Raw genomic sequence first — 57,671 nt, 5'->3', positions numbered from 1 at the left:
AAACTTGGGGATTTAGAAATTTTAATTTCTTTAAATAATGAAAAATACATAGATATTAATATTATGGCAGAAAATAAAGAATTTAGAAAAACCATTTATGAAAATGCTCATGAACTTAAAAAAAATATCAATAAAGCAGGACTTTTAAGTGCAAATTTCTTTGTGGGAGATATCATAAGAAGCAAATTTGATACAAGGGATATTAAAAATTTAGATCTTGAAATGGGTATGGATAAGAAAGTATGAGTAAAATTAAAAGATCTATTAAAAAAGCTGTTGCCTTAGGTTATCAAAAAGAGAAACATTCCGCTCCTAAAGTTTTAGCAAGTGGAAAAGGGGAAAGCGCAGCTAAGATTATTTCTTTAGCGAAAGAACACGGAGTACCCATCAAAGAAGATGAAGATTTAATAGAAATTTTAAGTAAGCTTGATTTAGGAGATGAAATTCCCCCAAATATGTATAAAGCAGTGGCTGAAGTATTTGCTTTTATTTACCAAATGGCAAATAAAACTCCTAAAAACTAATCAGAAAGCTTTTCTCCAAATTTTATACTCTGCCCTACTTTTAAATCAAGATTTAAAAGCCCCTTTTGAGAAATTAAAACTATAGTAGAACCTAGTTCAAAATGCCCCAATTCTTCTGCCTTTTTTATATTTAAATTGTCATATTTTCTAGTAAAATTATAAGATATTTTGGCATTAGTTTGTATATTAGTATCAAAATTAAAACGCATTTTGCCTACATTTTGTGCCCCTATAAAAACAAGCCAAAAAATACCTTTTTCATTTTGACATTTTAAACTCACTCTTTCATTTTTTGTATAAAGAGCACTGATACATTCTAGATGCTTTTCATTGACGCTATGAAGAACTCCTCTTGTATAGGTCGCGCTTAAAATTTGCATATCACAAGGACTATGATAGCGGTGATAATCTTTTGGAGAAAGATAGATATTAATATAATCAAGCCCATTTTGTAATTCATCTTCTTCAAAGCTATCTTTTAAAAGTTCTACTATGCTATAAGTATGTCCTTTAATAGAAAAAGCAAAATGTTCCTCATCAGCCAAAAAAGTATTTCCGCATTGTAAAATTTTTCCATCACTTGGACTGATAAAACCATCTTCGATCTTACGAGGAATTTGTAAAGTTCTTATAAAAAGATCGTTTAAGCTTTTATATTCGGCGGTATCTTTAAATTCACTCATATCTATTTTAAAATAATTTACATAAAGCCCATTAATTTGTTTTTGTACGATTTTTGGAAATTTAATCTTCGCTATAAGTCCAAAAATTTTAGAACTTTCTCTTGAAAAATTCACAATCATTTTCCTTTTAAATTTAAAATCACAATTTCGCTTGGAGCAAAAACCCTAAGACTTGGTCCCCAAAAACCGGCTCCGCTACTTACGTAAAGTTTGGTTTTTTGATTTAAATCGTAAAGCCCATGAACAAAACCTTGCTGAAGTTTTACTAAAAACATAAAAGGGAAAATTTGTCCTCCATGAGTATGTCCGCTTAAAATTAAATCAAAATCTTTTAGATTATAAAGCAAAACTGTTTTTGGTTGATGAGCAAGCAAAATACTTGGCTTACTTGTATTTAAATCCGCTTTAATTCTTTCTAAATTAGGAGCATACAATCCCTTACTAATTCCTGTTAAATCAGCCAATCCTGCGATATTAACAAAACCTAGATCTTCATTTTGATTGAGCAAAATTTTCATTTTTGTATGAGTTTTCAGGAGTTTTAAAACTTGATTAATCCCGTGATAATATTCATGATTGCCAACCGCATAGAAAGTTCCATAAGTCGAATTAAGATCATCTAATTTTGAAATATAAGACTCTAAATGTTTAGGATTGGCATCAATTAAATCTCCAATAATAAACACCATATCCGGTTTTTGTAAATTAACTTTATTTATAATCTGATCTAAAAAATTTTCATGCAAATTTTTACCTAAATGAAGATCAGTTAATACGGCAATTTTTAAATCTTTTTTTAAATTAGCCATTTGTAAATTTAAAGTTTTTATTTCAGGAATTTTTAAAGCACTATTGACACTCATATAGGTTAAAAACACTGATATACTTACTACGCCTATTTCAAACAATAAACGCAAAAATATATTATATTTTTTATCAATCCTACCTAGCATAGCTAATACAAGTCTTATAAAATCAAGTATGAGTGCTACAAAAAATAAACAATATGTTGGCGCATAAAGCATGGCTAAAATTTCATATAAAGAATCACTTAAATACTCATATTGATTTCTTCTAAGTATTAAAAATATAACTTGAATTAGAAAAAGTATTGTTAAGGCAAATGCGAATAATTTATGAAAATACTTAAAAATCAAAAATTTTTTAATCAATCGCTTATAAATATAAAAATTTAATAATCCAAGGATTGCTAACACCATAAAACAAAAAAATAAATACATCATAAAAATAATTATACCAAAGCAAATATTAAATATCTATATAAATTTCTTTGCTATAATTTTGTTTTTATGATTTTGAAATTTAAGGTTTAAAATGTATCGTTTCGCTCCATCTCCAACCGGAGATATGCATATAGGAAATTTGCGTGTGGCTTTGTTTAATTATATTTGTGCTAAACAAAACAATGTTCATTTTATCTTACGTATTGAAGATACAGATAAAGCAAGAAATATAGAAGGCAAAGAAGAAGAAATAAAAGCAATCTTACAGCTTTTTGAAATTTCTTGGCAAGATTATTACATACAAAGTGAAAATTTAAAATTCCATCGCCAAATGGCCTTAAAACTTGTAAGTGAAAAAAAAGCCTTTGCCTGTTTTTGCACAGAAAAAGAACTAGAAGAAAAAAAAGAAATTGCCAAAAAGCAAGGAAAACCTTACAGATATGATGGAACTTGTGAAAAATTGACAGATATTGATGTTTTAGAGTGCGAAAAACCTTTTGTCATTCGTCTTAAAAAACCTGATAAAATCATAAAATTTTTAGATCTTGTCAAAGGTGAACTTAGTTTTGAACCTGAAAATATCGATTCTTTTGTTATTATGAGAACTGATAAAACTCCTACTTATAATTTCGCTTGCGCGGTTGATGATATGCTTGAAAATGTAACTTGTATTATACGTGGAGAAGATCATGTATCAAATACTCCCAAACAAGAACATATTCGTATGAGTTTGGGCTATGATAAAAAAATAAGTTATGCGCATTTACCTATTATACTTAACGAACAGGGTGCTAAAATGAGCAAAAGGGAAGCACACTCTTCTGTAAAATGGCTACTAGAACAAGGGATTTTACCAAGTGCGATTGCAAACTATCTTATCATGCTAGGCAATAAAACCCCTTGTGAAATTTTTACCTTAGAAGAAGCAATTTCTTGGTTTGATATTGATAAAATTTCCAAAGCTCCTGCAAGATTTGATCTTAAAAAACTTTTGCAAATAAATCGAGAACACATAAGATTGATGGAAAATTCCAAACTCAATGAAATTTTAAATTTTGAAAAAGATCTTGCAAATTTAGCAAAATTTTATACTCAAGAGGCCAGTACAATCAATGAGTTAAAAGAAAAAATTCAAGCGATTTTCAGTCCAAAAAATTATCTTGAATTTGAAAAAGAATGTCAAATTTTAAAAGAAATCTTAAGCAATGTAGAGTCTTTTGAAAACTATGACGATTTTAAAAATTATCTTTTGCAAAAAAGTGGGTTAAAGGGTAAAAATTTCTTTATGCCTTTAAGAATTATCTTAACAGGAAATACCCATGGACCTGAACTTAGTGACTTGTATTCTCATATAAAAAATTTCATACACGAATTAGCAAGGATGTAATAATGATTATCGATTCTTTTATTTATTCTATTTTTCAAGTATTTCAAATTATTATTAATATTTATACTTGGGTTATTGTTATTACTGCGCTTTTGAGTTGGGTTAATCCCGATCCACATAATCCTATTGTTCAAATTTTATATAAACTTAGCTATCCAGCTTATGCTTTAGTAAGAAAAATTCCAACACGCATAGGTAATATTGATTTAGCACCCTTAATCATACTTTTAGTCTTGCAATTTCTTAGCTTCTTTCTTGACAGCATTTTAAGGAGTATTTTGTGAAAAAAATATTCTTATTATTCTTAAGTTTTATATATCTTAATGCGATCGAATACGATTTAGAAAGCTTAAAAAAACAAGATAATTCTTTAGTCAAAGATTATTATATCTACAGGCTTTTAGAAAAAAAAACTTTAAATAAAAAAGAAATTCAAGATTTAAAATCCCATATTTTTCGCTATGCAGGGAAGATACGAACTGAGTTTGAAAAAATATTTCCCACTAAACCCTTTATTAATCCAAAATACTTACAATGCTATGCTTATACAAAAAATACTATTTTGGATGCAAATTTAACTTGTCAAAGCATTCGTTTAAAATCTTTAGCCTTTATTTCAAGTTTAAGTATTGAAGATAGGAATATATTGGCAAAAAAATTCCAAGATAAAAGACCTGATTTGGTTAATTTACTCCTTGCTCTTAATTCAAACAATCCTATGAAATATATGGAAGAAAAAGAAGATGTGAATGGTTTTTTTAAACTTTATAATTATTTAAAAATAAACCACAATGATTTTGATCTAAATGTAAGTTTTGTCAATAAAATTTCTACTTATAATAATTTTAATAATTTTGCTCAAACTATAATAATTAAAAAGCAATATCCTAAATTCAGACACTCATTATTGCAAGTTAATCCGCAAAATGTAAAGGAATATTCCGCATTTTACTTGGGCGTTAATGCTTTAACTTATAATCAAGATCATATTGCTTACGAATTTTTCAAACAAGCAGCCCAAACTCTCAAAAATCAAAGCAATAAAGACAATGCTATTTTTTGGATGTGGATGATTGCAAAGAATGAAAAAGATTTGAAAAATTTAGCACAAAGCAATTCTTTAAATATTTATAGTCTTTATGCAAAAGAACTTACAAATACAGCTTTTCCAAAAATTGAAACCATACAAATTCACAAAGAAAAAAATAATTTTAATATGCAAGATCCATTTGCCTGGCAAAAACTCAATAAAGAAATATTAGACGCTAACGCTTCACAACTAGATAAATTAGCTAAAGAATTTGACACTGAAGAAACCTTGCCAATTTATGCTTATATTTTAGAAAGAAAATCTAAATTTAAAAAACATTATTTTATTATGCCATATTATCAATATATCAAGGATTATGATATTCCTAGACAAGCTTTGATTTTGGCAATTGCAAGACAAGAAAGTCGTTTTATCCCTACTGCCATTTCAGTTTCTTATGCTTTGGGAATGATGCAATTTATGCCTTTTTTGGCCAATCATATAGGGCAAAAAGAACTAAAAATTCCAAATTTTGATCAAGATTTTATGTTTAGACCCGAAATTGCTTATTATTTTGGAAATCATCATTTAAATTATCTAGAAAAAAGACTAAAATCTCCGTTATTTATAGCCTACGCCTATAATGGTGGTATAGGTTTTACAAATAAAACTTTAGCTAGAGATGATATGTTTAAAGAGGGAAAATATCAACCCTTTTTATCCATGGAACTTATACCCTATCAAGAAAGTCGCATTTATGGAAAAAAAGTCTTAGCTAATTATATTGTGTATCGATATCTTCTGAACGATAGTATAAAGATTTCGGATATTTTTGAAAATTTAATTCAAAACAAGGCAGATGATTTAAACAAATCTTAGCCTTGATGATATTTTCTGTTTTTATACCAGGAAGAGATACTTTAAAATATTTTGTATAATTATTTTGTAACAAGTATTTAAAAAGCTCTTGATCTAACTCTTGTATCTTTGCTTTTCTATGATTGATAAAGACTTCCAAATTTTGTATTTTGAAAGTATTGGGAGTAAGGGTTAAAGCAAACACATCATCTTGAGTAGAATTATCCAAAACGGGATTTAAGTAAGACATAGTAACAATAGCATTAAGTTTATCTTGAGTTATTTTATATTTTTGTGAGAACATTAGGGTTTGAGTTTTTAAATTTGTATCTACAACAACAGGATCTTTCATAGAACACGCACTAAAAAATAAAACACTTGATAATAAAAAAGAAATTCTCATACTTTAACCTATATCATAAAATATTTTTTATAATTTTAACCTTTTAACTCTATTTTTTGCTTTAAAATATTATAATTTAATTTTAATTCTTAGGAAAATGAAAATTTATGGAAAAATTAATTATGGCCTTTAGCGGTCCTTCAAATTCTGGAAAAACAACACTTATTACAAAAGTTGCAAATGAATTTATGAGACAAAACTTAAAAGTTCTCATTATCAAACACGATCCTGCTGATAAGGCACAATTTGATTTTAATGGTAAAGATAGTTTTAAATTTTTTCAAAGTGGCGCCGAAGTCATCGTATTAAGTCCTACACGAACTACTTTTTTTTCTCACCAAGGAAGAGATATCTTGAAAGCTTTAAAGCTAATGCCCGATTTTGATATTTGTTTAGTTGAAGGTTTAAAAAGTTTAGATTTACCACGCATTAGTGTTTTTTGCCAAGAAATTGATGAAAGTTATTTTTCATTTTCTCAAGCCATTGCAAGTTATGATAAAATTTCTCATCCGAATTTAATTTGGCTCGATTTAAACAATATTAAAGAAATTTGTAGATATATATTAGAGAATGCAAAAAAAATCTAAAAAGGAGAGTTACAATGAAAGAATTAATTTCTTATATTCAAAAGGCTGTTTTAGAAATTTCAGACGCTTTGAAATTTCCAGATACAAGTTATAGTCAAAATCACAATTCCACAGGTGATACCCAACTTAAATTTGATATCTTAAGCGATGAAATCATTACAAAAACTTTAAGCCAATGCCCTACTCTTAAGGCTATTATCAGTGAAGAAAAAAATGAAATTTTAAAAGTCAATGATAATGCAAAATATATTGTAGCTTATGATCCACTTGATGGTTCTAGTCTAATGGATGTTAATTTTGCTATAGGTTCTATTTTTGGCATTTATGAAGAAAAACCTAGTGCTAAGAATTTAAAAGCAGCGGTTTATAGTATGTATGGGGCAAGATTAGAACTAGTCATTTGTGAAGATACTCCTAAACTTTATCGTCTTGATAAAAATAACGAATTTGTTTTCATCAAAGAACTAAAAATGAGTGAAAAAGGGAAAATCAACGCTACAGGTGGAACTCAAAAATTTTGGGATGAAAAACACGCCAAATTCATTAAAACTTTATTTGATGAAAATTATCGCCTAAGATATTCAGGAGCTATGGTTAGTGATATCAATCAAATTTTACTCAAAGGGGGCGGAATTTTTAGCTATCCAGCAACAAAAGATTCTCCTATGGGAAAATTAAGAGCTTTTTTTGAAGTTTTCCCTTTGGCTTTTATTGTGGAAAAAGCGGGTGGAAAAACCACAAATGGGAGCAATCAATCTCTACTCGATCTTGAATTTGATGCCATACATGCAACTACACCTTGTTTTTTTGGATCTAAGTACGAAATCGAAAAGCTTTTGGAAATCTATAATGGCTGAAATTAGAGATGAATTTGAACAAGAAATGGATAATAAAAAAGAAATTTTATTATCCTGTCAAAATTCAAAAAACTTAAATTCTTGCTATAATTGCGAAGAAATTTTTACTTGTCAAACACGTAAAGACTATGTTGATGCGGTTTATAATAGCATGTCTAAAGGTAAAACCGAAGGTGGATTTGATTTTTAAAGGAAATATTTGATGCGTTATATTACAACTCCAATTTATTATGTAAATGATGTACCTCATTTAGGACACGCTTATACAACTATCATTGCTGATACTATGGCTAGATTTTATCGTTTGCAAGGTCATGAAACCAAGTTTTTAACAGGAACCGATGAACACGGACAAAAAATTGAACAAGCGGCAAAAGAAAGGAATTTTACACCTCAAGAATATACAGATAAAATCAGTGCTGAATTTAAAAAACTTTGGGATGAATTTAAAATAAATTATGATATCTATGCTAGAACTACAGATCAAAAACATATTGACTTTGTGCAAGCCATGTTTTTAAAAATGTGGCAAAAAGGTGATATCTATAAAGATCAATACGAGGGACATTACTGCATTTCTTGTGAAAGTTTTTTTACAAAAAGCCAACTAATCAACGAAACTTGCTGTCCAGATTGTGGAAAAAATACCACGCTTTTAAAAGAAGAAAGTTATTTTTTCAAGCTTTCAAAATACCAAGATAAAATTTTACAATGGTATGAAGAAAAAGATCCTATTTTGCCTAAAAATAAAAAAAATGAACTCATTAATTTTATTCAAAACGGGCTTAAAGATCTTTCCATCACAAGAACAAGTTTTGATTGGGGTATTAAACTTCCAAAAGAAATCAACGACGATAAGCATATTATTTATGTTTGGCTTGACGCACTTTTTATTTATGTGAGTTCTTTAGACAATGAAAGAGAAAAGTTTTGGCCTGCACATATACATTTAGTCGGTAAAGATATTTTACGCTTTCATGCGATTTATTGGCCTGCTTTTTTAATGAGCGTGGATTTACCATTACCTCGATTTATAGCTGCACATGGTTGGTGGACTAAAGAAGGTGAAAAGATGAGCAAGTCTAAAGGCAATGTCGTCAAACCTAAGGAAATTGTAGATACTTACGGCATTGAAGCTTTTAGATATTTCTTACTTAGAGAAGTGCCTTTTGGAAATGATGGAGATTTTAGTGAAAGTATGCTTATTAATCGTATCAATGCCGAATTAAGCAACGAATTTGGAAATCTCTTGAATCGCATCATAGGAATGAGTACTAAATACAATGATGGAAAAATCACTCACACCGGAGTTTTAGAATTTTATCAAAATGAGCTTGATATTGCAAAAAAACATTTTGATTTAGCTATTGATTTTTTGGAAAATCTTCAATGCAATCGCTACCTAGAAGAACTTTTTAAAGCCTTAAGCGTAGCAAATTTAGCTATCAGCAAATATGAACCTTGGAATTTGATTAAAGAAAATAAACAAAATGAAGCTAATGCACTCATTGGGCTTTGTGCGAATATTTTAGCTAAAGTAAGTATTTTGCTAAGCCCTGCTCTACCCGACTCTTGCCAAAAAGTTGCCAAAGCTTTGAATTTTGAAATTTCAAAACTAAATTATGAAAAACTTATACTCAAACATGAATTGTTAAATTTTACAGCAAATCCTTGTGAAGCTTTATTTCCAAAAATAGAAAAAATAAATTCAGAAACTAAACAAGAAGTTAAAAAAGAAGAAAAAGCAAAAATAAAAATTGATGATTTTGCCAAATTAGAGATCAAAGTTGCAAAGGTTATAGATTGTCAAAATATAGAAGGTAGTGAAAAACTTTTAAAATTTCAGCTTGAATTTGACAATAAAGAAATTCGTCAGGTTATTTCAGGTATAGCCAAATACTATAAAGCAAGTGATTTAATAGATAAGCAAGTTTGCGTTTTAAGCAATCTTAAAAAAGCCAAAATTTTCGGACACGAAAGTGATGGTATGATACTTTCAGCAAAAAGTGGAGACAAACTCGTTTTGATTTCTCCAGAACAGCTTGTGGAAAATGGTTCTTTAATAGGCTAATGAATATTAGCAACCTAGTCGAACTTTTAAATGCTGAACTCATACAAGAAGGAAGTATTTTAAGCATAGGTGGCTTTGCTCTTAATCTTGATGAACTCAAGCCAAGCTATGCTTTCTTTTGTAATGATGAAAACAAGATCAAAGAGGCTATACAAAAAGGGGCTTACGTTATCATTTATGATAAGGATATAAAAATTACAGATAAAGAGCTATACTATCTTAAAGTCCAAGATCTAGAAAATGCACTTTTTAGACTTCTTCGTTTTTTATGCGAGGAAAAAGAATATCAATTTTTATTTTGTTCCAAAAGAGAATTAAGCTTTTGTAAGGCTTTTGGCTTAAAAACCCTGTATGGAAATATCTTTTTGGATTTTAACTCTTTAAATAAAGCTAAAAAGGGAGAATTTTTTTGCTTTAATGAAAAAGAATATCTTTCAAAAATTTCTGTCCACTGTGAGGTATTGGAAAAGACTGAAGTAATAAAATTTGAAAATTCAACACCTTTTTATAGTAGCTTTATCTGTAACGATTTGTATTTTAAAAAGCTTAATTTACCTTTTTTGTATATAGAAATTTTTAGTCAATTGGTAGCTTTTTGCAAAAAAAATCAAATCAAAAATCATTTTAATTTAAATAAATTAGAACTTTTTAAAATATATTTTGTCAATACTTCTATGGAAATTGTAGAATTTGGATCAAGTTCAAAAGCTTTTATTGTCGTCGATAACGAACAAGAGTTTGATTTTTGGCAAAAACATTTTGATCGCTTTAAGGGATTTAAAACCGCTTTAAAAAATTCTTTATTTTGTGATTTTTCTTATAATGAAATCAAAGATTTAAAAAAAATTAAAGATTTTACTTATTGTGTAGTTTTAGCAAATACAAACGAATTTGAAAATGCTTTCAAAACAAGTGATACCAACACTCCAAGTCTATTTTAAAAATATTTTTTAAAAACTATAAAGTTTTTTTATTTTTAGCCGATATAAAATTTGACTCTAGAGTTAAATTTTATATCAAAGGAGCTTGTTTATGCGAAAAACTTTAATAATAGCCTTAGCTATTTTTGGTGCTACTTCTGCGTTTGCTTGGGGAAATCCTTATCTTACTCCAGCTCAAAACATGCAAAATTATAAACTTTGCTTAAACACTAAAGCCAATGGCACAAAACAGCAAAAAATTCTTGCTCAGTGGGCCTGCTTGACTTATTATGGTGTCGATACTAATCCAGAAGGTTAAAGATCAAACATGGCTTTAGATTTTTCATCGACTAAATTTTACCATCCGATCAATTCTATGGTTTATAAGGGCTTAAGAACTGACTTGGAAAAACAAAGTAGGGAAAATTTAAAAGCTATAGATGAAAATCTAAAGCCCTTAGAGCTTGATGAAAAAGTAAAAAACGCACAAAGTGGTATGATAAATATCTATTTTAGAGATCCTATCACACAAAATATCACTAATAGTGCCTTAAGCACAGAAAGTATAGAAAAACTTAAAAATACATTTGGCAGTGCTGATTTTTATCAAAGAAAAGATGGATCTTATATTTTAAATGGTGATGTTGAAAAATTTGTTTCATCTTGGTATGGAGATATAGCATATCAAAGGGGTTATTTAGCAGCTGATGCTAATCATGATGGCTATTTAAATAAAAATGAGCTTGATGAAACAAGAAGTGGTTTTACTTCTCATGGTTATTTTCGTCTTTATAAAAATAAAATTATTGAAAGTAACTTGAGTTACGTGGAATCTTATGTTAAATTAAATGGTATAGCAACCGCTCCTGATGGAATGCCTGAAAATTTTAAAAAGGCACAAAAAACCCTTTACAATGAAGGTAAATTTGCAGCTCCTACTCTAGCATTGGAACTAGATAAAACCATAAAAAACGATAAAGACTCTGATGGTTTGATTCTCTATAAAGAAATTTTAAACGAAAAAGAGATGGAACAGCAAAGTATGGATTTAGCTAATTACGTGATATTAGATTATACTTTCGATCCTACCGAAGGAGCTTTGACTTTGCTTGATTTGCTTTTAAGAGATGAAGATGCTTTAAAAATCTTTGGAAAATTAGCCGATAATAATTTTGATACAAAAAGTCTAAGCAAAGAAGAACTTGAAACACTAAAGAAAAATTTTAAAGAATTTTTTAATGAAAATGGCGACTTTGATAAAGAAAAATTCCAAAAATACTATGAAGATCTAAAAGAACAATTTGTAGATAAAAGCCTTGATTTTCTAGGACTTTCTAAACAAGATTATCAAGATGGAACATTGAATTTAGATCTTAACCAATTAAATTCAGTTATCAAAGATATAGTAAATACTTTTAAAGAAGCAAACACTACACCTTCAAATTATGGTGGTTTGCGTTTGGATTTGAGTTTATAGCTTTATCCCTTCAGTTTCTAATAAAAATCTTTTTATATGAAGTCCGCCATTATATCCACCTATACCATTACTTGCTACAACGCGATGGCAAGGTATGAAAATGGGGATATTATTTTTAGAATTTGCATTCCCTACTGCGCGAAAAGCTTTTGGATGGTTGATTACTTGTGCAATTTCTTTATAGGTTGCTAGCTTTCCGTATGGAATTTGCATTAAAGCTTGATACACTTTTTGTTCAAATATACTTCCTTGACTCTTTAAGGGTGTTTTAAAAACTTTCAATTTTTTAGAAAAATAGCCTTTTAGCTCCCAAAGTGCAAATTCTAACAATGCACAAGATTTATCACTAGAAAAATCAGGATCATTTTCATTAAGAAAATCAACTTGGGTTAGAAAATTACCATCACTTTGTAACAATAAGTAACACATTGGTAATTTATAATGAATTTTAAACATATTTTTTCCTTTAAGCAGTTAGAATTATATAATAAGTTTATACAAAAAAGGAAATACAATGTCTTTTAAAGAAAATTACAACAAAGCTGTTAAAGAAAGAGAGATTTTAGGCATTCCTCCACTCCCTTTAAATACAGATCAGGTGAAAGAAATTTGCGAGTTGCTAAAAAATCAAAAAGATGAAGAATTAGTAGAACTTTTACAAAATCGTGTCAATCCAGGAGTTGATGATGCTGCTTTAATCAAATGCGAATTTTTAGATTCCATTCTTAAAAACAAAATCAATGTTCCAAGCATAGATAAAAAACGTGCATTTTCTATGTTAAAAACAATGTTAGGTGGATATAATGTAAAAGTTCTAATTGACGCTCTAAAAGATGATCATATAGCGCAAGAAGCAGCAGATGTACTTAAAGATATCATTTTTATACATGATAATTTTCATACCATAGCAGAGTTAAGCAAAAATAACAGTTATGCTAAAGAGGTTTTGCAAAGTTGGGCTGATGCAGAATGGTTTCTTAAAAAAGAAAAACTCCCAGAAGTGATTAAATGTGTGGTTTTTAAAGTATCAGGCGAAACCAATACAGATGATTTAAGTCCGGCAAGTGATGCTTTTACAAGAAGTGATATTCCTTTACATGCTAAGGCAATGTTAAAAGTCAGACAAGTAGGTTCTCTTGAAAAAATCAAAGAATTAAAACAAACAGGCTTAGAAGTTGTTTATGTGGGTGATGTTGTAGGAACAGGATCAAGCAGAAAATCAGCCATCAATTCCATACAATGGCATTTAGGCAAAGAAATTGATGGGGTTCCAAACAAACATAGCGGTGGTATTATTTTAGGCTCAACCATAGCCCCAATTTTCTTTAACACTGCTCAAGATAGCGGTGCTCTACCTATCATCTGTGATGTAAGTAACTTAGAAATGGGCGATGAATTTGAAATTTATCCTTATGAAGGAAAAATCGTTAAAAATAATTCTACCATAGCAGAATTTAAACTCACTCCAAATACCATACTTGATGAAGTAAGAGCTGGAGGTAGAATTCCTCTTATCATAGGTCGCGGACTTTGCGTTAAAGCAAGAGAATTTTTAGGTTTGGAAAATGAAAATATTTTCACAAAACCTAAGCAACCAGAATCTTCAAACACTGGATATACCTTGGCTCAAAAAATGTTAGGACGTGCTTGTGGAGTTGAGGGTGTACGTCCTGGTATGTATATAGAACCTATGACTTTAACCGTAGGTTCTCAAGATACAACAGGACCTATGACTCGAGATGAAATTAAAGAATTAGCAAGTCTTGGATTTAATGCAGATTTTGTAATGCAAAGTTTTTGCCATACTGCTGCTTATCCAAAAATAAGTGATTCTAATTTACATAAAACTTTACCAAATTTTATGACAAGTCGCGGTGGGGTAAGTTTAAAACCAGGCGATGGAGTGATTCATTCTTGGCTCAATCGCTTTGTTTTACCTGATAGCGTAGGAACGGGTGGAGACTCTCATACTCGTTTTCCTATAGGAATTTCTTTTCCGGCAGGAAGTGGGCTTGTGGCCTTTGCGGCTGTAACAGGTTCCATGCCTTTAAACGTTCCTGAAAGCGTTTTAGTACGCTTTAGTGGAGAATTACAAGCTGGGATCACTCTAAGAGATCTTGTCAATGCTATACCTTATTATGCGATCAAACAAGGACAACTCAGCGTTGAAAAGAAAAATAAAAAAAATATTTTTGCTGGAAAAATTTTAGAAATTGAAGGCTTGCCAAATTTAAAAGTAGAACAAGCTTTTGAACTAAGCGACGCAAGTGCAGAAAGATCAGCTGCTGCTTGCACTGTGGATTTAAGCATAGAAAGCGTTAGCGAATACATAAAATCCAATATTTCCTTAATCGAAGCTATGATAGAGGCTGGTTATGAAAATAAAACCACTCTTGCTAGAAGAGCTGAAAAAATGAGAGAATGGCTTAAAAATCCTACACTTTTAAGAGCAGATAAGGACGCAAAATACGCTTATATTATCGATATCAATCTTAATGATATCAAAGAACCGATTTTGGCTTGTCCAAACGATCCTGATGATGTGGCAACTTTAAGCGAAATTTTAAGCAATAGTGAGCGTCCAAAAAATATTGATGAAGTTTTTGTAGGTTCTTGTATGACAAATATAGGACATTATAGAGCTTTAGGGGAAATTTTAAAAGATAAAGGTATGCTTAAAACAAGACTTTGGGTAGTTCCACCAACAAAAATGGATAAAGCACAACTCACAAAAGAAGGATATTATAGTATTTTTGGTGCAGCGGGTGCCAGGATAGAAGTTCCAGGCTGTTCCTTGTGTATGGGAAATCAAGCTAGAGTAAATGATGGAGCGGTAGTTTTTTCAACTTCAACAAGAAATTTTGACAATCGCATGGGAATGGGAGCTAAAGTTTATCTTGGAAGTGCCGAACTTGCTGCTGTATGTGCGATTTTAGGAAAAATTCCTAGTCAAGAAGAATATTTGCAAATTGTAAGTGATAAATTAAATGATACTCATAAAGCAAATATCTACAAATATTTAAACTTTAATGAGATTGATAATTTTAAATTAGATGATTAATTTAAAATTAAAGCTTATTTGAGTTACAATAACAAAATTATTTTTAAAAAAAATTGGCGGGGGGGGGGTATTTGTGAGATTATTATTGATTTTATTTTATTGTTTTATAGGTTTGACAGCCAAAGATATGATTGATTGTAATTATATAAAAAATAATAAAGCAAGCTTTTTTAAAGATAATCCGAATTCGGATTATCTTAAAATTGCCTCTGCTTGTCCTGATTCTCTAAAAAACCAAATTTTCACTAAAAAACTTTATAAAATAGCTAATGAAATTCGTGGGGAAAATAGTGCTTGTAATGGCATAGAATATCTACCAAAATTTCAAAAATTTGATTTTTTACTTTTGAAAATTGCACTTGATCCTATTTCTTATCAAAAAGAATTAGACTCTCCTGAAAATTTAGAAAAAAAATATAATATTTTAAAATCTTATTTTAGATATTGGGCTTATCAAAGTATAGGAAATTTTAGACTTTATCGTTCTTTTTGGCAAGAATACAATCAAGCAATAGAGCCTTTAGAAAAATACTTTCAAACGAATTTTAATTTCGACAAAGGTAGCAATATTTATTACACCACAAACGCCTTAAACGAATTTTTAAATTGGGCTGTCGGAGAAACTAAAATTCATAAAGATATTAGTTCCCTAGCTAAAGTAATTGCAAATAAAAATAATTCTATATCTAATATTCAAGATTTTATTTTTAAAAACAATCTCAATCAAGATGAACTCACAATAGGACTTCAAGCAGCCCTTTTAAATCAAAGAGAAAAATCTATATTAGAACTTTTGATTCATTATGGCGCCAAAATTGATGAAGGTTATGAAAACGCTCTATTTTATGCTTTAGAAAATTATGATAATACTAAATTTTTATTAGATATCGGTGCGGATGTTAATAGCAGTAATGCTTTTGGAAAAACTCCTTTATTTTATGCTATTGAAATCAATCGAAAAGATATTATTTCTTTGCTTTTAGAACGTGGTGCGGATGTTAATAAAAAATACATCAACAATAATGAAAAATTAGCTCTAACTGCTAATATGTATGGAAATACTCCATATTTTATTACCTTTTGTGCATTAGATCACACTTCAAAAAATGTTTTAATGCACGCTGCTACTTATGGAGATGTTGAAACACTCAAAACTTTAATTGCAAAAGGTGCCAATATAAATGCAGTGGATGATTTGGGTTTTAATGCTCTTGACTTTGCTTTAGCTGCAGGAAAAAACGATAATGCAAACTACTTAAAAAGTCTAGGTTTAAAGGCTAATGAAAATTTATTTTATGGAGGAAGCTTAGAATGAAAACGGCCTTAATTACTGGAGCGAGTTCTGGATTTGGTGAAGCTTGTGTTAAAGCTTTAATTCAAGAAGGATTTAAAGTTATAGCTATTGCTAGACGCAAAGAAAAACTTGAACTTTTAAAACAAGAATTTAAAGAAAAATTACACACCATCACTTTAGATATTCGCGATAAAGAAAAGGTATTTTTAGAAATACAAAATTTGCCTAAAGAATTTCAAGAAATTGATATTTTGATCAATAATGCAGGGCTTGCCTTAGGGCAAGATGAATTTGATAGTTTAAGCCTAGAAGATATTGAAACCATGGTTGATACCAATGTTAAGGGCTTTTTATACATCGCTAGAGCTGTGATTCCTATACTTAGAAAACAAAAAAATGCCTATATTTTTAATTTAGGTTCCGTAGCGGCAACCAATGCTTATTTTGGAGGTAATGTATATTGCGGAACCAAAGCCTTTGTGGGACAATTTTCTAAAGCTTTAAGAAATGATTTGCGTGGCACAAATATCAAAGTTACCAATATCGCACCTGGCTTATGCAAAACTGAATTCAGTGAAGTTCGTTTTAAAGGGGATAAAGAAAAAGCGGACAAAGTATATGAAAATACTAAATTTATTAGCGCACAAGACATTGCAAAAGTGATTTTATCTATCATCCATCTTCCTGAACATATTAATATTAATGAAATCGAGCTTATGCCAATTACTCAAACTTGGAATGGCTTTTATATAGAGAAAAACCAATGAAATTATTCTTTTTTATATTTTTACCTTTTTTTTGTTTAGCTAGTGAATCTGGAGCTTCTGTTAATGCGAATTTATTTGGAATATTTACACTCGTTCCGCCCTTTGTTGCAATTATTTTGGCTTTCATTACAAAAGATGTGATTTTATCCCTTTTTGCTGGGGTTTTAAGTGGAACTTTCCTATTAAGTCTTTCTTCTAATATTTTTAAAGAACAAACACTAGGATTGTTAAATTTTTACAATACAGCTGTAGAATCTTTTTCTAAAATCATTTCTTATATTTTAAAATCTACTTCTGATCCTGTTAATGCCGGTATTATCTTGCAAATTCTTTGTATTGGAGGACTTGTAGCTCTTATTACAAAAATGGGTGGAGCTAAAGCAGTCGCTTTAAAATTTGCAAAAAGAGCAAAATCAGCTGTGAGTGCTCAAGTTAATACTTGGATTTTAGGACTTTTAATCTTTTTTGACGATTATGCAAATTTGCTGATTGTTGGGCCTATCATGCGTCCTTTAGCGGATAAATTTAAAATTTCACGCGAGAAATTCGCCTTCATCATAGACTCAACTGCAGCACCTGTAGCTGGTATTGCAGTCATTTCTACTTGGATAGGTTTAGAGGTTTCCTTAATCAAAACTGCTTATGAACATATAGGAATTGACAATATCAGTGCTTTTGGAATTTTCTTAGAAACCATACCTTATCGTTTTTACAATATCTTCATGCTTTTCTTTGTTGTAATGACTGCCCTTATGAAGCGTGAATTTGGACCTATGTATAAAGCCGAGATACGTGCTAGAACTACGGGACAAGTTGCCCCACTTGTAAAATCTGGAACACTTGATACCGCAGAATTAGAAGATCAATTTCTTGCTCCAAAAGAAGAGACTAAAATTTATGCTTTCAATGCTATTTTTCCTATTTTTGTCCTTATGATTCTTGCTTTGCTTGGATTTTATTTTAATGGTTTTAGTGCTTTATCAGGCAAAGAATTAGAAGAAGCTAACGCAAATCCTCTTTCTTTTGAAACTCTAAGAATAGTTTTTGGAAAGGCTGATTCATCTGTGGTGCTTTTTCAAGCGGCTTTATTTGCAGCTATTGTTGCGATTTTTATAGGAGTTTATCGTAAAATTTTTAATATCAAAGAAGCGATTGAAACTTGGATTTATGGTTGGAAAACAATGATTTTCACCATAGTTTTACTTTTACTTGCTTGGTCTTTATCTAGTATAGTTAAGGATCTTGGAACTTCTCTTTTTATCACAAGTTTATTGGCTGATAAATTACCTGATTATATTTTACCTGCAACCATTTTTGCTTTTGCTTCAGCTACTTCTTTTGCTATAGGAACAAGTTATGGAACTATGGGAATTTTAATGCCTCTAGCCGTTCCTTTAGCTTATAAAATCGCACAACTTAATGGAATGGACGCGGACTCGATGCATCATTATATGGTAATTAACATCAGTTGTGTTTTAACAGGTGCTATTTTTGGAAATCATTGTTCGCCAATAGCCGATAATGTTATTTTATCTTCAATGAGTGCAAAATGCGATCATATGGAACATGTTAGAACTCAAATTCCTTATGCTTTACTTATTTGTGCTATTTCTTTGATTACAGGTTACATTCCTGTTTCTTTAGGGTTGAGTGTTTGGTTTGTTTTACCTCTTAATTTAATTTTTATCGTATTATTACTTAGACTCATTGGAAAAAAGGTTCCATGAGTCTTGAAAAATTTGGCAATATAACAAATTTCGATAAAAAAGCCCATTTTATAAAAGATTTCTTTCTTGAATTTTATCAAGGAGAAATTGAGCTTTTTAAATCTCCAATCAAACATTATAGAACTAGAGCTGAATTTTCTTTTTATCATGATCAAGATGAACTTTATTACGCTATGTTTGATTCAAAAAGTAAAAAAAAGTTTATTATAAAAAATGTTGATTTTCCCGATGAGAAAATTTGCCAATTTATGCCTGTTTTACTTGAAAAAATCAAAAGAAATTTTAATCTAAAAGAAAAGCTTTTTGGAGTTGAATTTTTAGCAACAAAACAAGATTTAAGCACAACCTTACTCTATCATAAAAATATAGAAACAATCTGCGATGATCTATTTCAATTAAGTACTGATCTAAACTGCAATTTAATTGCGAGAAGTAAAAAGAAAAAACTTGTTTTTAAAAATGAAAATTTAACACAAAAGCTTAAAATTCAAAACAAAGAAATACTTTATAAATTTAATAACGATTGTTTTATACAGCCCAATACCTTCATAAATGAAAAAATGATTACTTGGGTAAATGAGAATTTGAACTTACAAATCAAAAAAGACTTGCTTGAGCTTTATTGTGGTTATGGCAATTTTACTCTTGCTTTAGCAAATAATTTTCATAAAGTTTTAGCTACTGAAATTTCAAAAAATAACATTAATTTTGCCTTAGAAAATTGCAAATTAAACAATACTAAGAATATTGATTTTATTAGACTTTCTAGCGAAGAGTTAAGTTTAGCTTTAAAAAAACAAAGAGATTTTTTTCGCTTAAAGAACCTAAATTTAGATATTTTTGACTTTTCTCATGTCTTGGTTGATCCGCCTCGTGCTGGACTAGATCAAAGCGTGATTGAACTTATAAAAAACTACGAAAATATCATTTATATTTCTTGTAATCCTATAAGCTTGAAAGAAAATTTAAAAATTTTAAATCATACTCACCAAATTTCAAAAATGGCTATTTTTGATCAATTTGTCCATACTCCACATTTGGAATGTGGGGTATTTCTTACAAAGAAATAAAAAAATAATTCATCAATTTTGCCAAAATAACTATTCCTATACAAAGCATAAAAACTAAAGGATGGATGAAATTTTCTAAAGGGTTTTTCTTTTTAAGTATAAAATGATAAAACAAAGAAAATATTGCTAAAAATAAAATTGTAAAAGCGAAAAATATTTTTATAAGAAAAAGAAAATTTAAGGGATTGGTATGAAAAGATGCTAATAATCCACCACTTAAAAACAAAACAAGCACAATAAAAGGCATAATTTTAACACCCGTAGAATCAAAAAGTTTTTTATCAAAATTAGAGTTCTTTCTTTTAATGGTTTCTAAAATAAAAATATCTACAAACAAATAACCTATAAAAAATATTGCACAAAATAAATGTATTAGTAAAATATATGGATAAAACATTTCTCTCCTTTTTATTTTAATTATATCAAAATTTTATTTTTCAAACTTCTTTATATGGTTTATTTTTTAAGGAAAATAAGATTAATATAATTTCAAATTTTTATAGAAAGTCAAACATGAATGAAAATTTAATGATAAAAAAAATACTTAACCAAACAAAAAGCATTGCTATAGTAGGATTGAGCGTCGATACAAACAAAGCATCTTTTATAGTAGGACAATTCTTGAAAGAAAATGGCTATAAAATTTACCCTATTTACCCAAAATTTGAAGAAGTTTTAGGCGAGAAAATATACAGAACATTGGACGATATTGATCAAAAAATAGATCTTGTATTGATGTTTAGAAAAGGTAGCTTTGCTTCCAATCTATTACCAATAATCATTAAAAAAAGGATTAAAAATTTCTGGCTGCAACTTGGAATTTTTAATAATGAAGTTCAAGAAGAATGTATAAAATTAGGAATTAATTTTATACACAATAAATGCATTATGCGCGAATTGTCACTTTGTAAAACAAAAGACTAGAAATATCTAAACCTTAACATTCACACTTCTATGTTTAGTTTTAGAACTCAATTTACTAAGATGATTGGTATTGGAATTGTTATCATTAGTATTATTGTTATTGCTATTAGAATTGTTATTTGTATTGTCATTAGTATTAGAACTATTATTATCTATTTTTACATTAAAAAGAATTTCTAATTCTTTTGCTAAATCAAATTTATTTTCAAGAAGTTTTTTTATAAGTTCATTGGTATCTTTACTTTGATAGGTTTCTTTGTTTTTACTTTCTGCTTGGATGGGTTTAAAGGGTTTAGTTTTTGTTTGATTAGTTTCATTGGTTTGTTGTGTTAAGCTATCAGTATCTATTTTTATTGTATCACTTCTTTTTTCTAGTATTTTTTGTTTAAATTCATCGATACTCATATTTGAGTTTAATAAATCAAAAAGTTCAAAAATATTTCCATTAAATTTCATACTATTTTCGTCAATAAATTTTTTTAAATCATTAATCTGTGTTTCATTCATAGAATTATCGAGGCCTTGCATTTTCCCTAATATACTCGTTTGTCCTTGGGTAAAATAATTCTTTCCTATAAACCCTGATAAAAAAGTCATCAACACACCACCTTTTGATAAAGTATTATCGGTATTGGTATAATTTTCAGGATTAACTGGAGAATATTTAAAAATATCTTGTCCATTATCATCAAGAGAGAAAAAAGTTATCATTTTTACATTATCTCCACTTGGAGAATAATTTTGATAATTGGAAATAAAATTTTTATATTCTTTATTATCTAAATTATATTTTTTAGTTACTTGAAGAGTATTTTTATCAAACTCAAAAGCTTGTGAAATTATACTTAAGTCTTGCTTTGTAAAGCTATTTTTATTTGATAACTCATTATCTAAAAGTTGTGAAAAAACTTTATAAGCATTTCCTATGGTTTTAGCTATATCAATGCTTACATAACTTGACAACAATCCTTTTGTTTGATTATTCACAAAACTTTCCATATCTTTAGCATAAATCTTATAATCTTTAGGTATTCCTGCAGCTTCATTGAAATCACTGGTAAAAAAACCATCTTCATCTACACCATAACCTAGTATTTTATTAACAGCCTTAGATTTATCACTTACTAAATTTGAATTTATTTGTTTTAATGAGGTATTGTTTGAAATATTGTTATTATTATTTAAATTTGTATTGTTGTTTATTTCTTTATTGTTATTATTATCTACTGAATTATTTGTTTTAGAATTCTTTTTAGAATTTAAAGTATTTGTATAGTAATTATAATTTGAGTAAGAAGTTATATTATTTATCATTTTACTGCCTTTTGATTATAGTGGTAGATAATATTTATCATTTCTATATCGGTTAGAAATGAAGAATAGTTTAATAAGAAATTCTACTAAGATATAAGCCATTAGATGGAGCTAAAATATGATTATGTTGTTTTTTAGCTTTAATCTGATCTTTTAGTTCTTTTATATCCATTTTATTTTCTAAAACTTTTAAAACAGATGCGACACTCAATCTTATCTGCCCCCTTAAAAAACCATTAGCCTTAAAGTGAAAAATCGTCATATTTTTATAAGTATAAGCAGAAGCATTAGATATTTCTCTAATGGTGGTTTTATTATCCCCACCACTTTTACAAAAATATTTAAAATCATGTTCTCCAATAAAATATTTTAAAATTTCATTAGCTTTTTGAATGTCTATTTTTGGATAAAAATAAACGTATCGCGACAAAAAAGGATTAAAATGTCCATGATGAAAAATATAACGATATTCCCTACTTTTAACATCATATCTTACTTCAAAATCCGATGGCATAATTTTTAGGTATCTAATATGTATATAAGGATGTGAAAATTTATTGATCTGTTTTTTTAAATAGATGAGATCCTTAAAATGTTCACCACATTCGACACAAGCAACCGCAAAACTCGCATGAACCCCTTTGTCTGTTCTTGAAGCCATCAAAACTTTAGAAAAAATTCCAAGATGATTCAAAGCCTTTTGCAAAGCATCTTGAACGCTTTTTTTATGTGGTTGTGTAGCCGAACCTAGAAATGCCGATCCATCGTAAGAAAAAACAAGTTTTAATTTCATTTTAATAACGACTTAATATCATTTTCTTAAAACAAAATATTGATATAATAAAACTTGTTATAAAGATACTAAAACATGCTAATAATGGTGGCTTATAGAATGTACTCAAAAGCCCAAAATATACAATAATAACCATAAACATTCCAATATAAACAAAACCTTTTTCATAGCGATAAGTCACGATACCAAACGAAAGCGCAAAAAGCGTACTTGCTAATGGAAAAAGCGCTATAGTGGTATAAATCACAAATTCTTTAGCACGCTTTGTATTTGAGTTGATATCAAGCCAATATTCATAAAATTTTTTTATTTTCAAATTATCATTATTAAATTGTGTATTTAAAATAAGATTCTCAAACTCTCCAGTAAATAGCATTTTATCACGATCAAAATTATACATCTTTCCATTAGTAAGTTTAAAAGCAAAACCTGTATCTTCTCTTTCGGCTGTAGCTTCTTTGGCGATAATTAATAGCTCTTTATCTCCGACAGACTTTTTTGGATAATACATAACAATATTTTCATATTTATTATTCTCTTGTCTTTCTATAAAAATCATCCAGCCTAAAAATCTTTGCCCATATTCTCCTGTTTTGTAATTAAATTTTACCTGTGTTTTTTTATAATTAATAAAATTATCTTGAAGTTCAAGAACTAAAGGTATCATTACTAAAGATGTAAATAGCATCAAGACACTAACTAAACTAGCTATTTTTAAAAATAATGAAGCTAAAATTTTTGGAGAAAATCCAAGGGTAAAAAGAACTATGCTTTCATTTTCTTTAGAAAGTCTAAATAAAGTTAAGGTAAGAGCTATAAAAAAAGATATAGGTAAAGTAAAAATTAAAATTCTAGGCAACATAAAACAATAAAGCTCAAGTAAATCCAAAAAGCCAATTTTTATACTTGAAGTTAAAGTAGCTAGTTGGATAAAAAATACCATAGAAACGATACTAAAAAGCACAAAAAAGATAGAAAGATTGGTGCTTAAAAACTGATTTAAAATATATCTTGAAACAAGCTTCATATTAGTTCCTGATTAAAGATTAAAAAAATCAAATAGCCGATAAAAGCAGTATTGATAAAAGGTAAAAATGCCAATTCTTTTCTTTGATAAAAAATAAAAAATGGCAAAGTCAATAAAGCTCCACAAAAAAGGATAATAAAACTTTCTTTAAATCCAAAAATTCCAGCTATACTTGAACATACAATAATATCTGCATCGCCTAAATTTTCTTGTATCTTTTTTGATTTGAAATTTCTAATATAAGCTGTAAAATTTTTAAGTAAAAACAAAAAACCCGCAAAAGAAAAAGCGTGAATTAAAAAACCATTTTTAAATTCTTCAAACATCAAAAAATATAAAATTTCATTGCTTTTAAACATAAAAATAAAAGCTAAAAAAAACATAAACCAAAGTAAAATTTGAGGTACGGCTCTAAATTTAACATCTATATAAGAAAGCATAAAAAAAACAAATAAAAAAAGTGTCAAAATGATAAATTCTTGCAAATTCTGGCTATAAAAATAACTGATCAAAGTGAAAATAGAGCCTAAAATTTCAGCTAAAAATATACAAATTGGGATTTTTTCTTTACAAATTCTACATCTAGCTTTTAAAAATAAATAAGAAAGAAATGGCAACAATTCCCAAATTCTAAGCTTATTTTTACAATAAAAACAATAAGACCTTAAACTGAAAAGAGGTCTATTTTCACAAAAACGTTGAGTTATGCTCATAAAAAACGAACCTAAACTCGCCCCCGAAATGATTAGAAAAATATATTTTAAAAAATTTGCCGTTAAAATTTCACTTTCCAAAAGTTCGCTCTCTTTTTCTATATTCTTTTATAATTTTTTTAAATTCTCTTTTTGTAAGCCCAGGAAATAAGGTTTCGCTAAAATAAATTTCTGCATAAGCACATTGCCAAAGTAAAAAATTCGAAAGTCTTTTTGCATTGCCTACGCGAAGCATCAAATCCACATCTAAAGGAAGATCTAAATTTTCACTGATATTTTTTTCATTGATTTCTAAACCTTTTTCTAAAACGCGACGTGTTGCACGAATGATTTCATCTTTAGCACCATAACTAATAGCCAAATTTACACAAAGCAAATCGCAATGCTTCGTTCTTTCTTCTACTAAAGCGATTTTATCCCTTAAAGATTTATTCAATCTTGTTAGATCACCGATTGCTCTTAAGCGGACATTATTTTTTTCAAATTTTTCCAAAGCTTCATCCAAACAGCGATCCAAAAGCTCAAAAATAAAATCAATCTCATCTTGCGGTCTATTCCAGTTTTCGGTACTGAAAGCAAAAAGGCTTAAATTAGAAATTCCTTCTTCAACACAAACTTCCATAATTTTTTGCATAGTTTTAATGCCTTGAGTATAGCCCAACTTTGCTAAAAAGCCTTTAGCTTTAGCCCATCGTCTATTACCATCCATCACAACCGCAAGATGTTTGAGCTCATTCATTGTTTATCCCTTAAAATCAAATAGTTTTTTAAATACAAACAAAGGTTCTATTTTAGTATCTTGTGTAATACTAAAACTTAAATGTTTATCTAAAAATTTTTGCACTTTTAAAAAAGGAGTGAAAATAGAAACTCCATTTTGATCGATTAAAATTCTTAAAGCACCAAAAACGCTAAAATAAAGATAAATTTCTAAAAATTTACTCTTTTTTTTCATTTGAAACAAACAGGCCTTATCTTCAAAAACAAAAGGAATATGGTAAATATTTTCAAAACTTGCAAAAAGCATTTCTTTTAAAATTTGATATTTTTCCCTATTTGTACAATCTATAATATTTGAAATGATATATTCTTTGTAATTTATTTTATCTTCTAAAATTGCTACTATCAAAGGTAAACCTTCTTCAAAGGGAATAAATTTAGGTCGTTTTGAGAGATGTTTAAATTGAATTGCGCCGCTTTTTTCTTTATAAATTTCCGCTAAATATTCAGCTCCAATTTCTAATTCTATCATACTTTTAGTTTGAATTTTTTTATGATTTAAAAGCAAAGTATAGTGACCATATCCTGTTTTTCCCAAAACTTTCATTTGGATGGGCAAAGTAGCATTAATCATAATTTTTCACACCAATTTACCAAATCAAAGGCTAATTCTTTTTTATCTTTTAAGCCACTTTTTTCACAAGCGTCTTTACTTATAAAATAAAATTCGTTTTGATCGCTTCCAAAAGTATTTTTTTTATTTAAGATATTTAAACACACTAGATTTAAGTTTTTCTCCACTAAAGATTTTTTAGCGTTTTCTATGGCATTTTCTGTATCAAATTCCATTTTAAAGCCTATTTTTTTGCCTTTAAAATTGATATTTTTTAGCAAATCTTCATTAAGTTTTAAGTGAAGATCTAAACCTTTTGAAAATTGATTTTTCTTGATTTTTCCTTTTTGAAATCGCGGGATAAAATCACTCACAGCAGCTGCCATAATCAAAAAATCACTTTCACAAAATTTTTCCAATAATGCCTTTAAATCTTTTGAATTTTCAAATTTGTAAATTTCATAAGGAGTTTTAAAGTCTATAGAACTTAAAAATATAACCTTAGATCCTAAAAAATAAAAGGCATCGGCGATTGATTTTGCCATTTTTCCGCTTGAAAAATTACTGATGCAACGCACATCGTCTATTTTTTCTCTTGTACCTCCACCGCTGATCACCACGCTTTTATCAAGCCAAAATTTCTTTCTAAAAAGCTCTCTTTTGGTGATGTTAAATATATCCTCAACTTCTGCTAAAGCCCCTACTCCTTCATCTTTACAAGCTAAAACTTTAGAAATTGGAGGGATGATTAGGGCTTTATTTTTTTGAAGTAATTTTAAAGAATTTTGCGTGCTAAAATGATGATACATATTTGTATTAGCTGCTGGAGTAATGATTAAAGGTTTATTGCAAGCTATTAAAGTTTGAATAAAAAGATTATCCGCTATACCAAGGGCTAGTTTATTGATCGAATTAACACTCGCGGGCGCAAAAAGAACAAGATCGCAATCCTTGCTAAAATCTATATGATTTTTTTTACTCTCCCAATTTTCATTTTCTTCGCATAAAATTTCATCTGCCAAGGCCTCAAAACTTATTTTATTTGCAAATTTTAAAAGCCCTTGGCTGAGTAAAACTTTAACTCTAATCTTTTCTTTTTTAAATAAAGAAATAAGTTCATAAGCTTTATAAAAAGCTATGCTACCGCTGACTGCTAAAAGTATTGTTTTTTTCATTTTTTAAATTTTTTATAAAAATAATCTTTAATTATTTTTCTATTAGCTCTATTGATAAACAAAGAACCGCTAGAAACATTGCAATCAACCGAACTTCCAGCCGCAATAATAACATCATTTTCTACATTTACTGGAGCAATAAATTGTGTATCTGATCCCACAAAAACGTTTTTGCCGATAATAGTTTTATGTTTTTTAACTCCATCATAATTGCAAGTGATAGTCCCACAACCTATATTTGTACCACTATCGATTTCACAATCACCTAGATAGCTCAAGTGTCCTGCTTTTACGGTGTTTAATTTTGCATTTTTACATTCTACAAAATTACCTATATGAGTATTTTTAATCTCGCAATTTGGACGCAAATGTGCTAAAGGCCCTACATCGCTATTTTCAACGATAGAATTTTCAATCACACTAGAACTTTTGATAATGGAATTAACAATCTTGCTTTTTCCTTCAATTCTCACATTTTCATAAACTTCACATTCTCCTATAAATTCAACATCCAATCCTATAAAAGTGCTATGAGGTAAATGAAAAATCACTCCTTGTTTCATCCAATGTTTTTTGATTTTTTCTTGCATTAAATTTTCAGCTACACTCAACTCAAATTTATCATTAATACCCATAAATTCATTTTCATCTACATAAACAGGCTTAATGATTTTATCTTTAGCCAATGCAACAACGTCGGTAAGGTAGTATTCTTTTGCTGCATTATTGTTATTAATTAATGGTAAAATCTGTTCTAAAAGTTGTGAGCTAATAGCATAAACTCCGGCATTACAAATATTAATCTTTTTTTCTTCTTCATTAGCATCTTTAAATTCAATGATTTTTTCTATTCTATTTTCTTTTATCAATACCCTTCCATAATTTTTTGGATCTTTGGCATAAAATACAGCCAGAGTTAAATCGGCATTTTCTTCTAGTAATTGTTTTAAACTTAAACTTTCTACCAAAGGCATGTCTCCGCAAAGAATCAAAACTTTTTCTTTGCTAGGTTTGAAATTTTTTAAAGCACCTGCAGTTCCAGGATAATTTTGCAAATCTTGTTCTAAAATTTTTGTCTTCGGAAAACAAGAAAGAATTTCTTTCTCAACAAGTTCTTTTTGATAAGACAAAACCACACTTACATCATCACTTAATTCATAGGCTTTTTCTAAAATATGCAAAATCATACTCTTTTGACAAAGTTCTTGCAAAACTTTTGGTTTTTGCGATTTCATTCTAGTACCAAGTCCTGCTGCCAATATCAAAATAGAAGTTTTCATAATTTTAAAACCTTGTTTTATAGATAAATTTATACCTAATTCTATCATCTTAAAGTTAAAATTCATCCAAAGTTTAGATATTTTGGATAAAAGTTAAACTTTTTTTTAGTCATCAAAAGTTAAAATAAACACATTTTTACTAAAATTAATTGTTTAAGGTTTTGTTTTGAAAAAAATATTTTTTTTATTAATTGTTAGTGCATTCTTTAATACTCTTTTTGCAGCACCAGAAGCAACAATTCCTACGGTTAATTTAAGTCTTAGTGCTCCAAATACACCTAATCAACTTGTTACAACTCTTAATATAGTCGTAGTTTTGACTATTCTTGCACTTGCTCCAAGTATAGTTTTTGTAATGACTTCATTTTTGCGTCTTATTGTAGTATTTTCATTCTTACGTCAGGCTATGGGAACTCAAAGTATGCCTCCAAATACCATTTTGGTTACTTTAGCTCTTATTTTAACTTTTTTCATTATGGAGCCTGTAGCAACTAAATCTTACAATGAAGGTATAAAACCTTATCTGGCTGAAAAAATTGGCTATGAAGAAGCTTTTACTAAAGGAGTGAAACCCTTTAAAGATTTTATGCTTAAAAATACACGAGAGAAGGATTTGGCCTTATTCTATCGCATACGTCATTTACCTAATCCTAAAACAATTGACGATGTTTCGCTAACCGTTTTGGTTCCGGCATTTATGATTTCTGAGTTAAAAACCGCCTTTGAAATAGGTTTTTTAATCTATCTGCCTTTTTTAGTTATAGATATGGTTGTGAGTTCGGTTTTGATGGCTATGGGTATGATGATGCTTCCGCCTGTAATGATTTCTTTGCCTTTTAAACTTTTGATTTTTGTTCTTGTTGATGGTTGGAATTTATTAGTTCAAAGATTAGTAGAAAGTTTTGTTACATGATGGAGAAAAGACTAAAAAGTCTTTTCTTAAATCTTAAAAGAAAAATTGTAAATGATTCTTTTTAAAAGTATCTTTAACATCTTTTAAATATTTTTCCCCAAGCGAGTCAAAAAATCCGTCTTTTTTGCTTTTACTTATAAAATCATCTAATTGTTTTTTAAGCCCTGCATTGCCTTTTCTTATGGCTATACCCCAAAATTCTGGATTTTCCTGAAAAGGCGCTAAAATAGCCCTTGTCGTATCTTGGTGTTTTTGCCAAGTTCTATAAATAGTAAGTTGATCGTAAAAAAATCCATCGGCTTTTCCTTGTATTACTTCCAAAATTGCCGCATTTTCTTTGTCAAAAAGATGTATAGTAGCATTTTTAAGATTTTTATTTGCATATAAATGTCCTGTAGAGCCACGTTTTAAAGCTAAAATTTTTCCTTTTTGATTTAAGTCTTTTATGCTTTTAACTTGCGAATTAATCGGAGTTAAAATCGCCAAATTAGCTTGTACATAAGGAATGCTAAAGTCCACTACTTTTTTACGATCATCTGTAATAGTCATAGAAGACATTATAAGATCTATTTTTCCAGTTTTAAGAGCAGGTATTAAGCCATCCCAAGCAATATTTTTTACTACAAGATTATAGCCGTTTTCTTTGGCAAATTGATCCAAAAAATCCACGCTGATTCCAGACGCCTTACTATCTTTATCGCTCATCTCAAAAGGTGGATAACCAAGCTCCATACCTACTACCAAATCTTTTGCCATCAAATGCAAGGCAAAAAACATCATTAAAAAACAAACAATTTTTTTCATTATTTCTCCTTATAATTTTTTTGTAAAACAAATGATTTTGCTGACTTCTTTGAAACCACAATGCAAGTGAAAATTAAAACTTTGGATATTATTTAATTCACAATCGCTTGCAATTTCATCAATTCCTTGATTTAAAATCCAATTCTCACAATAAGCTAATAATTTTTTAGCATAAGATTTTTTTCTATAATTTTTTTGCATATAGATACCTTCTAAATATCCAACAGGGGAACTAAAAGTTCCTTCCACATAATCATTTCTTACGCAAACATAAGCAAAACCTACACATAAATTATTTAGCTCAAGCAAAAATACAGCATATTTTGAATTTTTTAATATATTTTCAAATTCTAATCTTAATTCTACAATATTTTTTTTAAACAATAAACTTGATAATGACAATACCTTTTCTAAATCATTAATTTTTGCTTGATAAATTTTTAAATCACCCAAAGATTTTTAAAGCCTTTTCATAATCTTCTTGAGTATCAATCCCCATGCTTTGAGTGCTAATTTTCAGCATTTTGATTTTCTTTCCATTCTCAATCGCCCTTAACTGCTCTAATTTTTCAGTTTTTTCAAGCATTGAATTTTTTAAAGCACAAAATTCACGCAAAGCTTTTACACTATAAGCATAAATTCCTAAATGCCCCTTAAAATCATCTTGATAATCTTCTCTTTCATAAGGAATTTTTGATCTTGAAAAATATAAGGCAAAATTATCTTTATCGCAAACCACTTTAACTAAATTAGGATCATCGGCTTGTTTTTTATCTATGCTTTTATAGCAACTTGCCATAAAAGCTTCTTTATCTAAGCAAGAATGTGCAAATTCTTTAAATAAAAGCAAATTTTTACTTTCTATAAAAGGCTCGTCCGCTTGCACATTGATGATAATTTCATCATCCTTTAAAGCAAGTTTTTGACAAGCTTCATTGATTCTATCTGTGCCACTTTCATGTTCTTTACTGGTTAAAACCGCTTTAAAATGATACTTTGTAGCAAGTTCTAAAATTTCTTCATCATCAACCGCTATGCAAACCTCATCGACTTCTTGTACTTGTTTAGCAGTCGCTATAAACATAGGAACGCCACCTATATCACAAAGAATTTTTTTAGGAAAACGCGTTGAGTTTAATCTTGTAGGTATAATAATCATTTTTTCATCCATTCTAAAATTTCATTTTCAACTTCTTCGCTTTTATACACTCTTTTATCTTGTAAATTTAAATCAAAAAGTTTGGAAATTTCTTCTTTTACTTCTAGATTAAAATTTTTAGCTAAAAGTTTAAAATCTTCTTTTTCATCTTTACAATCTCTATCAAAGATTGCCTTAATCATACTTGGAGTAAATTTTGTCCATTCAGCTGTTGAAGTGATAATGCTTGGTTTTGAAATATCTAGCATTTTAAAACAAGTTGCGGTGTGTGGATCGATTAAAGTTTTACTTTCTTTGATAAATCTCATACACTCACTATCTTCACAAAAATCAGCTTCAAAATCTTCTTGCAAACTTTGCAATTCTTTTTGTTCAAGAGTGAAATAATTTTGATTTTTAAGCGAATTCATTAGCTCATTAGTTCTTAAATCACCTAATTTATCAAAAAGCAGTCTTTCTATATTGGAAGAGATGAGTATATCCATGGCCGGAGATATAGTTTTTTTAAGAATTTTACCTCGCAAATCATAAATGCCTTTATTGAAAAATTCGCTTAAAATATTATTTGCATTGGATGCGATTTTTATTTTTGAAATTTTTGCACCCATTTTTTTTGCATAATAAGCCCCCAAAGCATTTCCAAAATTTCCACTAGGAACGATAATTTCAATCTTTTCTTTAAATTCATTCCATAATTTTAAACTCGCATAATAATGATAGATTATTTGAAACAAAATGCGTCCAAAATTGACAGAATTTGCAGCACAAAGCTCATAATCTTGTATTTTTAATTTTTCTCTAAATTCTGCTTTTGCTAATAGATTTTTTAAAATACGCTGTGTGTCATCAAAATTACCTTCAATGGCCAAAACTTTTAAATTATTTTTATCTAACGCTCTCATTTGAAGTTCTTGTAAAGAACTTGTTCCACCATTTGGATACATACAAACAACTTTAATATTTTCTAAATTTTCAAAGCTTTTCAGTGTAGCTGGACCTGTGTCTCCACTTGTGGCACACATGATTAAAATTTTTTTATCTTTTGAAAATTCATTTAAAAGCACTCCAAAAGGTTGCAAAGCCATATCTTTAAAAGCTCTTGTAGGTCCATGCCAAAGCTCATTAATATAAACCTTATCTTCGATTTTCTTTAAATTTATTGCAAAACCGTGATCAAATTTTTCATAACTTTTAAGAGCTTTTTTAAATAATTCTTCATAGCCAAATTCAAAGCTTTCTATCAATTTTAAAGCAAAATCATTGTAAGAAAGTTTGCTGTATTTTTCCTCATCAAAATAAGGCAAATTTAAAGGCGAGTAAAGCCCACCTTGTGGCGCATTTGGATTAATCAATGCTTCTTTAAAATCTGCTTTATTGTTAATATTTCTACTTTCAACTAAAATCAATCAAAACTCCTTACATATTGATGCAATTTCTCTTTAAAATTTTCTTTTAATTCTATATTTAATTCTATAATTTGACACTTAAAACCAAAATCTTTCACTTTAACATAATCCTTAAAAGTAAGCATTAAAGTATCACAATTATGCTTTTTAAGTAATTTTTCAAGCTCATCTTTTTTAAATTCATAATGATCTTTAAAAAAATAACAAGCCCTAGCCTTTATAAAATGCTCATAAAGTCTAAAAGGTTTAGCAATAGCCGTAACCAATATAGCCTTAGGATTTTCTTTAGTATAAGAATAACGGATAAAATCCCTATTTTCAAGTGCTAAAAAATCAGCTCTTTTGCTATAAAATTTTGGCAAACGATACGCCCCGCTAGGTAAAGTAAAATTAAAATAAGGCTTTACTTCACTTTCTAGCAAAATATCAAATTTTTGGATATAAAATTTAGAAAAAGCATCATCTAATAAAACTATCTTAGCACCCAAATCAAAAGCTTTTTTGATCCCCTCTACCCTATTTTCACTGACAATTACGCCTGAAATTTGATCCTCAAAGGCATATTCCATCGCTTCATCACCACTTTGTGCAACATCTACTAAAATTTCATGATTATGCTTAATAACAAGTAAGCCTTTACCTTTTCTTTTATAGCCTCTAAGTACGATAAAAACACCTTCAAATTCCCTTGCTATTGCCTTGCAAAGGGGTGTTTTTCCATTGCCTCCAAAACTTAAATTTCCAACACTGATCACAGGCTTTTTAAAATCTATTTTTTTAAAAAACCAAGTGTTTATGATAGCCAATAATGCATAAATAAAACTCAAAGGCAATAATGCATACACTAAGCATTTTTGAAAAAAACTAGGCTTGAAAAAATAATGATCTAGCCAAAGTTTATATTTTTTATCCTCATTCACTTTTAAATTCCATTAAATTTGCAATTTTAGGCATAGATCTTTTAAAGGCATTGTTATTTATACGCGTTTTTAGCATTTTGAGTAAGTTTTCGTCTAATTTATCCATAGTTTGCTTATCATCATTTTCTATAGCTTTTAAACCTAAATCTATTTGTTCATAAATAAAGCCTAATTCCTTTTCATCACTTTGATTTTCCCAAAGATCTGCACTCGGACTTTTTTTAATAAAATTTTCATGCAAATTTAAAAATTTAGCCAGTTCATAAACTTGCGTTTTATAAAGATCACCTATAGGATTAAAAGCACAAGCTAGATCCCCATAAATCGTTCCATAACCCAAAAGCAACTCACTTTTATTGGAAGTTCCAACTACAAGAGAATTTTTTAACACAGAATAATCATAAAGCAAACTCATCCTAATGCGCGCCGCAAAATTTCCTATGCGAATTTTATCTATGTTTTGACTTTGCTTTATAAAAGCATCAAGTATTTCTTGGATTGAAATAATTTTATATTCTATTTTCAAATCATTACAAAGCATTAAAGCATCACTTAAATGCTCTTTGCTCGAATATTGTGTAGGCATTAAAAGAGCAAAAACATCTTTATCTAAAGCTTTTTTGCAAAGCGTGGCCACTAAAGCGGAATCAACCCCTCCGCTAAGCCCCAAAATAACACCATTTTTTTTATTTTTTTGAATTTGTTCTTTGATGAAAATACACAAATCTTTAAAAACCAACTCGCATTGCATCACTTGCCTTTAAAATAATTCAGTAGTATAATTATATATAAATTTCCAAAGAAAAGGCTAAAAAATGCAAATTATCAAACAAGCCTGCGGTCCTTATGAAACAAATTGCTATATTTTATTTACAGAAAAAGGCGAATTTATAATCGATCCAGGATTTGAAGCTTTAAAATTCATACAAAAGCATGTTAAAAACCCTTTAGCTATTTTAAATACTCATGGACATTATGATCATGTTTGGGATAATGCTAAGGTAAAAAAAGAATACAACATCCCTATTTATATACATAAAAATGATGAATTTATGCTCAATGATCCTTTTGAAAAAGGTTTTGAACATAGCAAAGCAGATTTTTTAGTCGAGGATGAAAATATACTTGATATCAATGGAATTGATTTTAAATTCCATTTTTTACCGGGTCATACTCCAGGTTGTACTATGATAGAAGTTGTTGGTGAAAATTTGATGTTTAGTGGAGATTTTTTATTTTATAGAAGCATAGGAAGATGGGATTTTCCTTACTCGGATTCAAATCTTATGAAAAAAAGTTTAGAAAAAGTGATGGGTTATGAAAATGATTTTAAACTTTTACCTGGACATGGTCAAGAAACAACCTTAAAAGCTGAACAAGCACATTTACCTTCTTGGTTGAGATATTTTTAGGAGTAGAGTTTTGGATAGTTTAGATTTATTTTTGGTCTATTTTTTTATATTTTTAAATATTTTTGCACTTTTAGGTTTATTTTTCGGAACTAATAAAAAAAATCAATTTAACGAAAAAAAATTTTATAAAATTTGTCCTTGTAAAAGAATGGCCGAAAATGGCTCTTTAAGCACAATTTGTATGTATAGTGCAGTAGGAGGTTTTTTTTATAGTGTGCTTTCAATTGGACTTATAGGTTTTGGAAACTTGGCTTTGGATTTAATTTTCATTCTTACACTTACAACTGCATTTTTAGGTTGGAAGTTAAAGCTAGACTGATTATAAATTCTGCCCCATTATTTTTATTATTCGCATATAAATTGCCTTTAAAATTTTTCTCGATAATTACTTTACTCATATATAAACCTATACCTGTTCCTATATTGGCATGTTTGCTGCTAATATAAGGTTCAAAAATTTTTTCTATAGGTGAGATGGTAATACCTCCTCCATTATCTTTTATTTTAATAATAATGCTTTGATTTTTCCTGATGAGTGATATTTTTATACAAGGATTTTCTATCTTTCGTTCTATTAAAATATCTTTAGCATTACAAAGTATATTTAAAATAGCTTGAGAAAATTGAGTTTGAAATCCATAAAATTCTATTTTTTCTGAAAAATCTTTTTCAACTTTTATTGAGTGTTCCTTAAGAGAAGATTCCAATAATTTTAAGGTCTTATCTAAAGTTTCTTCTATATAGAAAATTGTTTTGGAGGCATTAGGCTTAAAAAAATTTCTAAAATCATCTATAGTTTTTGACATATAAGATATTAAATTCTCGGCACTTTTTTCTTGTTTCTTAAAATTTTCATAATCTAATTTTTTTAACTCTATCATTAAACCTAAATGGGTAATGATTGCACTGAGTTCAGTTAAAGGTTGTCTCCATTGATGTGCAATATTTCCTATCATTTCACCCATGCTAGCCAAACGACTTTGATGCATCAACATTCTTTCTTGTTCTCTTCTTTTTTTAAGTTCTGTTTGAATCTCTTGCTCTAAATTCGCATTCAAATGCCTTAAAGAATTTTCACTCACTTCCAACCTTTTAATTAACACTTTAAAACCATAATGTAAAATTAATAAAATAATTAAAATTAAAAATAAAGACAACATTAAAGCTTCATAGAAAGATTTTTTTATAATATTTTCTTGTTTGGTAATATCTTGATAAAAAATCATTTTTGCCTGTTTAGCGTCTGTATTAAATAAGGTAAAAGAATGAAGTATAAAGGTTTGTTCACCTTTTGTTGTTAAATTTCCATCTTGATACTCTCCATCAAAAACGATACTTCCTTTTAGTTCCGAAAAATCTTGTATTTCTTTCAAAAAATATTCTGCTGATAAGCAAAATTCAATCCATCCGAGCAATTTACTTTTTTCATAAAAAGGAGTTAGTATATGATAGGTTAAAATATTTTGATCAAGAAAAAAATACTCATTTTTTGCATTTTTTGGATTTAAAGATTGATTTTTTGTTCCTAAGAAAGTTAAAAGTTGCCCTTTATCATTAAAAAATTTCATACTAAGCAAAAAAGGATTTTCCTCTTTTAAGACTTTAAATCTTGAATGAGTTAATTTTTTTATTTTTTCTATGTCTTGATTTTTTATATAGCTTTTTATATTGTCAGATTCTAAATTTGCTTTTGCTCTACTTGTATAAAATTCCTTAGTGCGTTTTAAAGTTGTAGTATAAATATTTGCGATTTCATCTTTAAATTCTTCTTTTGATAGATTGATTAAATTTCTTATATCGATCTGCCTTAAAAAACTAAATACTATGCAAGTTAAGATAAACAAGGTTATAACCAAAACCATTGTCTTTGTCTTGGTTGAAAATTTTAAATACAAACGCATTTATAACCTACACCAAATACATTTTCTATAGTTTTACTAGGAACTTTTTTTCTTAATTCTTTAATGACGGCTTTTAAGGCATTTTTATGATCTTCAGTATCATTATAAAGCAAGATTTCTAACTCACTAAAACTAACAACTCTATTCTTATTTCTCAAAAGGTATTCAAAAACTTGTTTTTCTTTTTTTGTAAGAATAAAAGTTTGTTCATTATAAAAGATACTGGATTTTAAAGGTTCATAAAAAACATTGTCTTGTAGTATTATTTTATAATCATCAGTATATTCATACATCCATTTAGCTATACTTTTAAGTGTATTTATGAAGTCATCTTTAGTAAAAGGCTTGATTAAAAATTTACAAATATTAAGATCAATGGCTTTTAAAAAATATTCTTGTTCGCTATAGGCACTCACAATTACAATAGGAGTTTTTTTATATGTAGTTCTTAATTCTTTTAAAACTTCAAGTCCATTTAGCTTTGGTATGCAAATATCCATGAAGATTACATCGGGATTTTTTTCATAAAATAAATTTAAAGCTTCTTCTCCGTCTCTTGCCTCATAAACATTTTTAAAAAATAAAGCCAAATTCGCACTTAAAGATTTTCTTACCCCTTCTTCATCTTCAACATTTAAAACACTTAAATTACTAAATAAGGCTAAAATTTCTTCCATATATTATTATAATTAATTTTTTGTTAATTAGCAAAATCTCCCTATTTTCTCTCTTTATTTTTTTACAATCATTATGTTTAAAACTTAATATCTTAAGGATATATCTATGAATAAAAGACGTTTTTTTCTTAAGCAAGGTGCTGCTTTGGCTTTATTTTCTAGTGCAAAGGCTTTTAATTTAAAAAATCCTAGTAGAAATGCAGACAATCCCGAAGCTTTAGGTCAAAAAGATAAAAAATTTGCAATGCTTGTTGATCTTAGAAAATGCGTAGGATGTCACGCTTGTACTGCAAGTTGCAAGGTTGAAAATCAAGTTCCTAAAGATCAATTTAGAACTAATGTTGCTGAATTTGAAATAGGAACTTTCCCCAATGTCAGAAAAGCTTTTTTGCCACAGCTTTGCAATCATTGCGAAAATCCACCCTGTGTAAGCGTTTGTCCAACAGGTGCAACCTTTAAAAGATTAGATGGTATTGTTGTTGTTGACAGTCAAACATGTTGGGGATGTGGATACTGTGTTAATGCCTGTCCTTATGATAAAAGATTTATCAATTCTCAAACTAAAGTAGTGGATAAATGCACTTTTTGCGCTCATAGGCTTGATGTGGGATTACTTCCAGCTTGTGTTGAAACTTGTGTTGGAGGTGCAAGAATTATCGGGGATTTAAATGATAAAAATTCTTCAATTTCTAAATTATTAACTCAATTTCCAAGCTCTGTTTTAAAACAAAAAAGTGGAACCAAACCTCAAGTTTTTTACATAGGTTTAAACGGAGAATTATCAGACAATGTAGTTTCAATGGATGATTTAGATGATACGTTAAAGTCAAAAAATGAAAAATTAACATGGCAAAGCAAAGGAGTTTAGTATGGATTTAAGTGTTATTCACTCATTAGTAAGCATTACCCCTGAAAGACCTTGGGGCTTAAATATAGCTAATTATTTGTTTTTGACAGGTATTTCGGCGGCTAATTTTATTTTTGCTAGTTTATATTTTATTTTTAAACAAAAAAACTTCAAAAGCACTACTTTCTTAGCTCTAATAATTGCTTTTATTTTTTTAATGGTAGCCCCCTTAAATTTGATCGATGATTTAACTCAACCTGGAAGAATAGTCAATGTCTTTTTATACGGATGGGAAAATTTCTTTACCAGTCCTATGAAATGGGGAGTTTTGTTATTGATTTTTTTCTTTTTTGCTATCTTTTTAGAACTTTATCTTAGCTACCAAGTAGTTTTTAATCAAAATTTAAAATATCAAAAATCACTTTTTTATTGCAGCATTTTAGGTTTTGTTTTGGCCTTAGGTATAGAATTTTATACCGCTTATTTAATTGCTATTCTAACTTCTTTTATATTTTTACATACTTCAATAATGCCCATTTTATTTCTAATCTCTGCTTTAGTAAGTGGAAGCGGAACGCTAATCTTAATAACTTGGCTTTATGTGAAATTTTTTGCAAAAGAAAAATTAGACTTTAGCTTATTCACCACTCTTTCTAAATTTCTAGCTTGTTTTGCTTTATTGGATCTTATCTTAAGAATTTTCTGGTTTAGCTTTTTATTAGTCTTTAATACAGACGATAGATTTGTAGCGCAAATTTTTTTCCAAAAAGAAGGATTTTTTATCGTTTTCATAGACATGGGATTTTGTCTTCTTTTGCCTTTAATCATAGGTTTTTCAAAATTAAACCAAAAACTACCTTTTGTAATTTTAGCAGGATGTTTGGGCGTGCTTGGAAGTTTAATGTTTAGATATACCCTAGTGATCAAGGGTCAATCTTTTCCAAAAACCACACTTTCTTTTTTAGAATATCACATAGATTTTTCAAATCTTATAGGCATAATTTGCAATTATGGACTTTTAATCGCACTTTTTTGCCTTGCTTTAGCATTTTTTAATAAAAATATATTGATAAAAGGAAAATAAAACAATGAAAAGAAGAAAATTTTTAATCGGATCAGGATTAAGCATTGGTGCAATTTCGGCACTTGGATATTCTGATACTTTAAAACATGCATTGACTTTTTCAGATAAAGGAGTTAAAGCAAAAAATACTATCTATGCAAACGCACAAGAATGTGAAGTATCCTTGGATAAAAATGGAATTAAATTTAATGATAAATTTAGCATCATGCCAAGTGTTTGCAATGGTTGCGTAACCTTTTGTTCTGTGCGTGCTAAAATCGATAAAAAAAGCCAAAAAGTACTTAGAGTAAGTGGAAATCCTTATAGTTTGCTTTCAAGCGATCCTTATCTTGATATGAATACACCTTTAAAAGAAAGTTTTATCGCTTTATCAAATCATAATGAAAATGGCTTAAATATGCGTTCTACATGTTGCGTTAGGGGTAATTTTATCCATCATAAACTTGATGATGAATTTAGGATCACAAAACCTTTAAAAAGAGTAGGAAAACGTGGAGAAAATAAATGGAAAAGTATCAGCATCGAAGAATTGATCTCTGAAATTGTAAATGGCGGGGATTTATTTAACGAAGGACATGTTGAAGGGCTTAAAACATTTTGCGATACAAAAACTTTAATCGATGAAAAAAATCCAGATTATGGTCCTTTGGCAAATAAATTATGTATTTTAGGCACAGGCGATGAAGGAAGGCAAAATTTTATCACTCACAGATTTGCTCAAAGTTTTGGAACGATAAATTATTTAGGACATACTGCAATCTGTGGTCTTTCTATGCGTGCGGGCGAGGCTGCTTATTTGGATGATTTTCAAAAATATCCCCATTTAAAACCTGATTTTGAACACTGTAAATTTCTTCTTAATATAGCAACCGCACCCGCACAAGCTGGAAATCCTTTTAAAAGACAAGCGCATTTACTTGCAAAAGCTAGAAGTGAAGGGGAAATGAAATACGTCACTATAACTCCAAATTTAACCAACGCCGATACCTTTGCAGTGGAAAATAAATCAAGATGGATACCTATAAAACCAGGGAGTGATCTTGCTTTTGTCATGGGGATGTTAAGAGTGATTATAGAAAACAAACTTTATAATCTTTCTTATTTAAAAATTCCAAGTTTAAAATCTCAAATAGCTCTTAATGATGTTAGTTTTACTAACGCAACTCATCTTGTCTTGCAAGATGAAACAAACTATGGTACTTTTTTAAGAGATGAAAAGAATCAAATTTTAGTTCTTGAAAATGGCATTCTTAAAAATGCTGATGAAGTTAAACAAGCTGATCTTGAATTTAGTGGAAGTGTAGAATACAAAGGTCAAATGTATCAAGTAAAAACTAGCTTTGAAATTTTAAAAGAAAATGTTTTTGAGTATAGCTTGGAAGAATATGCACAAAAATGTGAAATTGAACCAAATATTATCGCTGATTTAGCAAAAGAATTCACTTCGTATGGTAGAGCTGTGGCGACTGATTGCCATGGAGGAACCATGCATACAACGGGATTTTATACCGCTTATGCGATCATGATGCTAGGAAGTATGGTGGGAAATTTAAACCATAAAGGAGGTATGAGTATAGGAGGTGGAAAATTCAATAGTTTTAATGGAAAAATGTATAATCTTTTAGCCTACGAAGGTAAAAAGAAACCTTATGGAACAAGGATAGATCGTGCAAGAAAAGCCTATGAAACAAGTACAGAATTTCAAGAAAAAATCAAAAACAATCAAAATCCATATCCTGCCAAAGATCAATGGTATCCACTAAGCAATGCTTTAGAGAATGAAGTTTTAACAAGCAGTGCCAATGCTTATCCATATAAACTTGGCGCCTTAATAACTTGGGGAACTAGTCTCGTTTATGGGCAAAATTTAAATTCAAAAACTATTGAACTTTTAAAAGATCCTAAAAAATCAATTCCATTATTTATAGCCATAGATCCTTTTATCAATGAAACAAGTTTATATGCTGATTATATTGTTCCTGATAGTGTGCTTTTTGAAACTTGGGGAGTGTTGTCTCCTTGGGCTGGATATATCACAAAAACAACCCATTTAAGATTTCCTATTGTCCAAAGTCCAAATGAAAAATTTAAAAACGGCCAAAGTATATGTATGGATAGTTTTTTAATTGAACTCGGAAAAGCTTTAAATTTACCTTCTTTTGGAAAAGATGCCATTAAAGATAAAGATGGAAATTATTATCCTTTAGATAAGCCTGAAGATTTTTATTTAAGAGCTTTTTTAAACGTTGCATTAGATACTCAAAATCCTGTAAATGATATCAGTGATGAAGAGTTTAAAATAAGCGGTTTGCAAAAATATGAGAAAATCTTAAAAGAAATTTGCAAAGATCATTGGAGAAAAGTAGCTTTCATAATGAGTCGCGGAGGAAGATTTTCGAGCAAAGAGAGTGCTTATAAGGATAATGCTTTAAGCAATTCTTATAAAAAAGCTATTGCAATTTATAATGAAAAACTGGCAACAACTAAAAATGCACTCAGTGGAGAAAGACACAGTGGAACTATAAAATATTATGATGCAAGATACGCCAATGGAGAAAAAATTATCAAAAAAGAAGGTTTTGATCTTTTGGCATTTAATTATAAATCCAATGTTTTCTCTTCTTATTCTGCTACTCTTGAGTCCTTAAAAGAGATCAAATATAGCACCTATATAGATATTAATTCACAAAGTGCAAAAAAATACAATATCAAAAATGACGATAAAGTAAAATTAAGCACCTATGAAACTTCAATTATAGGTTATGCAAGAGTGAAAGAAGGCATTCATCCATGTGCAATTGGCTTAGAACACGGAGGCGGAAGGGATGCAGAAGGAGCAAAAGATCTTAGTATAGATGAAAAAACACTTAAAGCAAAAATCAGACGAAAAACTGGAATTGCTTATAGTCAGTTAGGCTTAAGAGATATTACTAGACCAAATAGTCCTAATTTGGGTGATTTTGTTATAGGATCTAATGCAAGACAAGCATTTATGGTAAAAATAGAAAAGATTTAACCTTTATCATCTTGAATATTCAAGATGATAAATTTTATTTAAATGTAGTTCCACCATCCACGATGAAAGTATGTCCAGTTACCCAACTTGCTTTTGAAGAGCAAAGAAAAAGACAAGCGCCAGCTAAATCTTCAGGCTGCCCCATACGATTAAGCGGACTTAAATCAATAGTAGCTTGTTTAACTTCCTCATAATTTGTAAAAGCTCTCAAAGCATCCGTTTCAATAGGACCACCACTGACAACATTCACACGGATATTTTTTTCTCCAAGTTCAGTGGCTGCATATCTTGCCATAGCTTCTACTGCTGCTTTTGCTGTTCCATGGCCTGCATAATTTTCTATATAAACCAAATTTCCAGTAGAAGAAATAGAAATAATACTTCCTCCCCCTACTTTTTCCATTCTCTTAGCGGCTTCTTGGGCACCAACGACAAAAGCATTAACTGTTGCAGTAAAGATATTATTAATTCCCTTAGGTTTTAATTTCATAAATTTAGTATATCCGCCAACTACCGCACGACCTGAAATGATCGCATTTGAAATGAAATAATCTATGCGTTCAAAATCTTGATCAATTTTTTCAAAAAGTTCTTTATAAGTTTCTGGTTCTAAGATATTAAATTCATAAGCTTTTGCTTTAATTTTATAGTTTGTTTCTAAATCTTTTATCATTTCTTCTGCAATTTGTGCATTAGAATTATATGTAAAAGCTATATTTGCACCTGCTTTAGCAAATTCATATACAATAGCTTTGCCAATTCCACGCGTTCCACCACTAATCACTAAAGTTTTTCCTTGAAATTCTTGATTCATTAAAATCCTTTAATATTATATTGCTTCATCACTTCTTGTATTTTAGCATAGTTTTCTTTACTAGGAGGACAAAGTGGGAGTCTAAATTCTAAATTTTCTATCAATCCGGCTATATGCATCGCTGTTTTTATAGGGATTGGATTGCTTTCGCAAAATAAAATTTTATTAATATTATAAAGTTCATCATTGATTTGTTTTGCTTCTTTGTAATTTTCCTCCAAAGCCCTATGTGTTAGCATACTGATTCTATCGGGTAATAAATTTGAGGTTACTGAAATCACTCCCTTTCCACCATTTGAAAGTATAGGATAATTAATCGCATCTTCGCCACTGATTAAAACCATCTTAGGTTCATGCGCAAGCAAATCCACGCACTTGTCGATACTTCCACTTGCTTCTTTAATTCCATAAATATTTTCACAAGTTCTAAAAAGATCAATAGCAGTTTCTGTAGCAATATCACAACCTGTTCTTCCTGGAACATTATATAAAAGAACAGGAATATCCACACTCATTGCAATTGCTTTATAATGTTCATAAAGTCCTTTTTGAGTTGGTTTGTTATAATACGGAGCCACGCTTAAAATTCCATCGGCTCCACAATCTCTTGCAAATTGCGCCAAATCGACAGCTTCGTGCGTCGCATTACTTCCAGCCCCTGCTAAAACTTTAACTTTTGTATTTTTACAAACTTCTACTGCAATTTCAATACAAGCCTTATGTTCATCATGGGTTAAAGTCGCACTTTCTCCAGTCGTACCCACGGGCACTACGGCATTAATTCCATTATCAATTTGTCTTTGAATAAGTTTTGCATAGCATTGCTCATCGATTTTATTATTTTTAAATGGGGTAACAAGTGCTGTCATCGCCCCAATGATGGCATTTTTATCCATTTTAATCCTTTCTTAAAATCAAAGTTGTGGAATTTTCTTCACCAAAATATTTTTTAGCACATTTTTGCAAATCCAATAAAGTCAGTTTTTCTATTTTTTCTTCATAATTTAATAAAGGTTTTAAATCCCCTCTTGCCAAATAAGAACCATAAATATTAGAAACCGCGCTTGCTGTATCAAGTGAAAAAATAAAATCACTTTTTATATTATTTTTAATTTTTTGTAAATCTTTTTCTGTAAATTTTCCTTTTTTGATTTGCTCTAAAATTTTCCAAAGTTCCTTTTCAACCTCTTCAGCTTTAATCCCTACATTACAATTACAAATAAAAATAAATAAATTTTCATCAATGCAATCATTAGCAAAGGCGTAAAAATCATTGATTAAATGAAGTTTATCTATTAAAATTTCATTTATAATGGAACTTTTTCCACTTCCTAAGAGTTCTGATAAGGCATTTAAAGCTGGAATATCCTTGTGTTTAAAATTTGGAATTTTAAATGCTATGCCAAGTATTTGAGTTTGAGTTTCTTTTTTAATAATAATTCTTTTTGCGCCATCTTGCTTAGGTTCTTGTGTGTGAATTTTTGGGATAGTTTTTGTATTTTTAATATTTTCAAAATGCTTTTTAGAAAGATCAAAAACTTCTTGATACTCTATATCTCCACTAACAAGCAAAATAGCATTTTTAGGTTGATAATACACACTATGAAAATCTCTAATATCTTCAATAGTCCAATTTTCTATATCTTTATAAAATCCTATTGGAGTCCAATGGTAAGGATGATACATAAAAGCATGATTGAAAAGTCTAAAATACAAATAACCAAGTGGATTGTTATCCGTTCTCCATCTACGCTCTTCTAAAACAACCTTTCTTTCAGGCTGAAATTCTTCATCTTTTAAATTTAAATTAGCCATTAATTCAGCAAAAAGCCCTAAAGCTTTATCCAAATTTTTTTTAGCGCATTTTATGTAATAATGTGTATAATCAAAGCCTGTACTTGCATTATCCAAACCCCCAAAGCTTTTAACGATTTCATCAAATTCGCCGGCTTTAAGGTTTTTTGTACTCTTGAAATTTAAATGTTCAAGCATATGGGCAATTCCACTTTTACCCATGATCTCATTTCTTGATCCCACTTTATAAAAGATATCAACACTGATCACATCGCTATTTTTATTTACAGGAAAAGCATAAACTTCAAGTTTATTTTTTAAACGAATTTTTTCAAAAGCAATCATTTAAGATTAACTCCTACGGCTTCGCTAATATGCATAAATCCATCTTGTCTTAATAAAGAAATCAATTCTTCATTGATATTTTTCACTATACTTGGACCTTTAAAGATTAAAGCAGTATAAATTTGAATCAAATTAGCCCCATTTTTTATACGTTCATACGCTTCTTTTCCGCTATCAATACCCCCACAAGAAATTAAAAGAGTATGCGAAAAAAGTTCTTTAGCTAATTCTTTAAAGAAAAAGCTATTTTTTTCTTGTATTAATTTGCCGCTAATTCCTCCGAAAGTCCTTCCATTATCAATCAAGGAATAATCAGTGCTTGTATTAGCAATTATAAAACCATCCGCACCTTTTTCTATAGCTTGCTGACAAAGAGCGATGGCTATAGGGATCTCTAAATCAGGTGCTATCTTTATGAAAATAGGTTTTGATGTGATTTGTTTTGCTTCAATCAGCAAACTAGTTAAAAACTCATCATTTTGCAAGGCTCTTAAATTTTTAGTATTTGGAGAAGAAACATTGATAGTAAAATAATCGCATAAATCTTTAAATTCTCTTAGTAAAATAAAATAATCCTCCAAGGCGTTTTCACTATCTTTATTCTTGCCTATGTTTGCACCTAAGGGTAAAACAAAAGGATAAACTTTTGAGACATGTGAACGAACTTCATAAGAACCTTTATTGTTAAAACCCATAGCATTTTGTATGCTTTCTTGTTTTACTAAGCGAAATACTCTTGGTTTTTCGTTTCCTTCTTGTGGCCTAGGAGTAAAAGTTCCGTATTCTAAAAAGCCAAAACCCAAAGCACTTAAAGGCTTAACCATAGTTCCATTTTTATCAAAACCACCTGCTATACCTACTGGAGAATTAAAATCAAGTCCTAATAAATTTTGTTTCAAGCTTGCATCATTGATGACAAATTTTTTAGCCATCAAACCCAACGCACTTGGAAAAATAGCACTAAGACCCCTTAAAGAGTGTTCTACTAAATAATGAGCAGACTCCGGTTCAAGTTTAAAAAGCAAAGGCTTTATTTGTTCATACATTTCTTTTTTCCTTGAGAAAATATAAATATAAATTTTAACCAAATTAAATAAAGTTAAGCTTTCATTTCCTTTTCTTTATTTTTAAATTTACGATAAAGCTCGCAAGTTTTTAAAAGTTCTTCGTCTTTTCCGATGGCTAAAACTTTTCCCTGATCAATAATGACGATTTTATCAGCATTTTCAACTGTGCTTAATCGATGTGCAATCATTAAGATTAATCTTTCTTTTTTAAGATTTTCTATGGTTTGCATTACGGCTCTTTCGCTTTCATTATCAAGTGCCGATGTTGCTTCATCAAAAATTAATAAATCAGGATTTTTATACAAAGCTCTAGCGATAGCGATACGTTGTTTTTGCCCTCCGCTTAAATTTTTTCCATGCTCTTTTATTTCAGCATAAATTCCGCCCATTGATTCTACAAATTCATAAGCATTGGCAAGTTTTAAGGCTTCAACCACTCTTTTTTCATCTAAATTTTCGCTATAGGCTACATTCTCGGCAAAACTATCATTAAAAAGATAAATATTTTGAGTTACAAGCCCGATTTTATCTCTTAAGCTTTCAATATTAAAATGACTGATGTCTAAATCATTGAATAAAATTTCACCCTCTTTTTTTTCATAAAAATACATCAAAAGATTAATGATAGAAGATTTTCCACCACCACTTGTGCCCACAAGTGCAAGTATTTCTCCTTTACTGAAGTTAAAATCAATACCATTTAAAACATTTCTAGGAGAATTGTCGTATGCAAATTTCACTTTTTCAAATTTTATATTTTCTATATTTTTTAACTTTTTATCCCCGCCTTTGATTTTAGGTTCTAAATCCAACAAATAAAAAGTTCGTTCACTAGCTGCTACAGCTCCTTGAATACTCCCATATAAGCTCGAAAGTCTTTTTATAGGTGTATAAGCCCAAAAAAGCGCTGAAATAAAAGAAAAAAAGCTTCCAACACTCATATTTCCTCTAATCACCTCATGGCCACCAACTATGATAACAACAGCAACCCCAATAGATCCTATAATTTCCATCATAGGACTTGTCAAAGATCCAATTCTTGCACTTTTTAAAATAACCTTGCAAAAAGATTCATTTTCTTTATCGAATTTTTCCTTCTCTTTATTTTGTGCATTATTGGCTTTTACTAATTCTATATTTGAAAAGATTTCTCCCAAACGAGATAAAAGATCAGAGTTTTTTTCTTGAATATTTCTTGCATAAAGTTTGAGTTTTTTAACAAGATAAAATAAAGGAATAATAGCAATCGGTAAAACAATTAAAGCAAAAAAAGCTAATTTTGGACTTTGGATCACAACCACACCTAAAAGTCCTATGGCGGTAATTAATTGAGTTAAGAAATCTGGAATAATATTAGAAACAATGCTTTGTAAAGCACCTATGTCGTTGGTACAACGACTTATTAGCTCACCGCTTCTATGTTGCTTAAAAAAATCCATATCCAAACGCAAAATATTTTTTAAAACCTTAGAACGCAAAACTCTTAACATATCTGTACCAATATAAGAGATATAGTAAGTTTGCAAATAAGAACCTGCATTTTTAAGAAAATAAACCAAAACAAATAAAAAAGGAACAAAATAAAGCATTGTCTCTTTTTTTTCTATAAAAATTTGATCTAAAATAGGCTTTATCATATAGGCAGTTGCTGAAGTACCGCCACTTGTCAAAAGTATGCCAATGCCGACAATAAAAAATTGCTTCCAATATTTTTTATAAAAAGGCTTAAAACGGATTAAAACATCCTTTAAGGTCATTTCTTTATGCATTTTCATACTCCCAAATTGTTCCATTTGGTGTATCTTGCAAAAGGATACCTTCGTTAGCTAAAGCCTCTCTTATCTCATCAGCTTTTTTAAAATCTTTTTCTTTTTTTGCTTCATTTCTTTTTGAAATTTCATTTTCAATAAAAGCCTTTTTATCCTCGCTCACACCCCACTGAAAATATTTCTTTGTATCCATAAAACCAAAACCAAAAATTTTAGCTAATTCACCCAAAGAATCTTTAATGTTTTGTTTTAAAATCTTATTTTTATTTTCTTTGTCTAATTGTAAATTAGCGTTATTAATAAAATCATCTAAGCAAGCTAAAGCTTTAGAAATATTTAAATCATCGCTTAAAATTTCTAAAACTTGCTTAGAAATTTCGCTTTTTATCTCTATATTTTTTAAAATGTCAAAATCCAAAATATCGCCTATATCTAGCCTTTTTTTAAGACGATAAAACTTATCAAGACGTTTTTTAGCAGCATATAAATCTTCTAAAGAATAATTAAAATGCACCCTATAATGTGAATTTAAAAGATAAAATCTTAACACTTCTCCCATAAAATTCTTAAGTGCATCTTTTAAAAAAAAGCTATTATTAAGACTTTTGCTCATTTTTTCATCATTGATTTTAACAAAGCCATTGTGAAGCCATATTTTTGCTAAAGATCTTTCACAGCCACAGCGACATTGCGCGGATTCATTTTCATGATGAGGAAAAAGCAAATCAATCCCACCCGCATGAATATCAAGCGTATCTTTAAAAATAGAATCAATCATAGCCACACATTCTGTGTGCCAACCTGGACGACCTTTACCAAATTTGCTTTCATAAAAATTTTCATCGAATTTCCAAAGGACAAAATCACTTTCATTTTTTTTCTTGATATTATTACTAAGACGGGAAATATTTTCATCTAAACCACGTTTAGAAAGACTTAGATAATCTTTATCTTTGCTTGTATCAAAATACAAACCATCCTCTAAAGCATAAACAAAACCTTTTTCTTCTAATCTTGAAATCAAATCAATCATTTCCTCGATAAAATGAGTCGCCCTAGGCTTTAAATTAGGATCTAAGACATTTAATCTTTTCATATCCTCTTCGTAGCTTTGTATATAAAATCCCGTTAATTCCTCGATACTTTTCCCACTTTCGGATACTTTCTTTAAAATTTTATCATCAATGTCTGTATAATTTCGAACAAAATTGACTTCACAACCTTGTGCGATTAAAACCCTACGTAACAAATCAAAGCAAACACTACTTCTAGCATGCCCTAAATGCGCATCATCATAAACAGTAGGACCGCATAAATAAATATTGATTTTTTTTTGATCTAAATGAATTTTTTCTTTTTTAACACTATCCATTAATTTCATCAAATTATCCCCTTAAATCCCATATAAATCCAAATAAACATATTTAAAATATAAGGCTTTGTTAAATAAAGTATTGCGGTAAAAATTATTAAAGCAATTATAATTAAAAAGCAAAATTTAAATGATATTAAACCAAAAAATTTCTTAAAACCAAATTCTTTAATATTAGCTCCAAGCAAATAAAAAGCACTTAAAGAACTCGAAAAAGCTACCCCTATAACTTTTAAATTTTCATCTTGAATAAAATATATAAAAGCAATCGAACATAAAAGACTTATAAATAAAGCCTTAAAAGCTATAAAAGCTGCAGTTTTTTGTTTGAATTTAGCATAAAGCCATAATGAAAGAAGCTTTTGCAAACCAAATGGAAGAAGTCCTATGAGATAAGCTATTAAAACATAAGCGGTTGCAATGCTATCTGAATGGGTAAAATTTCCTCTTTGAAACAAAAGCTGACAAATTTCTAAAGAATAAACAGAACCTACAATACTTGAAACAAGCAATAAAATACTTAAAAATATCATCGCTCTTTGCATGAATTTTAAAGCTAAATTTTCTTGGTTACTTTTTAAATGCTTTAAAATTTTAGGAAAAGAAACTTGAGTTAAGGCTATGGCAAAAAGTGCTAAAGGAAGTTGAAAAACCCGATTAGCATAATACAAATAAGAAATACTTCCGCTGATTAAAAAACTCGCTATTGTAGTATCCAAAAGAGAGCTGATTTGAGTTGCGGAAGAACCTAAAACTCCATGAAAAAAATTTCCATAAAATGATTTCATTTTTGTTTTAGCTTTTTTTAACCTTATGCTTAATATCATTGCTTTAATAACGGGATTATTTTTTAAGATAATTAAATGCAAAATCAATTGTGCTACACCACTTAAAACCGTTGCATAAGAAAAATAATAAAGCGTTTTTAAAGGTTCATTTTTATCAACAAAAAATGCAGCAATCACTATACTTAGATTAAATAAAGCAGCGCTAAATGAAGTGATAAAAAATTTTTGCTTATAATTTAAAATTGCACCAAAAAAAGTAACTAAAAAAATAAAAAATAAATACCAAAAATTAATCGCCACTAAAGGAGAGGCGATGTTTATAGTTTCTTGATTGAAACCAAAAGCAAAAATTTTAGTAAAAAAAGAAGAAAAAAAACTCACCAAAAGGCAAAATAATAATACAATTAAACTAAATTGCATCATTACATTGATACAAAATGCTCCCTTTTTTCTTGCCTTTACAAAATTAGGCAAAAAACTTTGCCCAAAAGCCCCTTCTGCAAAAATTCTTCTAAAAAAAGCGGGCATTTTTAAAGCCACAAAAAAAATATCGCTATAAAGTCCAGCACCTAAAAAAAGAGCGATTAAAATATCCCTAGCTAAACCTAAAACGCGAGAACATAAAATTCCTAAAGCATTGATAATAAAATTTTTAAATACTAAATTTTTCATTGTAAATTTTTGCAATTTTTCAAATTATAGAAGTTTATTTTAACTAAAATTGATTAAAAATTGACTATAATTTACTTTTTAAAGATTAAAATTTTAAAGGAAAAACTTGACATTAGATGAAAAAATAATTTCCTATACTGAAAATCCAACTCAAGAATTGTTAGAGGTTTCTTCAAGGACTAGTATTAATTCAAACGAGCTTGATTTTAACCTCTTAGCTTTTTCAACTCAATATTGTTTTAGTGATAACAAATGGGAGAAAATTTCTGAAAAAGATTTAAATTTTTTTGAAAAAGATGAAGTATTTTTAAGAAATGATCTGCAAATTAAACAAGAATATAAAATAGAAATTTTTCACAATAACACAAATCAAGATAATTTCTCTAAAGCAATAAAACTCGTAGCTAATAAAAACCTTACAAAAATTGTCGCACAAATTGATTTTAGCATTTTGGAATATCACGAAAAATTAGCCTTAGAGCTTTTGCAAAATATCTACAAAAAAATGCTTAAACTTAAATTTTTAATAGGAATTCGTATATTTGATTTTAAAAAAGAGCTCATTGCTATTTGCAACCAGCATAAAAAAAATCCCTTAAATAAGACCATACAACTTGTTGTAACAAAAGGAATCGATCCTGAACAAAGTCAAGATGAAAAATTAATTTTACTCTATAAAGAAAAAACAACAAATTATACTACCGATGAAAAAAGATCGGGTATTATAGCCGTAGATGAAAATGAAGTCGTATTAAGACATGCCAAATTTAAACAAGGAAAAGAAGGAAAAAATCTCAATTTACATACTTTAAAAGTTTTAAGTGCTAATGAAAATAAGGTCCAATTTACTTGCTCTCCGGCATTTAAAGCTGTAGATCAAGAAAATTTTACAGATTATATTGCTTTAAAAAAAGGTTTTGTGATTCAAGATGGAGATCGTTTTGATATTGGTAATTTTCTTGAATTTAGAGGGGTTGATTTTAAAAATATAGGTATCATACGCGCTGGACTTGATAAGGATATTAAAATTGATATTAAATTTGTTTCAGATATGCAAGATGCCGTTAATTCAGGTGTTGGAATAGAGTGCGAAGAACTCAATATAGCTGGAAATGTAGGTAGTAATACTCATTTAAAAGCAACAAAAATGAAAATCGAGGGTATAACCCACTCCAAAGCCCAAATTTATGCAAAAGAAGGTTATATTAAAACTCATAGGGGATTTGCAGAGGGTGAAAAATTGAGTGTAGATTTACTCGAAGGCGGAACAATTAAGGCTAAAGAAGTAAAAATCAAAAAAAGCTTAGGCGGTACAATACAAGCAGATAAAATTTACATAGAAAATTTGGAAAATAATAATACTTGTGTATTTTACGATTGCGCTGTTGTTGAATATATGAAAGGTCAAAATAATAAATTTAATATAAAAGTTAAAACACTAGACAAAGATTATGATAAAGAATTTTTGCAAATTAAAGAAAGAATATCTACACTAAATCACAAAATTAGCAAATTAAAACATTTTATTTCATCAAGCAAAAATGGGGTCTTAAATATAGAAAAAAAAGTTGCAGAACTAAAAAATCAAGGTAAAAATATACCTCCTCAATATGAAAAAATTTTAAAAGAATTTTCTTTACAGAATAATGAATTTAATAAACTGCAAAACGAAGAAAAAGAAGTTTTAGAACTTAAGAAGAAGTTACACTCGGAACTATTGGTGCTTGAAAAAACATTATTTGATGCAAAATTTATTAATAAAAATGGAAAATGGAGCGAAATGAATGAAATTAGATTTTCACTCATAGAACCAAAAAAAGATATTTTCTATTCTTCTTTTACCAATGAAAGTGCAAAATTTATAGGACTTGAAAAAAGAGTAGAAAACAACCAAGAATTAATAGAAATTCGCAAAAAACTAGATTACGATCAAAAGGACATAGAATGGTTGTCGCCATCGAAGGAATAATCACTCAAAAAGAACCTACCTTTATTGTTGTAAAATGCACTAGCGGCATAAGTTATGGAATTTTTATATCGCTTTTTTGTTCAACCAAACTTCAAATCAATGAAAAATGTGAGCTTTTGATCACACAAATTATCAAAGAAGACTCCAATAAATTTTATGGTTTTTTAGATAAAAATGAACAAAAAATGTTCGAAATGCTTTTAAAGGTAAATGGCATAGGTGCAACCACTGCTATGGCAGTATGTTCGAGCTTGGATGTCAATTCTTTTTATCAAGCTTTAAATTTAAGTGATGAAAGTTCTTTGAAAAAAGTTCCAGGGATTGGGGCAAAAACCGCAAAAAGAATTATAATAGAATTAAGCGATCATAAAAAAAGTCTTGATAATATAAGCAATGAAAAAAGCGAGGCACTCGCAGCACTACTTTCCTTAGGTTTTAAACAGGATAAAATTTTAAATATTCTACATAGTTGTACAGCGTCAAATACTAGTGAGCTTGTAAAAGAAGCGCTTAAAAAATTAGTATAAGGAGAAAAATTGATGAATTTCGCAATACTTTTTGGAGGAAATTCTTATGAACACGAAATCAGTATAGTCAGTGCTGTAGTTTTAAAAAAAATACTTAAAACAAATCTAGTATTTATATTTTGTGATGAAGAAAGAAAATTTTATCTCATTCCTAGCGAAGAAATGAATTCAAAAACTTTCAGCACACAAGCTTATAAAAAACAAAAAGAATTAATTTTAAAGCACAAAGGGTTTTATGTTAAAAATTTTATCGGCGAAAGCAAGATTGATATAGATTGTGTGATTAATCTTATCCATGGCAGAGACGGAGAAGATGGAAAAATAGCTTCTTTGATGGAATTTTTTGACATTAATTTTATAGGTCCAAGACTTGAAGCGAGTGTATTATCTTTTAACAAAGAATTTACCAAACTTTATGCAAAAAATGTAGGTATTAAAACTCTTGATTATTCTATGCTTAGAAAAAATTGTAATGACAATTTTATCCCAAATTTTCCTTGCATTTTAAAACCTTCAAGATTAGGCAGTAGTATAGGCATAAGTATAGTAAAAAATGAAAAAGAATTTGAATACGCTAAAGACGTGGCCTTTGAATTTGATACAGATATCGTTATAGAAGAATTTAAAAGCGGCATTAAAGAGTACAATCTTGCTGGCTGTATGATTGGAGATGAGTTTATTTTTTCCACTATCGAAGAACCGAAGAAAAAAGAATTTCTAGATTTTGATCAAAAATATCTTAGTTTTTCCGGAAATAATGAACTCATTGAAGCCGATCTAAACGATACGTTAAAAACGAAACTTAAAGACAATTTTAAAAAAATCTATAACCCTTTATTTAAAGGGGCTTTAATACGATGTGATTTTTTTATTTTAAATGATGAAGTATATCTTAATGAAATCAATCCAAACCCTGGATCATTGGCTAACTATCTTTTTAAAGACTTTAACACTATTTTAAAAAAACTCGCTAAAAATGTTAAAAACGAAAACAAAATTAAAATAAATTATAATTTTCTTCATTCAATAAATGGACAAAAGGGTAAATTATAAACTTTTAAGTCAAAATACGTTAAATTATACATAAAATTTAACGTATTTGGAAAATCTTTATGCTTTCTTTTAAACAAGATGAAATTTATACAGCTACTGAAGTGGTTCGTAATTTTAGTCCTATTATGGAAAAACTTAAAAAAAGCGAGAGTGGAAAAATTGTAATTTTAAAAAATAACAAATTCGAAGCTGTGATGCTCAGTATGGTAGAATTCGAACGTTTGCAAAACGCTATGCAGCTCTTAGAAAATATTTACAAAAATCAAAAGGCCTAAAATGGCAATGACACAGATCAATTATAAAGATAATGTTTATAACTTAAGTTACGAAATTATAAACAATAATCAAAAAACAACTTTGCTTATTTTACATGGCTGGGGAGCTGATAAAGAATTGATGAAACAAGCTTTTAGTAAAGAATTGCACGATTTTTGTCATCTATATCTTGATTTGCCCGGCTTTGGAAAATCAAGCGTGGCTAAAGCCTTAAAAAGTAGTGATTATGTAAATATAATTAAGGAATTTTTAAAAGAAAAAAAAATAGATATTGATATATTTTTAGGCCATTCTTTTGGAGGTAAGATTGCTGCTTTGCTTGCTTTAGAATTTAAAAATTCAAAATTAATCTTACTCTCCAATTCCGGAATTCTTGCTCCAAAATCTTTAAAAGTGCGTTTTAAAATCATTCTATTTAAATTTTTTAAAAAAATTGGTTTAGGTAAATTTTATCGCTATTTTGCAAGTCAAGATGGTGCAAATTTAAGCCCTTTGATGTATCAAACTTTTAAAAATGTAGTGGATGAGGACTTAAGTGCTTGTTTTTCTAAAATAAAAGTAAAAACTCGTATTTTTTGGGGCATCAGTGATAAAGCCACTCCTTTAAAAAGCGGAGAAATAATGCATTATTTAATTAAAAATAGCGAATTTTATCCCTTAGAGGGAGATCATTTTTTCTTTTTAAAACATGCTGCTTTTATCGCTGAAAAAATTAAAGGATGATAATGCTTATTAATTCTTTTTATTTTATTAACTCATTATTTTTCAATTTTTGCATAGCCTTTTATCTTATAAGTGCTTTACAATGGTACTCTTATAAATTAAAACGTGTTTTTTTTCACTATCATAAGCCTCTATGGCATTTATATTTTTTAGTTTTTCCATATTTAATGTTTTTAGTTTTTCCTTTATATTCTTTAATTTATTTTATTATTCTTGCCCCAATTTTATATTTTTGGAATAAAAACATAGACAAAAAACTTATCTTTACAAATAAGGTTAGATGGTTTTTTATCTTCATTTTTACCTATAACACAATTTTTGCGATACTAGCCTTACGCATATCTTTTCTCTTTAATCTTTTAAGCTTACCTCTTGCTCTCATTAGTCTTAAAATTTATGATTTATTCTCGAATTTATATTATAAAAAACAAGCCAAAGTGAAATTGCAGACTAATGAAAAATTAAAAATTATCCTTATTACTGCTAGTTTTGGTAAAACCAGTATTAAAAATTTCCTTTATGAATTATTAAAAGATGAATTTAAAGTTTATAAAACCCCAAGATCTGTAAATACTCTTATGGGAATAATTTCAGATATTAATAATAATTTAAATAACGATACCCAAATTTATATTACAGAAGCAGGTGCAAGGGTCAAAGGGGATATTGATGAAATCACTCGATTTTTAGAACCTCAAATTTGCATAATTGGAGAAATAGGAAATGCTCATTTAGAATATTTTAAGAGTATAGATAGCATCAGACAAACAAAACTTGAAGCCCTTAATTCCAAAAAACTAGAAAAAGCTTTTTTACACACAAGTACATTAAAACAAGAAAACGAAGTAATTGCTTTTTATGATGATAAAATAAGCAATATAAATTCAGACTTAGATGGTTTAAAATTTGAAGTATTTTTAGAACAAAAAAACCATAAATTTGAAAGTCAAATTTTGGGAGAATTTAATGCTCAAAATTTATGTGCTTGTATACTTTGTGCTCATTATTTAGGTATTAAACTCGATTCTATTAAAAATAATATCTCAAAAATAAAATCTGTGGAACATCGTTTACAGATTATCTCTAAAGAACCAAAATTTATTATTGATGATGGTTTTAATGGAAATTTCAAAGGAATGAGTGCGAGTTATAAATTGTGCAAACTTTATCAAGGTCGTAAAATTTTAGTTACCCCTGGAATCATAGAAGTGAATAAAGAAGAAAATATTAAACTTGCTAGAATTATTAACGAATGTTTTGAATTAGCCATCATAACAGCAAGTATCAATGCTGAAATTTTTGAAAAAGAACTTAGCATTGAAAAAATTATCTTAAAAGAAAAGTCTGAACTTGTGAATACTTTAGCCAAAGAAACCAAAAATGGAGATTTGATCTTATTTTCTAATGATGCCCCAAGTTTTATGTAGTTTGATTGCTTAAAGGTAAGGTGAAATAAAAATTTTTAGGATCTTTTTCGAAACCTAATTCCCCTTTATGAGCATGGATAATTTCTTTAGAAAGGGATAAACCAAGGCCATTTCCTTTAAGTTTTGTTGTTTTAAATGCTTCAAATACCAAATTTTCATCTTTAATTTCACAACCATTATCAAAAACTCTAATATATAATTTGTTTTGCTTAATACTAGTTGTAATTTTAATTTTTGGTTTTTCGCATTCATTTTCTTCAATAGCATCAATAGCATTATAAATTAAATTTTGCAACACCAATCCCAAAAGTGCCTTATCTGCACAAATTTGCATATCCAAAAAATCCAAATCAAAATCAATTTGAGAAGAAAAATTATAAGAATTGATCGCACTTTCACATTCTTCTTTTAGCTCTA

At 28.9% G+C, this 57,671-nt stretch carries 59 protein-coding genes (2 of these 59 running past the window's edge); 30 read left to right on the top strand and 29 right to left on the bottom strand.

The window, feature by feature from the left end:
* Both CQA76_RS04065 and CQA76_RS04060 read left to right on the top strand, forming a co-directional pair.
* Positions 1-246 carry the 3' end of a flagellar hook-length control protein FliK gene (locus tag CQA76_RS04065; protein WP_137622173.1) on the top strand. 1,962 nt of this gene lie to the left of the window's left edge, so 246 of the gene's 2,208 nt are visible here — the last part of the coding sequence; the start codon falls outside the window, past its left edge; its stop codon occupies positions 244-246.
* On the top strand, positions 243-524 hold the full coding sequence (locus tag CQA76_RS04060; RefSeq protein ID WP_137622172.1) for a FlhB-like flagellar biosynthesis protein: 282 nt from the start codon (positions 243-245) through the stop codon (positions 522-524). The genes CQA76_RS04065 and CQA76_RS04060 overlap by 4 nt, the downstream gene beginning before the upstream one ends.
* Here CQA76_RS04060 and CQA76_RS04055 read toward each other — a convergent pair.
* Complete coding sequence (locus CQA76_RS04055) at positions 521-1,321, bottom strand: phosphatidylserine decarboxylase (RefSeq protein WP_137622171.1); 801 nt, start codon at positions 1,319-1,321, stop codon at positions 521-523. The two genes, CQA76_RS04060 and CQA76_RS04055, sit on opposite strands and share 4 nt — an antisense overlap.
* Before the next feature lie 2 nt (positions 1,322-1,323).
* On the bottom strand, positions 1,324-2,451 hold the full coding sequence (locus tag CQA76_RS04050; RefSeq protein WP_137622170.1) for a metallophosphoesterase: 1,128 nt from the start codon (positions 2,449-2,451) through the stop codon (positions 1,324-1,326).
* A gap of 91 nt (positions 2,452-2,542) precedes the next feature.
* On the opposite strand from CQA76_RS04050, the gene gltX reads away from it, so the two are divergent.
* Genes gltX through CQA76_RS04035 form a run of 3 tightly spaced genes read left to right on the top strand, consistent with a single transcriptional unit; the run spans position 2,543 to position 5,747 of the window.
* Positions 2,543-3,838, top strand: coding sequence for a glutamate--tRNA ligase (gene gltX / locus CQA76_RS04045; RefSeq protein ID WP_137622169.1), 1,296 nt, complete (start codon positions 2,543-2,545; stop codon positions 3,836-3,838).
* A 2-nt stretch (positions 3,839-3,840) separates the two neighbouring features.
* The gene (locus CQA76_RS04040; protein WP_137622168.1) at positions 3,841-4,122 is read left to right on the top strand and encodes a YggT family protein; all 282 of its coding nucleotides are present in this window, start codon (positions 3,841-3,843) and stop codon (positions 4,120-4,122) included.
* The gene (locus CQA76_RS04035; RefSeq protein WP_137622167.1) at positions 4,119-5,747 is read left to right on the top strand and encodes a lytic transglycosylase domain-containing protein; all 1,629 of its coding nucleotides are present in this window, start codon (positions 4,119-4,121) and stop codon (positions 5,745-5,747) included. The genes CQA76_RS04040 and CQA76_RS04035 overlap by 4 nt, the downstream gene beginning before the upstream one ends.
* Here the strand turns inward: CQA76_RS04035 and CQA76_RS04030 are convergent.
* Positions 5,644-6,129 carry a hypothetical protein gene (locus tag CQA76_RS04030; protein ID WP_137622166.1) on the bottom strand — a complete coding sequence of 162 codons (486 nt, stop codon included), beginning with the start codon at positions 6,127-6,129 and terminating at the stop codon, positions 5,644-5,646. The two genes, CQA76_RS04035 and CQA76_RS04030, sit on opposite strands and share 104 nt — an antisense overlap.
* Positions 6,130-6,236: 107 nt before the next feature.
* Between CQA76_RS04030 and mobB the strand changes: the two genes are divergently transcribed.
* The 7 genes from mobB to CQA76_RS03995 all read left to right on the top strand — a co-directional run bounded on the left by mobB (position 6,237) and on the right by CQA76_RS03995 (position 12,041).
* Positions 6,237-6,716 carry a molybdopterin-guanine dinucleotide biosynthesis protein B gene (gene mobB, locus CQA76_RS04025; protein ID WP_137622165.1) on the top strand — a complete coding sequence of 160 codons (480 nt, stop codon included), beginning with the start codon at positions 6,237-6,239 and terminating at the stop codon, positions 6,714-6,716.
* Positions 6,717-6,730: 14 nt separating this feature from the next.
* Entirely contained in the window at positions 6,731-7,573 is an 843-nt protein-coding gene (locus CQA76_RS04020) for a class 1 fructose-bisphosphatase (protein ID WP_137622164.1), read from the top strand.
* Positions 7,566-7,763, top strand: coding sequence for a hypothetical protein (locus CQA76_RS04015; RefSeq protein ID WP_137622163.1), 198 nt, complete (start codon positions 7,566-7,568; stop codon positions 7,761-7,763). Before CQA76_RS04020 ends, CQA76_RS04015 begins: the two co-directional genes overlap by 8 nt.
* Positions 7,764-7,775: 12 nt before the next feature.
* Positions 7,776-9,644: a methionine--tRNA ligase gene (metG, locus tag CQA76_RS04010; RefSeq protein ID WP_137622162.1), complete on the top strand. Its 1,869-nt coding sequence runs from the start codon at positions 7,776-7,778 to the stop codon at positions 9,642-9,644.
* On the top strand, positions 9,644-10,585 hold the full coding sequence (locus CQA76_RS04005) for a hypothetical protein (RefSeq protein ID WP_137622161.1): 942 nt from the start codon (positions 9,644-9,646) through the stop codon (positions 10,583-10,585). Before metG ends, CQA76_RS04005 begins: the two co-directional genes overlap by 1 nt.
* 91 nt (positions 10,586-10,676) lie before the next feature.
* Positions 10,677-10,883 (top strand): hypothetical protein, encoded by a 207-nt coding sequence (locus tag CQA76_RS04000; RefSeq protein ID WP_137622160.1) that lies wholly within the window; start codon positions 10,677-10,679, stop codon positions 10,881-10,883.
* Between the two features lie 9 nt (positions 10,884-10,892).
* Positions 10,893-12,041 (top strand): hypothetical protein, encoded by a 1,149-nt coding sequence (locus CQA76_RS03995; RefSeq protein WP_137622159.1) that lies wholly within the window; start codon positions 10,893-10,895, stop codon positions 12,039-12,041.
* On the opposite strand, the gene CQA76_RS03990 is transcribed toward CQA76_RS03995, so the two are convergent.
* Positions 12,036-12,497: a methylated-DNA--[protein]-cysteine S-methyltransferase gene (locus CQA76_RS03990; RefSeq protein WP_137622158.1), complete on the bottom strand. Its 462-nt coding sequence runs from the start codon at positions 12,495-12,497 to the stop codon at positions 12,036-12,038. The two genes, CQA76_RS03995 and CQA76_RS03990, sit on opposite strands and share 6 nt — an antisense overlap.
* 58 nt (positions 12,498-12,555) lie before the next feature.
* Between CQA76_RS03990 and CQA76_RS03985 the strand changes: the two genes are divergently transcribed.
* The 5 genes from CQA76_RS03985 (at position 12,556) to trmA (ending at position 19,960) form a co-directional block, all read left to right on the top strand.
* Positions 12,556-15,102: a bifunctional aconitate hydratase 2/2-methylisocitrate dehydratase gene (locus CQA76_RS03985; RefSeq protein WP_137622157.1), complete on the top strand. Its 2,547-nt coding sequence runs from the start codon at positions 12,556-12,558 to the stop codon at positions 15,100-15,102.
* A gap of 127 nt (positions 15,103-15,229) precedes the next feature.
* Positions 15,230-16,417 (top strand): ankyrin repeat domain-containing protein, encoded by a 1,188-nt coding sequence (locus CQA76_RS03980; protein WP_408608973.1) that lies wholly within the window; start codon positions 15,230-15,232, stop codon positions 16,415-16,417.
* Positions 16,414-17,163, top strand: coding sequence for an SDR family NAD(P)-dependent oxidoreductase (locus CQA76_RS03975; RefSeq protein ID WP_137622155.1), 750 nt, complete (start codon positions 16,414-16,416; stop codon positions 17,161-17,163). The genes CQA76_RS03980 and CQA76_RS03975 overlap by 4 nt, the downstream gene beginning before the upstream one ends.
* The gene (locus CQA76_RS03970) at positions 17,160-18,890 is read left to right on the top strand and encodes a Na+/H+ antiporter NhaC family protein (protein ID WP_137622154.1); all 1,731 of its coding nucleotides are present in this window, start codon (positions 17,160-17,162) and stop codon (positions 18,888-18,890) included. Before CQA76_RS03975 ends, CQA76_RS03970 begins: the two co-directional genes overlap by 4 nt.
* Positions 18,887-19,960 (top strand): tRNA (uridine(54)-C5)-methyltransferase TrmA, encoded by a 1,074-nt coding sequence (trmA, locus tag CQA76_RS03965; protein ID WP_137622153.1) that lies wholly within the window; start codon positions 18,887-18,889, stop codon positions 19,958-19,960. Before CQA76_RS03970 ends, trmA begins: the two co-directional genes overlap by 4 nt.
* On the opposite strand, the gene CQA76_RS03960 is transcribed toward trmA, so the two are convergent.
* Positions 19,947-20,357: a hypothetical protein gene (locus CQA76_RS03960; protein WP_137622152.1), complete on the bottom strand. Its 411-nt coding sequence runs from the start codon at positions 20,355-20,357 to the stop codon at positions 19,947-19,949. The genes trmA and CQA76_RS03960 overlap by 14 nt on opposite strands.
* 116 nt (positions 20,358-20,473) lie before the next feature.
* On the opposite strand from CQA76_RS03960, the gene CQA76_RS03955 reads away from it, so the two are divergent.
* On the top strand, positions 20,474-20,884 hold the full coding sequence (locus tag CQA76_RS03955; RefSeq protein ID WP_137622151.1) for a CoA-binding protein: 411 nt from the start codon (positions 20,474-20,476) through the stop codon (positions 20,882-20,884).
* A 6-nt stretch (positions 20,885-20,890) separates the two neighbouring features.
* On the opposite strand, the gene CQA76_RS03950 is transcribed toward CQA76_RS03955, so the two are convergent.
* The 8 genes from CQA76_RS03950 to glmU all read right to left on the bottom strand — a co-directional run bounded on the left by CQA76_RS03950 (position 20,891) and on the right by glmU (position 28,519).
* Positions 20,891-22,198: a Cj0814 family flagellar-dependent secreted protein gene (locus tag CQA76_RS03950; RefSeq protein WP_137622150.1), complete on the bottom strand. Its 1,308-nt coding sequence runs from the start codon at positions 22,196-22,198 to the stop codon at positions 20,891-20,893.
* A gap of 70 nt (positions 22,199-22,268) precedes the next feature.
* On the bottom strand, positions 22,269-22,991 hold the full coding sequence (truA, locus tag CQA76_RS03945) for a tRNA pseudouridine(38-40) synthase TruA (RefSeq protein WP_137622149.1): 723 nt from the start codon (positions 22,989-22,991) through the stop codon (positions 22,269-22,271).
* A gap of 1 nt (position 22,992) precedes the next feature.
* Positions 22,993-24,018 carry an LptF/LptG family permease gene (locus CQA76_RS03940; RefSeq protein ID WP_137622148.1) on the bottom strand — a complete coding sequence of 342 codons (1,026 nt, stop codon included), beginning with the start codon at positions 24,016-24,018 and terminating at the stop codon, positions 22,993-22,995.
* On the bottom strand, positions 24,015-24,773 hold the full coding sequence (locus tag CQA76_RS03935; protein WP_408608972.1) for a prepilin peptidase: 759 nt from the start codon (positions 24,771-24,773) through the stop codon (positions 24,015-24,017). The genes CQA76_RS03940 and CQA76_RS03935 overlap by 4 nt, the downstream gene beginning before the upstream one ends.
* 28 nt (positions 24,774-24,801) lie before the next feature.
* The gene (gene uppS, locus CQA76_RS03930; protein WP_137622147.1) at positions 24,802-25,470 is read right to left on the bottom strand and encodes a polyprenyl diphosphate synthase; all 669 of its coding nucleotides are present in this window, start codon (positions 25,468-25,470) and stop codon (positions 24,802-24,804) included.
* A 3-nt stretch (positions 25,471-25,473) separates the two neighbouring features.
* On the bottom strand, positions 25,474-26,085 hold the full coding sequence (locus tag CQA76_RS03925) for a hypothetical protein (RefSeq protein ID WP_137622146.1): 612 nt from the start codon (positions 26,083-26,085) through the stop codon (positions 25,474-25,476).
* Entirely contained in the window at positions 26,082-27,239 is a 1,158-nt protein-coding gene (gene coaBC, locus CQA76_RS03920) for a bifunctional phosphopantothenoylcysteine decarboxylase/phosphopantothenate--cysteine ligase CoaBC (protein WP_137622145.1), read from the bottom strand. The genes CQA76_RS03925 and coaBC overlap by 4 nt, the downstream gene beginning before the upstream one ends.
* Complete coding sequence (glmU, locus tag CQA76_RS03915; RefSeq protein ID WP_137622144.1) at positions 27,236-28,519, bottom strand: bifunctional UDP-N-acetylglucosamine diphosphorylase/glucosamine-1-phosphate N-acetyltransferase GlmU; 1,284 nt, start codon at positions 28,517-28,519, stop codon at positions 27,236-27,238. Before glmU ends, coaBC begins: the two co-directional genes overlap by 4 nt.
* Before the next feature lie 166 nt (positions 28,520-28,685).
* On the opposite strand from glmU, the gene fliP reads away from it, so the two are divergent.
* Positions 28,686-29,432 (top strand): flagellar type III secretion system pore protein FliP, encoded by a 747-nt coding sequence (gene fliP / locus CQA76_RS03910; RefSeq protein ID WP_137622143.1) that lies wholly within the window; start codon positions 28,686-28,688, stop codon positions 29,430-29,432.
* Between the two features lie 33 nt (positions 29,433-29,465).
* On the opposite strand, the gene CQA76_RS03905 is transcribed toward fliP, so the two are convergent.
* From CQA76_RS03905 to CQA76_RS03880, 6 genes are read right to left on the bottom strand one after another with little or no spacing between them, the layout of a single operon-like run.
* Positions 29,466-30,236: a transporter substrate-binding domain-containing protein gene (locus CQA76_RS03905; RefSeq protein WP_137622142.1), complete on the bottom strand. Its 771-nt coding sequence runs from the start codon at positions 30,234-30,236 to the stop codon at positions 29,466-29,468.
* Positions 30,237-30,245: 9 nt separating this feature from the next.
* Positions 30,246-30,689 (bottom strand): aminoglycoside 6'-N-acetyltransferase, encoded by a 444-nt coding sequence (gene aac(6'), locus CQA76_RS03900; protein WP_137622141.1) that lies wholly within the window; start codon positions 30,687-30,689, stop codon positions 30,246-30,248.
* A complete protein-coding gene (kdsB, locus tag CQA76_RS03895; protein ID WP_137622180.1) occupies positions 30,682-31,395 on the bottom strand; it encodes a 3-deoxy-manno-octulosonate cytidylyltransferase in 714 nt (237 codons plus the stop codon). Before kdsB ends, aac(6') begins: the two co-directional genes overlap by 8 nt.
* Positions 31,392-32,801: a threonine synthase gene (gene thrC / locus CQA76_RS03890; protein WP_137622140.1), complete on the bottom strand. Its 1,410-nt coding sequence runs from the start codon at positions 32,799-32,801 to the stop codon at positions 31,392-31,394. Before thrC ends, kdsB begins: the two co-directional genes overlap by 4 nt.
* Positions 32,798-33,721 carry a tetraacyldisaccharide 4'-kinase gene (locus CQA76_RS03885; protein ID WP_137622139.1) on the bottom strand — a complete coding sequence of 308 codons (924 nt, stop codon included), beginning with the start codon at positions 33,719-33,721 and terminating at the stop codon, positions 32,798-32,800. Before CQA76_RS03885 ends, thrC begins: the two co-directional genes overlap by 4 nt.
* Complete coding sequence (locus tag CQA76_RS03880) at positions 33,714-34,472, bottom strand: NAD+ synthase (RefSeq protein WP_137622138.1); 759 nt, start codon at positions 34,470-34,472, stop codon at positions 33,714-33,716. Before CQA76_RS03880 ends, CQA76_RS03885 begins: the two co-directional genes overlap by 8 nt.
* 64 nt (positions 34,473-34,536) lie before the next feature.
* On the opposite strand from CQA76_RS03880, the gene CQA76_RS03875 reads away from it, so the two are divergent.
* Together CQA76_RS03875 and CQA76_RS03870 are read left to right on the top strand one after the other, a co-directional pair.
* A complete protein-coding gene (locus CQA76_RS03875; RefSeq protein WP_137622137.1) occupies positions 34,537-35,133 on the top strand; it encodes an MBL fold metallo-hydrolase in 597 nt (198 codons plus the stop codon).
* 10 nt (positions 35,134-35,143) lie between these two features.
* A complete protein-coding gene (locus CQA76_RS03870) occupies positions 35,144-35,452 on the top strand; it encodes a hypothetical protein (protein WP_137622136.1) in 309 nt (102 codons plus the stop codon).
* Here the strand turns inward: CQA76_RS03870 and CQA76_RS03865 are convergent.
* Entirely contained in the window at positions 35,412-37,034 is a 1,623-nt protein-coding gene (locus CQA76_RS03865; protein WP_137622135.1) for an ATP-binding protein, read from the bottom strand. The two genes, CQA76_RS03870 and CQA76_RS03865, sit on opposite strands and share 41 nt — an antisense overlap.
* Positions 37,019-37,711, bottom strand: a complete 693-nt coding sequence (locus tag CQA76_RS03860; protein WP_137622134.1) for a response regulator transcription factor — start codon at positions 37,709-37,711, stop codon at positions 37,019-37,021. The genes CQA76_RS03865 and CQA76_RS03860 overlap by 16 nt, the downstream gene beginning before the upstream one ends.
* A 106-nt stretch (positions 37,712-37,817) precedes the next feature.
* Here CQA76_RS03860 and dsrO point away from each other — a divergent pair, with 106 nt between their 5' ends.
* Genes dsrO through CQA76_RS03845 form a run of 3 tightly spaced genes read left to right on the top strand, consistent with a single transcriptional unit; the run spans position 37,818 to position 42,658 of the window.
* On the top strand, positions 37,818-38,579 hold the full coding sequence (gene dsrO, locus CQA76_RS03855; RefSeq protein ID WP_137622133.1) for a sulfate reduction electron transfer complex DsrMKJOP subunit DsrO: 762 nt from the start codon (positions 37,818-37,820) through the stop codon (positions 38,577-38,579).
* Position 38,580: 1 nt separating this feature from the next.
* Positions 38,581-39,642 carry an NrfD/PsrC family molybdoenzyme membrane anchor subunit gene (nrfD, locus tag CQA76_RS03850; RefSeq protein ID WP_137622132.1) on the top strand — a complete coding sequence of 354 codons (1,062 nt, stop codon included), beginning with the start codon at positions 38,581-38,583 and terminating at the stop codon, positions 39,640-39,642.
* 4 nt (positions 39,643-39,646) lie between these two features.
* Positions 39,647-42,658, top strand: coding sequence for a molybdopterin-dependent oxidoreductase (locus tag CQA76_RS03845; protein WP_137622131.1), 3,012 nt, complete (start codon positions 39,647-39,649; stop codon positions 42,656-42,658).
* Positions 42,659-42,692: 34 nt separating this feature from the next.
* On the opposite strand, the gene CQA76_RS03840 is transcribed toward CQA76_RS03845, so the two are convergent.
* The 7 genes from CQA76_RS03840 to murJ are packed head-to-tail and all read right to left on the bottom strand — an operon-like array spanning position 42,693 to position 51,279.
* A complete protein-coding gene (locus CQA76_RS03840) occupies positions 42,693-43,472 on the bottom strand; it encodes an enoyl-ACP reductase (RefSeq protein ID WP_137622130.1) in 780 nt (259 codons plus the stop codon).
* On the bottom strand, positions 43,472-44,368 hold the full coding sequence (dapA, locus tag CQA76_RS03835; protein ID WP_137622129.1) for a 4-hydroxy-tetrahydrodipicolinate synthase: 897 nt from the start codon (positions 44,366-44,368) through the stop codon (positions 43,472-43,474). The genes CQA76_RS03840 and dapA overlap by 1 nt, the downstream gene beginning before the upstream one ends.
* A gap of 1 nt (position 44,369) precedes the next feature.
* Positions 44,370-45,611, bottom strand: coding sequence for a M16 family metallopeptidase (locus tag CQA76_RS03830; RefSeq protein ID WP_137622128.1), 1,242 nt, complete (start codon positions 45,609-45,611; stop codon positions 44,370-44,372).
* On the bottom strand, positions 45,608-46,657 hold the full coding sequence (locus tag CQA76_RS03825) for a quinone-dependent dihydroorotate dehydrogenase (protein ID WP_137622127.1): 1,050 nt from the start codon (positions 46,655-46,657) through the stop codon (positions 45,608-45,610). Before CQA76_RS03825 ends, CQA76_RS03830 begins: the two co-directional genes overlap by 4 nt.
* A gap of 53 nt (positions 46,658-46,710) precedes the next feature.
* Entirely contained in the window at positions 46,711-48,447 is a 1,737-nt protein-coding gene (locus CQA76_RS03820; protein WP_137622126.1) for an ABC transporter ATP-binding protein, read from the bottom strand.
* Positions 48,440-49,828 (bottom strand): cysteine--tRNA ligase, encoded by a 1,389-nt coding sequence (gene cysS / locus CQA76_RS03815; RefSeq protein WP_137622125.1) that lies wholly within the window; start codon positions 49,826-49,828, stop codon positions 48,440-48,442. Before cysS ends, CQA76_RS03820 begins: the two co-directional genes overlap by 8 nt.
* Positions 49,828-51,279: a murein biosynthesis integral membrane protein MurJ gene (murJ, locus tag CQA76_RS03810; RefSeq protein ID WP_137622124.1), complete on the bottom strand. Its 1,452-nt coding sequence runs from the start codon at positions 51,277-51,279 to the stop codon at positions 49,828-49,830. The genes cysS and murJ overlap by 1 nt, the downstream gene beginning before the upstream one ends.
* Positions 51,280-51,385: 106 nt before the next feature.
* Between murJ and CQA76_RS03805 the strand changes: the two genes are divergently transcribed.
* Genes CQA76_RS03805 through CQA76_RS03780 form a run of 6 tightly spaced genes read left to right on the top strand, consistent with a single transcriptional unit; the run spans position 51,386 to position 57,254 of the window.
* On the top strand, positions 51,386-53,248 hold the full coding sequence (locus CQA76_RS03805) for a flagellar assembly protein A (RefSeq protein WP_137622123.1): 1,863 nt from the start codon (positions 51,386-51,388) through the stop codon (positions 53,246-53,248).
* Positions 53,224-53,775 carry a Holliday junction branch migration protein RuvA gene (gene ruvA / locus CQA76_RS03800; protein ID WP_137622122.1) on the top strand — a complete coding sequence of 184 codons (552 nt, stop codon included), beginning with the start codon at positions 53,224-53,226 and terminating at the stop codon, positions 53,773-53,775. The genes CQA76_RS03805 and ruvA overlap by 25 nt, the downstream gene beginning before the upstream one ends.
* A gap of 12 nt (positions 53,776-53,787) precedes the next feature.
* Positions 53,788-54,828 (top strand): D-alanine--D-alanine ligase, encoded by a 1,041-nt coding sequence (locus CQA76_RS03795; protein ID WP_137622121.1) that lies wholly within the window; start codon positions 53,788-53,790, stop codon positions 54,826-54,828.
* A 59-nt stretch (positions 54,829-54,887) separates the two neighbouring features.
* Entirely contained in the window at positions 54,888-55,103 is a 216-nt protein-coding gene (locus CQA76_RS03790; protein WP_137622120.1) for a type II toxin-antitoxin system Phd/YefM family antitoxin, read from the top strand.
* 1 nt (position 55,104) lies between these two features.
* Positions 55,105-55,827, top strand: coding sequence for an alpha/beta fold hydrolase (locus CQA76_RS03785; RefSeq protein WP_137622119.1), 723 nt, complete (start codon positions 55,105-55,107; stop codon positions 55,825-55,827).
* A gap of 2 nt (positions 55,828-55,829) precedes the next feature.
* On the top strand, positions 55,830-57,254 hold the full coding sequence (locus CQA76_RS03780; protein ID WP_137622118.1) for a Mur ligase family protein: 1,425 nt from the start codon (positions 55,830-55,832) through the stop codon (positions 57,252-57,254).
* Here the strand turns inward: CQA76_RS03780 and CQA76_RS03775 are convergent.
* Positions 57,247-57,671, bottom strand: partial view of a fla regulon two-component system sensor histidine kinase FlgS gene (locus CQA76_RS03775; RefSeq protein ID WP_137622117.1) — the final stretch only. 607 nt of this gene lie beyond the right edge of the window; 425 of the gene's 1,032 nt are visible here — the last part of the coding sequence; the start codon falls outside the window, past its right edge — the gene reads right to left on this strand; its stop codon occupies positions 57,247-57,249. The genes CQA76_RS03780 and CQA76_RS03775 overlap by 8 nt on opposite strands.

Origin of the sequence: Campylobacter aviculae (genome assembly GCF_005406215.1) — a bacterium.
Classification (GTDB): domain Bacteria; phylum Campylobacterota; class Campylobacteria; order Campylobacterales; family Campylobacteraceae; genus Campylobacter_D; species Campylobacter_D aviculae.
Note: the sequence above shows the minus strand (reverse complement) of the source record. Positions and strands in the feature narration are given on the sequence as shown.

What these genes read in the sequence shown, in the direction of transcription:
- gltX (WP_137622169.1), top strand. Translation starts at nt 2,543, where the DNA reads ATGTATCGTTTCGCTCCATCTCCAACCGGAGATATGCATATAGGAAAT.
- CQA76_RS03880 (WP_137622138.1), bottom strand. Translation starts at nt 34,472, where the DNA reads ATGCAATGCGAGTTGGTTTTTAAAGATTTGTGTATTTTCATCAAAGAA.
- CQA76_RS03790 (WP_137622120.1), top strand. Translation starts at nt 54,888, where the DNA reads ATGCTTTCTTTTAAACAAGATGAAATTTATACAGCTACTGAAGTGGTT.
- CQA76_RS03860 (WP_137622134.1), bottom strand. Translation starts at nt 37,711, where the DNA reads ATGGAAGAAATTTTAGCCTTATTTAGTAATTTAAGTGTTTTAAATGTT.
- uppS (WP_137622147.1), bottom strand. Translation starts at nt 25,470, where the DNA reads ATGAATGAGCTCAAACATCTTGCGGTTGTGATGGATGGTAATAGACGA.
- CQA76_RS04050 (WP_137622170.1), bottom strand. Translation starts at nt 2,451, where the DNA reads ATGATGTATTTATTTTTTTGTTTTATGGTGTTAGCAATCCTTGGATTA.
- CQA76_RS03940 (WP_137622148.1), bottom strand. Translation starts at nt 24,018, where the DNA reads ATGAAGCTTGTTTCAAGATATATTTTAAATCAGTTTTTAAGCACCAAT.
- glmU (WP_137622144.1), bottom strand. Translation starts at nt 28,519, where the DNA reads ATGAAAACTTCTATTTTGATATTGGCAGCAGGACTTGGTACTAGAATG.
- CQA76_RS04015 (WP_137622163.1), top strand. Translation starts at nt 7,566, where the DNA reads ATGGCTGAAATTAGAGATGAATTTGAACAAGAAATGGATAATAAAAAA.
- CQA76_RS04030 (WP_137622166.1), bottom strand. Translation starts at nt 6,129, where the DNA reads ATGAGAATTTCTTTTTTATTATCAAGTGTTTTATTTTTTAGTGCGTGT.
- CQA76_RS03955 (WP_137622151.1), top strand. Translation starts at nt 20,474, where the DNA reads ATGAATGAAAATTTAATGATAAAAAAAATACTTAACCAAACAAAAAGC.
- CQA76_RS03785 (WP_137622119.1), top strand. Translation starts at nt 55,105, where the DNA reads ATGGCAATGACACAGATCAATTATAAAGATAATGTTTATAACTTAAGT.
- CQA76_RS03820 (WP_137622126.1), bottom strand. Translation starts at nt 48,447, where the DNA reads ATGCATAAAGAAATGACCTTAAAGGATGTTTTAATCCGTTTTAAGCCT.
- CQA76_RS03845 (WP_137622131.1), top strand. Translation starts at nt 39,647, where the DNA reads ATGAAAAGAAGAAAATTTTTAATCGGATCAGGATTAAGCATTGGTGCA.
- CQA76_RS04060 (WP_137622172.1), top strand. Translation starts at nt 243, where the DNA reads ATGAGTAAAATTAAAAGATCTATTAAAAAAGCTGTTGCCTTAGGTTAT.
- dsrO (WP_137622133.1), top strand. Translation starts at nt 37,818, where the DNA reads ATGAATAAAAGACGTTTTTTTCTTAAGCAAGGTGCTGCTTTGGCTTTA.
- CQA76_RS03825 (WP_137622127.1), bottom strand. Translation starts at nt 46,657, where the DNA reads ATGTATGAACAAATAAAGCCTTTGCTTTTTAAACTTGAACCGGAGTCT.
- CQA76_RS03875 (WP_137622137.1), top strand. Translation starts at nt 34,537, where the DNA reads ATGCAAATTATCAAACAAGCCTGCGGTCCTTATGAAACAAATTGCTAT.
- CQA76_RS03975 (WP_137622155.1), top strand. Translation starts at nt 16,414, where the DNA reads ATGAAAACGGCCTTAATTACTGGAGCGAGTTCTGGATTTGGTGAAGCT.
- CQA76_RS03980 (WP_408608973.1), top strand. Translation starts at nt 15,230, where the DNA reads ATGATTGATTGTAATTATATAAAAAATAATAAAGCAAGCTTTTTTAAA.
- CQA76_RS03970 (WP_137622154.1), top strand. Translation starts at nt 17,160, where the DNA reads ATGAAATTATTCTTTTTTATATTTTTACCTTTTTTTTGTTTAGCTAGT.
- ruvA (WP_137622122.1), top strand. Translation starts at nt 53,224, where the DNA reads ATGGTTGTCGCCATCGAAGGAATAATCACTCAAAAAGAACCTACCTTT.
- CQA76_RS03925 (WP_137622146.1), bottom strand. Translation starts at nt 26,085, where the DNA reads ATGATTAATGCTACTTTGCCCATCCAAATGAAAGTTTTGGGAAAAACA.
- CQA76_RS03830 (WP_137622128.1), bottom strand. Translation starts at nt 45,611, where the DNA reads ATGATTGCTTTTGAAAAAATTCGTTTAAAAAATAAACTTGAAGTTTAT.
- mobB (WP_137622165.1), top strand. Translation starts at nt 6,237, where the DNA reads ATGGAAAAATTAATTATGGCCTTTAGCGGTCCTTCAAATTCTGGAAAA.
- murJ (WP_137622124.1), bottom strand. Translation starts at nt 51,279, where the DNA reads ATGAAAAATTTAGTATTTAAAAATTTTATTATCAATGCTTTAGGAATT.
- CQA76_RS04020 (WP_137622164.1), top strand. Translation starts at nt 6,731, where the DNA reads ATGAAAGAATTAATTTCTTATATTCAAAAGGCTGTTTTAGAAATTTCA.
- CQA76_RS03950 (WP_137622150.1), bottom strand. Translation starts at nt 22,198, where the DNA reads ATGATAAATAATATAACTTCTTACTCAAATTATAATTACTATACAAAT.
- cysS (WP_137622125.1), bottom strand. Translation starts at nt 49,828, where the DNA reads ATGAAATTAATGGATAGTGTTAAAAAAGAAAAAATTCATTTAGATCAA.
- CQA76_RS03865 (WP_137622135.1), bottom strand. Translation starts at nt 37,034, where the DNA reads ATGCGTTTGTATTTAAAATTTTCAACCAAGACAAAGACAATGGTTTTG.
- CQA76_RS03905 (WP_137622142.1), bottom strand. Translation starts at nt 30,236, where the DNA reads ATGAAAAAAATTGTTTGTTTTTTAATGATGTTTTTTGCCTTGCATTTG.
- CQA76_RS04005 (WP_137622161.1), top strand. Translation starts at nt 9,644, where the DNA reads ATGAATATTAGCAACCTAGTCGAACTTTTAAATGCTGAACTCATACAA.
- dapA (WP_137622129.1), bottom strand. Translation starts at nt 44,368, where the DNA reads ATGGATAAAAATGCCATCATTGGGGCGATGACAGCACTTGTTACCCCA.
- coaBC (WP_137622145.1), bottom strand. Translation starts at nt 27,239, where the DNA reads ATGAAAAAAACAATACTTTTAGCAGTCAGCGGTAGCATAGCTTTTTAT.
- CQA76_RS03990 (WP_137622158.1), bottom strand. Translation starts at nt 12,497, where the DNA reads ATGTTTAAAATTCATTATAAATTACCAATGTGTTACTTATTGTTACAA.
- truA (WP_137622149.1), bottom strand. Translation starts at nt 22,991, where the DNA reads ATGAAATTAAAACTTGTTTTTTCTTACGATGGATCGGCATTTCTAGGT.
- CQA76_RS03960 (WP_137622152.1), bottom strand. Translation starts at nt 20,357, where the DNA reads ATGTTTTATCCATATATTTTACTAATACATTTATTTTGTGCAATATTT.
- nrfD (WP_137622132.1), top strand. Translation starts at nt 38,581, where the DNA reads ATGGATTTAAGTGTTATTCACTCATTAGTAAGCATTACCCCTGAAAGA.
- CQA76_RS03840 (WP_137622130.1), bottom strand. Translation starts at nt 43,472, where the DNA reads ATGAATCAAGAATTTCAAGGAAAAACTTTAGTGATTAGTGGTGGAACG.
- kdsB (WP_137622180.1), bottom strand. Translation starts at nt 31,395, where the DNA reads ATGATTATTATACCTACAAGATTAAACTCAACGCGTTTTCCTAAAAAA.
- CQA76_RS04000 (WP_137622160.1), top strand. Translation starts at nt 10,677, where the DNA reads ATGCGAAAAACTTTAATAATAGCCTTAGCTATTTTTGGTGCTACTTCT.
- CQA76_RS03795 (WP_137622121.1), top strand. Translation starts at nt 53,788, where the DNA reads ATGAATTTCGCAATACTTTTTGGAGGAAATTCTTATGAACACGAAATC.
- CQA76_RS03780 (WP_137622118.1), top strand. Translation starts at nt 55,830, where the DNA reads ATGCTTATTAATTCTTTTTATTTTATTAACTCATTATTTTTCAATTTT.
- CQA76_RS03985 (WP_137622157.1), top strand. Translation starts at nt 12,556, where the DNA reads ATGTCTTTTAAAGAAAATTACAACAAAGCTGTTAAAGAAAGAGAGATT.
- trmA (WP_137622153.1), top strand. Translation starts at nt 18,887, where the DNA reads ATGAGTCTTGAAAAATTTGGCAATATAACAAATTTCGATAAAAAAGCC.
- metG (WP_137622162.1), top strand. Translation starts at nt 7,776, where the DNA reads ATGCGTTATATTACAACTCCAATTTATTATGTAAATGATGTACCTCAT.
- CQA76_RS03995 (WP_137622159.1), top strand. Translation starts at nt 10,893, where the DNA reads ATGGCTTTAGATTTTTCATCGACTAAATTTTACCATCCGATCAATTCT.
- CQA76_RS04040 (WP_137622168.1), top strand. Translation starts at nt 3,841, where the DNA reads ATGATTATCGATTCTTTTATTTATTCTATTTTTCAAGTATTTCAAATT.